This is a genomic window from Methanobrevibacter sp., from assembly GCF_030539665.1.
In the GTDB taxonomy this organism is placed as follows: Archaea; Methanobacteriota; Methanobacteria; order Methanobacteriales; family Methanobacteriaceae; genus Methanocatella.
The window spans coordinates 337780-395450 of sequence record NZ_JAUNXR010000001.1 but is presented as its reverse complement, the minus strand read 5'-3'; the positions used below and the strand labels follow the sequence as shown (position 1 = coordinate 395450).

Below are 57671 nucleotides of genomic sequence, written 5' to 3'. Positions count from 1 at the left end.
CAGTTTTTCCAACTGATTATATTACTCCAGCAGCAGGTCAGGGAGCTATAGCTGTTATGATTAGAAAAGATTCTGATAAAAAAGAAATATTTTCAAAATTAAATGACTATAATTCAATGCAAGAAGTATTTGGAGAAAAGGCCGTGCTAGAGGAAATGGGCGTTGGATGCCAATGGCCTATAGGATGTTTAGCTCAGCTTAAAGACAAACAATTAAACATATATTCAATATTATTAACAAAAGATGGAGACATTCTTAAGGAGTGCAATGTGTCCGGATCTATTAGAGAATCACAAGAACTTGGTAAAAAGATAGGTAAAACTTTCCAAGAGTTTATTTAAGGAGGTAAGAATTTGAGAACTGTAAATGTAGGAGTTATTGGTGTTGGAGCTATGGGATACAACCATGCTCGTGTATATTATAAATTGGAAAATGCTAACTTATTGGCCGTTTCTGATGTTAGTGAAAAAACTTTGAAAAAGGTATGTAAAAAATACGACACCCAAGGATACTCAGATTACAAAGAACTACTTGAAAATCCAGATATCGAAGTTGTAAGCGTTTGTGTGCCTACAACATTTCACCATGGAATTGTAATGGAAGCAATTAAGCATGGAAAACATGTGCTTGTTGAAAAACCAATTGCATTTACATTAGAGGAAGCAGAAGAAATGATTGCTGCTGCAAAAGAAAAAGGAGTTATTCTTGCAACTGGCCATGTGGAAAGATTCAATCCTGCAGTTCAAAAGGCAAAAGAATTAATTGAAAACGATGTTATTGGAGATGTAGTATCCGCTTCTGCAAAAAGAGTAGGTCCTTTCCCTCCAAGAATACAAGATGTAGGAGTTACAATCGATTTAGCAATTCATGATTTAGATGTGATGTACTACTTATTTGATGAGGACGTTACCCAAGTCTATGGAACTATGGGAAGCATACTTGACAAATGTGACTTTGAAGATCATGCGGAAATTATGGTAAACTTTGAAAACGAAGCTACAGGAATTCTTGAAGTGAACTGGTTAACCCCATACAAAAGAAGACAGATTGAAGTTACTGGAACCGATGGAATAATTTCCGTTGATTATATTGAGCAAAGCATTGACGTATACGGTAAATTTGCTCAAGATATCCAAATTAAACATGAAGAACCTTTAAAAGAGGAATTAAAATCTTTCTTAGAATCTGTAGTTAATAACGAAAGACCTGTGATTAGCGGTGAAGATGGTCTTAATGCTTTAAAAATGGTTATTGCTGCTACCAAATCTTCTAAAGAACATAAACCAATAAGTTTTGATGAGCTTGAATAGGGGATAGAAAAATGGAAAAAAAATTGATAATAAAAGCCCATGAACTTAGAAAACATGGATTTACAACTGGTGAAATAGCTGATGAATTAAATGTTTCAATGGACACAGCTAGATGGTTAATTTTGCAAAAACCAACTGAAGAAAAACCAAATGTTCCAGTGGAAGATGTAGTTATTAACTGGAAAAGTTTAGGTGGAAACTCTACACGTTTAAGATACATATCCGGTGTCTTAAGCGACATGGCATTATCTCATGGGGAACCAGACGTGGTTGTTGGAGTGGCAGTTAGTGGAATTCCATTTGCAACCATGATGGCTGACTTCTTAGAGGATATGAGTGGAGTGGAAACTTCCCTTGCAGTATTCCACCCAAACAAGCACAGAAAACTCGAAGAAACCAATGACGGTGAAGGTGCTATAAGTACCAATTTCAGTTCAGTTGAAGGTAAGAAAGTCGTTATCGTTGACGACGTAACCACCAGTGGTAAAACTGCAAAAGAAGTCATTGCTGCAGTTCGTGACAATGGCGGAGAACCTTTAGTGGTTATCGTATTAATCGACAAAGCAGGAATCTCTGAAATTGATGGAATTCCAGTGGAATCTTTAATACAAGTAAACAGAATTGGATAATGTTTTAAAAAAGAAGGATTTGAATGGAAACTGTAATAACAATAAAAATCAAGAATATTGAATCCTTCTATAATCCTTTTGTAGGAGATTTTGCTAAAAACAAGTCCCTAAATCCTGATTTAGAAGCATATTTAAAAGAATGTCTTAAGGCATATACCCTGGAAGACATTGATAAGGTTAGAATCCATTTGCAGATTGAAAACTGCAAAAGCAGAGAGAAAATCACTCTTGAAAATGATTTGAAGAAATATTTCGTTAAAAAGCACATGGACCTTATGAAAAATTACCAGCATTTGAATAAAGTAAGGAGAAAGGAACTTGCTTACGGAATTTCAATAATACTTATCTGCATGCTGTTCAACAACGTTCTTGACCGCATTGTTCCAAATTATCGCATTACCGACCCTATAAACACAATGATCATTATTGTTGGTTGGGTTGCATTATGGGTTCCTGCAGTTTATTTTTTATATACAAAAAAGGATTTGAAAAGACAGGTAGACTTTATGGAAGCCGTTTCCAAATTACCTATAGAGTATGAAGTAATAAAATTCAAAGATTAAATTTACTCTTTTAAGACCATTAATCATAAAGATGCAATGAATATCATGGAAACAGACAGTTGAAATAGTATCTCACATTTTTTTAATCATTTTAAACTTTAATTTGTACTTTAAACATTTAAAAAGAATCACATACTAAATCCAAAGTGCTCCGCAATCAATCTTAATCTAACACTATTTTTCTCGAAAACATAAATATTGGATACTTTATCTATTAAATAGAAAGAGTCATTAAAATAGACAGATGTGAGATATTCTAATTATATTGCATGGCCACTATCAAATACGATTAAATGCTAAAAGATTTTAATAATATGTGCCAGCACATCCATAAGAAAAAGCAGGAAAATTTATACCCATTATAAAAAAGTTCTTTCAATTTTTAAAGACCGATATTTAAAGACATTAATATGCAATATTCAATAAACTATAATGACTTTCCATTGAATAAGCTTGAATCTAGTTTTGAAGCTTTGTCAAAACATTCCTCAGCCTTAGAAGAATCATTTAACTTTTTATAAAGCAATCCTTTTTGATAATAAAAATTAGGATTTGAATCATCAAGCTCCAACAATTTGTCAAAACAAGAAATAGCACCATAAAAATCTTCTGCCTTTATGCAGGCCATTGATTTGCCAGTTATTGCAGGCAAAGCATTTGGATTTAATTTTAGTGCTTCATCAAATGAAGAGATAGCTTCATCGATTCTACCCAATTCCAAATAACAATAACCCAAATTTGTCAAAGCAGGAATTATTCTGTTATTGTTCTGTAAAATAAGTTTATAACAATCAATAGCTTTATCATGATGATTTAATTCAACCAATGAGTCTCCTTTTTTAAGTAGTGCATTCATGTTGAAACCGTCGTCATGAAGAATCAAATCACACAAATCAATAACCTCCTCGAAGTTTTTATTGATGAAAGCCTGATTTATTCTAACTATTAATTGCCTGGAATCCATAATTGTCTCCATTATTCATTTATATGAACATCAGCATCGCAATCAAAAGGATTTGTTCTAATAGCCAATGAAATCATGTAAGGATAAAACTTATTCAAGTATCTTAAATAATAGATCCATTCATAAATCAAATGAGAGTAGACTCTTGCAATATCTCCTTTTAAGTGAGCGAAATCAGTGTCAGAAACATTATTTAAATCTCCTCTCCTTGCAAGTTCCTCATCCAAATGCAAAAGTGCAATCATCAATCCTGAGAATTCCCCTTTTTTGAGAAGGTTGGGGTTGTTGATTAAGTTAATAATGAAATCCCTATTCTCGGATAGGATATCCTGAATCTCATTTAGGAATTTAGCTCTTTCCTCCCCTTTCAGAGCAGTGTCAAATTCGACAGGATGTTCCTTAAACTCTTTTAATTTGTTCTCATAATCCTTATCATCCCAATCCCTAATGTTTTTTAAAGCATGAGTACTTACTGTATTCACACTTGCAGTACTAATCATATGCACCAAATCATTACCTAATTTGGTAAAGAAAGTACCCATGATCATGTCAACTTTTTCCAAAATAGCCTCATGTTCCTTCTTAGATATAATTCCATCAATTAAAAATGCTACAAGAAGAATGTTTACTGGAATAAAACCAATTTGTTTCCAAAGATAAGACACAACCTCTTCGGAATCTCCTAAATAAAGCATTCTTGAAGCAAAAAAGATGAAAGCAATTATAATCATGACAACTGCAAATCTAATTTTCCAATCGGCCTTTTTAACTTTATCCATCTTATAATCTCCAAAATATTAAAAAATTATATACATTAATAGATATGTTGATTAATCATAATAAATATTTTGTAAAAAGAGCGGGAGGCGAGCCATTTTATTTAACATGAAAAAATATTGAAAAATGAACCGGCTTCTGGACAATGCATTAAAAATTTGTAAAAGGGAATATAATAATGTATAATATTATATATATGTATAGTATTAACAATTAATAAAAATAGTATCATGTGTGACGAAGAAAAAGTATTACAAATGGTTGCATATGTTAGGGCTTCAAAACATAGGCAAAACATTATAAAATATCTAAATAACAAGGTGAAAACACCTACTGACATAAAGAATTCCCTAAATATCAATACAAACCATACATCAAATTTACTAGCTGATTTAAGAAAACACGATCTAGTTTACTGTGCTACTCCAGAAATGAAAAAGGGAAGATTATACAAGCTTACTGAAAAAGGAGAAAAAATAGTAAAGTACCTAGATTAAAAAAAAACTACTTTTCAAATATAAAAACGATAGACAATAGCTATCAAAAAAAAAAACAAGAAAAAAAGTGAGAATTTGATTCTCACAATTAAATAAACTTATACAATACCTTGTGCGTTCATTGCATCCACTACTTTTTCGAATCCTGCAATGTTTGCTCCAATTACGTAATTTTTATCGAATCCGTAATTTTTAGCTGCATCATCGATGTTGTGGAAGATGTTTTGCATGATGGTTTTAAGTTTTAAGTCAACTTCTTCAAAGGTCCATTGTAATCTTTGGGAGTTTTGAGCCATTTCTAAAGCAGAGGTAGCTACTCCACCAGCGTTGGATGCTTTACCTGGTCCAAATAATACTCCATTGTCTAAGAAGTATTCGGTTGCTTCAATGGTGGTTGGCATGTTTGCTCCTTCAGATACTGCAATTACACCGTTTTCAACTAAAGTTTTTGCATCGTCAAGATCTAATTCGTTTTGGGTTGCACATGGAAGAGCAATGTCACATTTGATGGTCCATACACCTTTACCTTCGTGGTATTCTGCGCTTTCTCTTTCTTTTGCGTATGCAGTTAATCTTTCACGTCTTACTTCTTTGATTTCTTTTAATAAGTTTACGTCAATTCCTTCTGGGTCGTAGATCCATCCAGTGGAATCAGAACAGGTTACTACATTTCCGCCTAATTGTTGTGCTTTTTCGATTGCGTAGATAGCTACGTTTCCTGCACCTGATACAACGATGGTTTTTCCTTCAATGTCTTCTCCATTGCATCTTAACATTTCATCTACGAAGTATAATAATCCGTAACCGGTAGCTTCGGTTCTTGTAAGGGAACCACCGTAAGATAATGCTTTACCAGTTAATACACCTTCGGATAATCCTCTGATTCTTTTGTATTGACCGTATAAGAAACCGATTTCTCTACCACCTACACCGATATCTCCTGCTGGGACGTCAGTATCTGCACCGATGTATTTGCATAATTCAGTCATGAAACTTTGACAGAATGCCATGATTTCTCTGTCGGATTTTCCTTTAGGATCAAAGTCTGATCCACCTTTTCCTCCACCGATTGCAAGACCTGTTAAGGAATTTTTGAAAATTTGTTCGAATCCTAAGAATTTAATAATACCAATGTTTACAGAAGGGTGGAAACGTAATCCTCCTTTGTATGGTCCAATAGCACTATTAAATTGTACACGGTAACCAGTGTTTACTTGTACTTGTCCATTGTCATCCACCCAAGGAACACGGAATTTTAATTGTCTTTCTGGATTTACTAATCTTTCTAAAATAGCATTTCTTTTAAATTCTTCTTCGTTTTCTTCAATAACAACTCTTAAAGATTCTAAAACTTCTTTTACTGCTTGATGGAATTCATCTTCAGCAGGGTTTTGTTTTATAACCATTTCAATTACATCATCTACGTAAGACATAATATTCCTCCAATGTTAACAAAAATAAAGTATGCAGAAAGCTGCATTTTCTTTAAATTTGCTAAAAAAATATCATATATTAATATTCCATTTATCGACAAATAACCAGAATATTTTCAATAATACAATTATATTTTATATCATTCATTATATTAATAATTTCTATTCAAATGGTCTGATTTTCATGAAATTTTGAATAAAAAACTGAATAAAAGCAAAACAAATGAACATTTGATTTTATAGCAAAATATATAAAAATGGCAACAAAATAACAGCCCATATTGATTAATATCTAAATAACAATAAAAATTGGAAAAATTTTTAATGTTTCATTCAATTTTTATTAAAGAAAATAAACATTGTTTATAAAAATAATAATACAATATATCTTTATATAGGATTTAATCTAAAATAAGATATAATTAAATATAAATTTTAAAATATTATAAACAAAATAATAAAGATGATAACAATGAATAAAAAAATTAACCAAAAAATTTACCAAGAAATAAAAATGGAGTACGTATCTAAAAATTGCATTTTGAGCACATTATACAGAAAATGCCAGAAAGAGTACAACATCAATAAAATTCAATTTAACCAGATAATAGAAAAAATAAAAATGGAGGAAAACATTCCTCAAAAAACAGCAAGAAAGGTAAAAAGGATGAACAATCCCTTCAGTTACCACGACAAACATCCGGACAGCTATTTTGAATTAACTTACACAGTATCTTAAGATAGCTGCAATTCCACCAAATGCTTTCAGAAGTTGCATACCCTCTTCTGTTTCAGATGAAATGAATTCAACATCAGTATTCATTTCTTCAGCCTTTTCAACTAATTCTTCAACAAGAGTTTTTGAACTTTCCTCCTTAAGTGAATCATTACAGCTTTCACATTTCAAGCCCAGTTTCTCAAACTCCTCTTCACTCCTAATGGTAACTTCCTGTATTCTACCACAATTAGGACATTTCAATACTTTACGAATAGCTAAAAGATCTTCAGATAAAAGCAATGTATCCACAGCACCGATAATCAGGTTATTTCTGACTTCCTCTTCACCATAAGATGCAAGACCATGTTCCTTAATCAATTCCTTCAGGAATCTTTGAACTGTCTTCTTCTCATGCATTACATCCAGATTGTTTAAGATGTCTGCAGATTTATCAATGACTTCACGGATACCAGGTTCACCAGTATATGAAGTGTCAACAGTAGCGATTACCTTGTCCTTAATTTCATATTGGAGATAGTCCCCATCTACAAATTCCTCTTTTGTAAATCCAGGACCGCCAACAATAACACCCTTCAAATCATCCTTTAAAGGTAAAAAGTCCTCATTCATATGTTCCCCAATTCTCTTTTTGAATTCGTGTGCAGCGAGGTCAATTACACGATCGAACCTTCTTTGAGATTGTCCCCCCGCCTTGTGTTTACCAGGAACACCACTGGTCAAATGACCCAATATGTTAATTCTTTTACCTTTCAAAGTAGCTATTGTTGCTTCTTTTCTGTCAACTACAGCTAAACCGTAGGTTTCACGCTCTTCAATCATATATTCGAGAGGCTCTAGGAAAAACTCATTGTTACATTGATACCAATATGTAGTAACAGGTTCAGGAGGTTCAAAAACAAAGGTTTCCATTTTTTCAGTTCCAGGACCTCCTTTTGGAATCATACCAACAAATAAAACCAAACCGTTAGCAGGAGGTTTTTTAAATAACCTAATCCTTTGCAAAATAACCTCAATTGCTGATTGTACATTTTTTCTTGTGGATTTACTCTTAATGTTAGCACTCTGACCCAATTCATCCCTCATGTGCTTTCCAACATCACTAAGTTGCTTATCAGGAGGTATGTAAACGGACACCAGTTCAGTACCCTTACCCCTTTTTTCTGATAATTCCTTTAGTGTTTTTTTAAATTCATATAATTCTTTTGATGATGTTTCTGCCATATTAATCACTTGATAAGAAATAAATAAATATAATAATATAAATATCTTTATTGAAGTATAAATAATTAATGTGAAGGTGAAAGAAATATGGTGTTAAGAAGATGTCCTCAATGTCATGGAACAACAGATGACAAATACGGTTTTTGTTTAAAGTGCGGGTATGAATATCCTGACAAAAAAAATATAGACTATACAAACATATCCGGCGAAAATACCACCAAATGTATTTCATGCGGATTTGAAAATCCGGAAGAAGCAGATTTTTGCGTTAACTGTGGAATGCCTTTAATTTTCAACAAACAATTTGAAAACACTGGCAACAAACCAATCGTTATAAAATATGGTAGTATCGGAGGTTCAAAACCTGAAGAACCGACAGACTATAAAAAGACAAGCAATCTTGTAATTGCCCTAGGATACATATTCTCCATCCTTGGAGGAATAATAGGACTGATATTTGCAATCTACCTGTCCACAAGAAAAGATCCGAGAGCACGCAAACATGGCCATATTCAACTTGGAATCTTCATATTTTACCTAATCATAATAGGAATAAACATCGCAACAGGTTCAGTTACAGTTGATCAGATAGCCAACATGACAACCATGCAAAAACTATACCCTTTTAACTTCTAATTTCATGACAATAGCACCGTCTTCATTGCTGTAATAGCCTGGAACTAACCTGTCAACTTCAAAGTTGAACTTTTTATAGAAGTTAAATGCACCGTCATTATTCTCATTCACTTCCAATGTGATATATTCAATATTGCATTGGTTAAGAACCATTATGGCATGGGACAACAGCTTTGTTCCTACTTTTGAATGCCTATACTTTTCATCAACGGCTATTGAGATAATATGTCCTTCATATTCATGTTTAATCCAAAATAAAACATATCCAATTACATAACCTTCTTCTTCAGCCACCAAAAAGCCGATACCCATCTCATGTAATTTTAAAAACATGTTCAGCCCATATGATTCTTCGTCAAAAGAATTAATTTCTATCTCAAGTACTCTTTTTACATCAGCAGGGACAAATTCTCTTATCAACATACAATTAAGTTATTTGATTTATTATATGATATAAAAATTTTTATTGTAAAATTTAATATAATCATAAAAATAAACATATAAATCGATGAAAACATGGAATGCTTTTGGAGAATTTATTTTAAATTTGTGTGAAAAAAGACCAGTCAACATTGCAGAAATAGGCATTGGAAAATTCACACAGGTATATGATTTTTTAAATTCGCAGGATGGAATCAACGTCATTAAAATTGATATAAATCCTGCAGACGAAGACGTTATAAAAGATGATATCACAAATCCCACTGAAAGTCTTTATGAGAACTTAGACATTATTTATTCCATCAGACCCCCAAGTGAAATTCATCCCTATTTAATTAGATTGAAAGATTTAAATAATGCTAAAATCATAATTAAACCTTTATTCAATGAGGATGTGAATACCGGGCCAATCAAAATGAAGCTCAAGAATTATAAAAAAGCAAGTTTTTATATTCTATAAAAAAAGTGTGAGAAAATGATAGACAAAATTTTAGAAATATATGACACATCTAAAATGGGTTTAAGCAATACTGAAGTAATAAACAGACAAAAAAGATATGGTTTAAATGAACTTAAAGAAGAAAAGAAACAACATCCCATTGTTTTATTTTTAAGCCAATTTTTAGACATTTTAATCATTCTTCTTCTTATAGCTGCCGTTGTGGCATACTTTGTTGGAGACATAATCGACAGCTATGTTATCCTACTTGTAGTTTGTTTGAATGCAGTTATTGGATTTACCCAAGAATACCGTGCCGAAAAGGCAATGGAAAAACTTAAAACACTGGTTTCCACTGAAGCGATAGTTAAAAGGGATGGGGATGTCCAGATTGTTCCTGGAAATCAGCTAACAGTGGGAGACATAGTTTTAATTGAAGAAGGGGATAAAGTACCTGCCGATCTTATTTTAATAAAAGCCAATGACCTGAGAATTGACGAATCATCCCTTACAGGGGAATCCCTGCCTGTAACCAAAACTGCAGATTATGATTCTGATGTTCCAATAGACATCAGGAAAAATGAGAAAAAATTAGCTCCCCACATCACATATATGGATTCAACAGTAATAAAAGGAAATGGTGTGGGAGTTGTCTTTGCCGTTGGAATGGAAACTTCCATAGGTAAAATAGCTGAAATGATTCAGGGAGAGGAAACAGAGACTCCACTTCAAAAGAAAATCGATAAGCTTGGAAAGGTTCTTGCGGCAATAGCAATTGTGGTATGTGCATTCGTATTTGTTGTGGGATTCTTAAGAGGCATTCCACTTGCTGAGAATTTCATGACTGCAGTATCCCTTGCTGTTGCGGCCATTCCTGAAGGCCTTCCAGCTGTTTTGACACTCACACTTGCTTTGGGAATGCAGCATATGGCCAAATCACATGCTATTGTAAGGAAACTTTTAGCTGTAGAAACTCTAGGTTCATGTACAATCGTCTGCAGTGACAAAACAGGAACCCTTACTGAAAACAAGATGACCGTAAGAGCTGAAAAGGTATTGGACGGCGAAATGCTGAATCTAATCAGTTGCTTGTGCGTTAACAGTTCAAAGCAGGATGGGAAAATTATTGGAGACCCTACTGATGGAGCCATAATGGAGTATGGTGAAAAACACAATTATCTCAGAAGCGATTTCGAGAGGAAAAATCCTAGAGTCAAGGAGATTCCATTGGACAGTGAAAGAAAAAGAATGACAACTATACATGAAGATGGTGAAAAATACATTGTCCTAAGTAAAGGAGCGCCAGAAATAATTTTGGATTCATGCAAATACATAAATGATAATGGAACTATTAAAATAATTGATGCTGAAATTAAGGAAAACATACTTAACGAAATCGCAGATATGACAAGTTCAGCACTGAGGGTGATTGGGTTCGGATACAAGGAATATGACTACAATCCGGACGACACAAATGACGAGATTGAAACAGGATTGACATTTGTAGGATTGCTCGGACTGATGGATCCTCCAAGAGAAGAAGCAAAAGAAGCTGTGAAACAATGTATAGAAGCGGGAATTCAGGTAAAAATGATTACTGGAGACCACCAGGACACAGCAGCGGCCATTGCACGTGAAATAGGAATCCTGACAGATGGAATTGTAATCAACGGAGAAGAACTTGACAACTTAACACAGGAAGAGTACCTGAAAATCGTTGACGACATCCAAGTATATGCAAGGGTATATCCTGAACAGAAAATGCGTATAGTCGAAACATTGGAAAACAAGGGAAATGTAGTTTCAATGACTGGAGATGGAGTAAACGATGCACCTGCACTTAAAAAAGCTTCAATAGGTGTTGCAATGGGTTCAGGAACTGATGTTGCAAAAGAATCAGCAGACATGGTCATTCAGGACGACAACTTTGCAACAATCATAAAAGCAATTAAGGAAGGAAGGAAAATCTATGACAACATCAAAAGATTTATCAAATTCCAGGTATCAACAAACATAGGAGCTATCCTCACCATTCTTGGAGCTTCATTCATGTCCCTTCCACTGCCATTCAACCCTGTGCAGCTTTTATGGATAAACATCATAATGGACGGCCCTCCAGCGCAGACCCTGGGAATGGAAGGTGCTGAAAAGGACATCATGCAAAGAGATCCTAAAACAGGAGACATACTAAACAAAAATGTTCTTGTAAAGATAGCTGTAGCAGGTATTGTAATGGCATTGGGAACATTGGGATTATACGCTTATCAACTAAACATTGGAGCATCACAAACAAAGGCAATGACTGTTGCATTTACAATGTTTGTAATATATCAGCTGTTCAATGCATACAATTCAAAAGCAAACTCAGATAAAAAGAGTATATATCTCTACTTGGCAATTTTAATATCATTTGTCCTCCAGGTTCTTGTAATCTATATCCCATACTTGCAAATGATATTTAGAACTACATCAATTGATTTAATTGATTGGATAATGATGTTTATCGTAGCATGTACTATCCTAATATCAAACAAGATAATGAACAAAGCGATTCCATTAGATTAGGGGATGAAAATGAAAAAGATAAATGTCTTTTTAATGGGTGGAACAAAAGAATCTATTGAAGTTATCAGATACCTTAAAGACAACTTCAACACCTATATTTTGACTACTACAACAACAGAATATGGAGAAAGGCTAGCTATTGAAGGTGGAAGCGATTCCACAATAGCCAAACCCCTTCCAAAAAACGATTTAATAGAGATATTAAATGGTGAAACTGATTTTGACTTATTTATCGATGCAACACATCCCTTTGCATCACATGTGACAAAAACAGCCATTGAAGTTTCAAAAATATGCAAACTTCCATACATAAGGTTTGAAAGATATACATCAAACTTAAATGATTTTGATAAATCACAGTTATATGCCGTTAAATCATTTGAAGATGCAGGCAAATTAATTGAAAAAAAATTCAATGAAGTAAATGTACTACATTTTGCAGGAGCTAACACGATGGAAAGCATCGTGAAATACATTTCCCCAGAAAAATTCTATCCGAGAATATTGGAAGTAGAAAGCTCATTTGAAAAATGTGAAAAATTGGCCATCCCCAAAGACAACATAATACCTATGAAAGGAACCTCAACAGTTGACGAAAATCTTGAACTAATCGATCAGCTAAACGCAGGAGTAATCATAACAAAGGAAAGTGGTGACATAGGTGGGGTCGATGCAAAACTAAAAGCAGCAAATGAAAGAAAGTTGCCCGTGATAATGATAGAACGACCTGAAATAGAAACACTAGACAAAAAAACAGTAGTGAACAATCTAGAACAACTAGATGAAAAAATAAAAACAATCTTATTTTAAAAAAAAAAACTAAAACGCCGAGACTGGGATTTGAACCCAGGCGGAGAACGTCTCCACAGGATTTCAAGTCCTGCGCCTTACCAGACTAGACTATCTCGGCAAATGAAAAACTTATAAAAAAATAATAGAAATTAATAAAAAACGCCGAGACTGGGATTTGAACCCAGGCGGAGAACGTCTCCACAGGATTTCAAGTCCTGCGCCTTACCAGACTAGACTATCTCGGCATTATAGTTTAATTAAAAAGAGACAAGGAAAAAATATTTAGAAAAATCTAAATATTTTGATTAAAATCTAACTTTTAAGTTCAATTTCAATACTTACATTATCAGGAACGTTGACTTTCATAACTTGTCTCATAGCACGTTCGTCAGCTCCAATACCAACTAAACGTTTATGAATTCTTAATTCCCATTTTTCCCAAGAAGCTTTTCCTTCTCCATCTGGAGATTTTCTTGTAGGAACAACTAATTTTTTAGTTGGTAATGGGATAGGACCAGATAAATCAACACCAGTTCTTTCTGCAATTTTTTTGAGTTGATCGCAAACGACTGCTAATTTTTCTGGATCGGTTCCTGTAAGTTTAATTCTTGCTTGATTCATTTTTACCCTCCAAGTAAAACAAAAAACGATAATAAAAAAAATATGGAATTAACCATATTTTAAAATATTATACTTCAAACTTATTTAGCTGGGGTAATTGCAATACATAAACCAGCAGCAACAGTTTGACCCATATCTCTGATAGCAAATCTACCCATTTGTGGGATTTCTTTTGCGTTTTCGATAACCATAGGTTTAGTTGGTTTTACTTTTACGATTGCAGCGTTACCAGTTTTTAAGAAGTCAGGGTTTTCTTCGTCAACTTGACCAGTAGATGGGTTTAATTTTTTGGATAATTCTAAGAAAGTACATGCTACTTGTGAAGTGTGACAGTGGAATACAGGAGTGTAACCTACGGTGATAACACCAGGGTGTTGTAATACAACAATTTGTGCATCAAATTCTTTAGCTACGGTAGGTGCGTTGTCAGTGTGACCTGCTACGTCTCCTCTTCTGATATCGTTTTTACCTACACCTCTTACGTTGAAACCGATGTTGTCACCAGGTTCAGCACTTTCGAATACTTCGTGGTGCATTTCGATAGATTTTACTTCTCCGGAAGCTCCAGCTGGTTCGAAAATTACGTTTTCTCCTTTTTTCATTACACCAGTTTCTACTCTTCCTACAGGCACGGTACCTACACCAGTGATGGAGTATACATCTTGGATAGGGATTCTTAAAGGTAAGTCTAAAGGTTTTTCAGGTGGGTTTAATTCATCTAATGCTTCCATTAAAGTTGGTCCTTTGTACCATTTGGTGTTAGGACTTGCTTCTTTAATGTTGTCCCCTTCAAATGCAGATACAGGGATGAAAGGTACTTGAGCAGGGTTGAAACCTACAGATTTGATTAAAGCAGATACTTGTTCTTTTAATTCGTTGAATTTTTCTTCATCGTAGTCTACTAAATCGATTTTGTTAATAGCGATGATTAATTGGTTAATACCTAAAGTTTTGGATAAGAATACGTGTTCTTTGGTTTGTGGCATTACACCGTCGTCTGCAGCTACTACTAATACACCTGCATCAGCTTGGGAAGCTCCAGTGATCATGTTTTTAACGAAGTCTCTGTGTCCAGGACAGTCTACAACAGTGTAGTCGTATTTTTTGGTGGAGAATTTTTGGTGAGCTAAATCGATGGTTACTCCTCTTTCTCTTTCTTCTCCTAATTTATCCATAACGAAACGGAATTTGTTTTCCCCGTCATCTAATTGTTGTTCAGCGATTGCGCCTGCTTTTAATAATAAGTGTCCAACTAAAGTGGATTTTCCGTGGTCAACGTGTCCAATAAATGCTAAATTAATATGTTCTTTTTCTTTTGCCATTATAATACCTCTTTTTTAAAGATTAAAAAACATTATAGTAAGCTCAATGTTAGCTTAAAAATAATTTGAACTTCAACATATAAATATCTAATGTTTTTCTATTAATATATGATATATTTTTTTTAATAAAGAAAAAAAATATAAAAAAAATAAATTTAAATTTTAAATAACTATCCTAAGTAGTGGTCAGGACCATATGGTTCTGGGGATAAGCCTTTTCTTTGTCTGATTTCTTTAACGATGTTGTTTTGCATTTCGTTAGGTAATCTTTCAAATCCAGACATTTCAGTAGACCATAAACATCTACCTTCTGCTGCGGATCTGATGTCACCAGCGAAACCAAACATTTCAGCTACAGGAACTTTGGATTCGATAGTTGCCATATCACCAGTGTCTTGTCTCATATCTACAATTTGACCTCTTCTGTTTTGGATTTCTCTAGTACATGCACCCATGTAGTCTTGTGGAGTGCTGATGAATACTTTTTGCATAGGTTCAAGTAATGCAGGTTGAGCAGACATGATAGCTGCGTAGATAGCTTTTCTGATAGCTGGTAATACTTGAGCAGGTCCTCTGTGAACTGCGTCTTCGTGAAGTTTTGCATCGTGGAGCTTGAATTTTAATCCCATAGCGATTTCGTTTGCTAATGGACCGTCTTCAAGTGCAGATTCAAATCCTTCAAGTAAGAGTTCTTTAACTTCATCTAAGTATTGGATACCACGAGTCATGTTAATAAACATACTTCTGTTGTGAATATCCCAAACTCTTCTTGCTTCTTCTTTATCTAAACCGTATTCCATAAAGTCAGCTGCTGCTTCTTTACCTTTAACTCTACCTTCTTTTAAGTCTCCTTCTTGTAATGCTTGGAATAAGGAGTCTTCTAAAGGTTCAACAGTAATGTAGAATCTGTTGTGTTTGTTTGGTGATTTACCTTCAACTTGTGGAGATTCACCTGCAACGGTTTCCCTGTATACAACGATAGGTTCGGAAGTTTGGATGTCTACACCTTTATCATTGATTCTGTAAGCAATAACTTCTAAGTGAAGCTCTCCCATACCGGAGATTAAGTGTTCACCGGTTTCCTCGTTAATTTCCACTTTAACGGTAGGGTCTTCTTTACCTACTTGTCTTAAAACGTCGATTAATTTTGGTAAATCTTTGGTGTTTTTAGCTTCTACAGCTACAGTAACTACAGGTTCGGATATGTGTTCTAAACCTTCGAACTCTTGGATTTTGTCTTCAGGTGAACAGATAGTTTCCCCAGCGGTTGCACCTTTTGCACCAGTAACGTAAACAATGTTACCTGCAGTAACGGAGTCGGTAGATACTCTTTCAGGACCGAAGTATACACCTACTTGTTGTACTCTGGATTTTTTGTGAGCACCGACCATGTAGATTTCAGTACCTTGTTTGAGGGTACCACCATATACCCTACCGGTAGCTACTTCACCAGCGTGTTTATCAATGGATACGTTGGTAACCATTACAGCTAAAGGACCGTCAGCTTCTGTGTTGATCATGCATTGACCAGCAGGAGAATCGATGTCTCCTTCCCAGATGTTAGGTACCCTGTAGACTTGTGCTACTTTAGGTGAAGGCAAGTGTTCTACTACCATACCAAGCAATACATCGGATAAAGGTACTTTTTGTGCTAATTCTTTTTGTCTGTCATCATTACAGAAATCAATGATGTCTTTGAAGTTAACACCAGTTTGTTGCATCATTGGAACGTTAATAGCCCAATTGTGGTATGCTGAACCGAAAGCTACACTACCATCAGCAATATCTAAGCTCCATTCTTCTTTTTTATCTTCAGGAGCCATGTTTTTGATTAACTTGTTAGCTTCCATGTAAATGTTAATGAATCTTTTTTGTAACTCTTCTGGTTCTAATTTCAATTCATTAATTAATCTGTCTACTTTGTTAATGAATAAAACAGGTTTTACGTTTTCTTTTAATGCTTGTCTGAATACAGTTTCGGTTTGAGGCATAATACCTTCTACAGCACATACAACAACTACTGCACCGTCTACTGCTCTCATTGCACGGGTTACGTCCCCACCAAAGTCAACGTGACCAGGAGTATCGATTAAGTTGATTAAGTATTCATCATCTTTGTATTTGTGAATCATGGATACGTTAGCTGCATCAATAGTAATACCACGTGCTTGCTCTTGTTCATCGAAATCCATGAATCTTTGATCACCTGCAAGCTCTTCAGAAATCATACCTGCACCAGCTAAAAGGTTATCAGTCAAAGTAGTTTTACCGTGATCAATGTGTGCACAGATACCAATGTTTCTGATCAAATCAGGTTGATACATTAATTCCTTGATTTTTGCAATCATTTTGTCTCTTCTACTCAAAAAAATCACCTATAATTATTATAATTAGTGTGCTGCTTTAGCTACTCTTTCTTTCTCTTCTTTTTTCTGTACAGCAAAACTTCTAGAATCTTCTTCAGAAGCAAGTATTAATTCATCAGCTAAACATTCAGCAACAGATTTTTTGTTTTTGAAAGCTGATTGTAAAGTTCCTCTGGTTAAAAATCCTAAAGAAAGATCTACTCTTCTTTGTGGGGAAATGTCCACAGCTACTTGGTATCCAATACCACCGTATTTGATACGAGTAGTTTCTTCACGAGGAGAGGTATTTTCAACTGCAGTAACTAAAACTTGAACAGGGTTCTTTTTAGTTCTTTTGTTGATAATTTCTAATGCATCTCTTACAATGTTGTAAGCTTTGTTTTTCTTACCTGAGTTAAGATGAGTTCTCATAACTTTATTCATCAATCTTTCAACGATAGAAACTTTAGATTTTGCGAATTGTCTTTTTACGTGTCTACCTGAAGTATGAGGTACGAGAGTTTCATCTAAACAAATGTATTTTACTAAACCTTGATCGTCGATTTGAATTTCATCAAGTTCCCATTTATCAAATAATTTACTCATAAAAATTACCATCCTTATCTTACAGGTTTTTCTATTTTACCACTTACCATTTCTGATAAAGCTACGTTGTTAACTTTAGATACTTTCCAACGAACTCCAGGAATATCACCCATGGACCTTCCAGATGGTCCACCAATTCCTTCAATCATTACTTCGTCGTGCTCATCGATAAAACCAATAGCTCCATCACCTGGTGCGAAAGCAGTTAATTGTTTACCGTTTTTGATTAATTGTACACGTACACATTTACGGATTGCGGAGTTAGGCTGTTTAGCTTCAATTCCTACTTTTTCGATTACAATTCCTCTTGCTTGAGGAGCTCCTTCGAGAGGGTCTGCTTTAACATCCAATCTTAAAGCTCTCCTTTTGTAATCCACGTCTTTCCACTTAAAATTTTGTCTATTTTTTTTAAGTTTTTTTGCAGCAAAAAGTCCTGGCATAATTTTTCCTCTAAAAAATTTTATTTCGAATAATCTTTTCTAAAATCCACCGCTGCGATTTATACTGTTTTAAAAACAATACAATCTAAATTTTAGAAAGAATAATATCAATAATAATAACTTAGATAATAATTTATCTAAAAAAAGATATCTATACTTATTAAAAACATTAACAAAAAGGCACACGATAGCTAATGCTTTATAAAATAAAAACATAAGGATATCTTACAATAGAATATATTTTTTAACCTTTATAAATGTATTTGTTTTCCCAAATACAAAATAAAAAAATAATAATGAATTATAAAAAATAAAAATAAAAATAAGTAAATTATTTTAAAATAATGTTACTTATTTCATGTTGTCTATCAGCTAATAACTTAGCTCTTTGAATATTAATTCCGTTTTTACCGATGGCAATACGTTTATTGGTATTGTCTGCTGTAACAATAGCTATTTTTTCCCCTTTTTTATTTTTAGTAATTTTTACAGATTGTAATTCTGCAGGGGATAAAAGATTTCTAATAAATTGATCAGAATCGTCGGATAATTCAACAATTTCGACTCCTCTACCAAGTGCTCTTTTAACTTTTGAAACAGTATTTCCACCTTTACCAATAGCTAAACCCATATTACCGTTTTTAACTACGAAAGTGACTTTACTATTTTCATCATCGATAATGCAATCCTTAACCATTGCTCCTGTCATGTTTTCAAACAGAGCAATTAATCTAATATCATTTGCACTAAATTTGATAGACATATAAATCTACCTCAAATCGTCTAATATAGTAGAATCTCCTGGATCGTTAATAATTAATGTAGCTACGGTAAAAGGTTTACCACAAACAGAACCTAAATCCACACTTGTTCCATCATAAGTGTGAGCTGGGATGTCTGAAAGATTAGCATAATATTCAACATCTTCAAGAATATCTTTAGGAGCATTTGCAGCAACTACAACGAGTTTACCTTTTCCTAATTTTAAAGATTGAATTGATTTTTCAGAGCCTAAAGTCACATCTCCTGTGTCTACAGCTACTCTGATACCTCTATCTACGTCCATCATCTAGCCTCCTATTCTTTTTTATCTGCCATTTTGACACCGACTGAACCGGTACCAAGAGGTATTGGTTGTCCAATAATAATATTTTCGATGATACCAGTTAAATTATCTACTTCACCACGAATACTTGCGCGAAGTAAATGTTTACCAGTTTCTTCAAAAGCTGCACGAGCTAAAACACTTGATTTTTCACCACTGATACCATGTCTTCCAATAGATTTAACGACTCCTTCAGAAGTCATCATATCAGCCACAAGCATGATGTGTCTAACATCTACACTAAGACCTTGGTTTTCAAGAGTGTTTTGAGTTTCGTCAATAATAGCTTGTCTAGCCGCTTCGATACCCAAAACAGTTTCGATTTCATGAATATCGTTAGTGGTTGTTCTATGCTTGTCGATTCCATCTTCTTTGAGAATATCTCCCAAGTTAGAACCTTCAGTGTGGATAACCCATTCATCGTCTTTACGTATAATAACTCTTCCAATTCCCTTAATACCACTGATTTGCAAATCACGAACTTTATCTGCTAAAAGACGAAGTTCCCTAATTGTTTGTTTAGGTGGTTCAACAACTATCTCATTATCATTGATTGTGACTTTATTTTTGAAGGTTTTTTCGATTTTATCGATTACGTCCTTATAATCTAATCTTTTGTCCTCAATTTTAGCTGGATCTAAAGTTGCTTCAATTTTCATTTCAGCATAGTTTAAATTAAAATCGGATAAGACATCGTTTATAGTGCTTTTACCAATTTTGTTAGCTAAAGTTTTAACAAAGTCCTCGTCATATCTTTTTTCTTCATCAAAGTAAATGTCCATAGTTGGAGTTGAAATCTTCTTTCTTGCATCTACAATTTCAATGAGTCTTGGAAGACCTAATGTTACGTTTAACTCTACTACCCCTGCGTAGTGAAAAGTACGCATGGTCATCTGAGTACCAGGTTCCCCTACTGATTGTGCAGCTACTGTTCCAACAGCCTCGCCAGCTTCAACGTGAGCTCGGTCATAGGCAACTTTAACCCTACTGATTAATTCATCTAATTCATCATCGTTCAAATCTCTACGAATGTAAGCAGCTGCTAAATCTTCAACATAACTTTCTGGAAACTCAACACCTGCATTTTCTAATGCTACTTCTACTTTTTCTATGGTTTCTTGCATATTGACACCTATTTAGCTGGATTTTCAATTCTCATTTCGTCTATGATCTTATCAAGATCTGCTGCTTTTCCGTAGTCACTTTTTGCTGGGTCTACCCCATCTTCTCCGAACATGGTTTGAATAACCATTCCTTGATTGTCAGTTACAAGACCTGAGGATTTTACTTGTAAATCCTGAAGTGCATTTACAAGTCTTCTTTGCATGTAACCTGATTGTGCAGTACGAATCGCTGTATCTACCAATCCTTCTCTTCCTCCCATAGCGTGGAAGAAGAATTCAATTGGGTCTAAACCATGTTTATAACTGGAGTGTACAAATCCTTTTGCCTTTGCCCCAAGTTCTTTTTTCTTGAAATGAGGTAAGGTTCTGTCAATGTAACCCCTATGAATACGGCCACCACGAACTGCCTGTTGACCTACACAAGCTGTAATCTGAGTAAGGTTCAACATAGATGCCCTTGCACCAGTACGTGCCATGATTACTGAGTAGTTTGGAAGACGTGCTCTTTTACCATCGATATATTCATCCATTTTAAGATAATCTTCTGCAATAGCACCAGAACCGTCCCTTGCTTCCCCAAGTACTTGCATGATTCTCATCTCAAGAGTTTCTTCAAGGCTCCTACCTGGCAATGCTTCAAGGAATCCATCTTCATAACTTCTAATAAGGTCATCTACTTTAGCTTCTGCCTTATTCAAGTGTTCGTTAATTCTTTCCTGTGCTTCATCAGGAATTTCTTCATCATTAGTACTTGTGGTAATACCGTTTTGCATGATTCCACAAATAGCTAAGTCAGTAGAACGATCCAAGAATTCACGAGCTCTATCTGCACCGTATTCTTTAACGATTTTATCAAGGATTTTACCTGAGAATGAACCATATGCTTTCTCGTCAATAGCACCGCTTAAAAGCTGGCCGTCTTTGATTACTACATATGCATCATTTTCACAAGCTTCTCCTTTACATTCATCACATTTTTCACATATTTCAGCCCTATAGTTGAGATTTAAATCATCAGGCAATAAAAGGCTGAACAATTCTTTACCAGTCCAATTTTCATGTTTACGTTTTGGTAATGGTAAATGTGATTTTCTAATAATCTGGAAAGCTGTTTCTTCATCGAATTCAGTTCCAGTTCTGGTTAAAATGTATGCACCAGAAATGTGATCGTGAATAGCTCCAATAATTGGTCCACCAAACCTTGGAGAGAGAATGTGTTCTTGTACACGCATCAAACTTTTAGCTTCTGCTCTAGATTCATCGGTTTGGAAAACGTGCATGTTCATTTCGTCCCCATCGAAATCCGCATTGTATGGAGGACATACACAAAGGTTTAACCTGAAAGTTTTGTAAGGCAATACTCTTACTTCATGAGCCATCATACTCATTCTGTGAAGTGAAGGCTGACGGTTGAATAAAACCATGTCTCCGTCTTTCAAATGTCTTTCAATGATAAATCCAGGCTCTAACTGCTCTAAAATCAAATCTTTTGTTTCATCAAGAACTCTGATTTTTCTTCCATCCAATCTTATTACATAATTAGCTCCAGGGTGGACATTAGGACCGTTTTCAATGTATGTTCTCATTTCGTCAATGTTCCAATCATTAACATAAGCAGGTACGGTTACCTCTTTTGCAATCATTTCAGGAACACCTACCTCATTGATACTTATGTTTGGATCTGGAGAAATTACGGTACGTGCAGAGAAGTTTACACGTTTACCTGAAAGGTTGCTTCTGAACCTTCCTTCTTTTCCTTTAAGCCTTTGTGCCAAAGTTTTTAATGGTCTTCCTGACCTATGTCTTGCTGGAGGCACACCTGAAGCTTCGTTATCGAAGTAAGTGGTTACGTGATATTGCAATAATTCCCATAAGTCCTCTACAATAAGTTGAGGAGCACCTGCTTCCATATTTTCAATTAATCTTTGGTTAATTCTCAAGATATCCACAAGTTTGTGTGTCAAATCATCTTCAGAACGTTCACCAGTATCCAAAGTAATGGATGGTCTAACAGTAACTGGAGGAACTGGTAAAACTGTTAAAACTAACCATTCTGGTCTAGCTACTTCAGGATTAACACCTAAAACAAATGCATCTTCATCACTGATTCTTTCAAGTCTTTCACGAACTTCAGAAGCGGTTAACTTATAGTCACCTTGATTGATTGAAACTGGCTTATCAATAGTGATTTCTTCCTGTTCTGCTTCACAGTGAGGACATGTGTCACGACGAGCCTCATTATAAATATCCTTTAAAAGATTGTTCAAGTTAACTCCATGGTCTTGAGCATTTTTTATCTTTTCTGTGTATTCTGCAATTTCTGAATCAGTTAAAAGAACCCTACCACACTCGTTACAAGTTGAACGTAAAATTTTGTGGATAATGTCTCCGAAACCAACATGAATAACTGGTCTTGCAAGTTCAATACTACCGAAGTGTCCTTGACATTCTCCACCTCTGTAACCACAAGATCTACATTTTAATGAAGGGTCAATAACACCTAAATGAGGATCCATTAATCCTCCTTCAATAGGATATCCGTCTTCATCGTAAGTATCCGGGGTTTCAATTCTAACTACAGACATGTTACGAATATCTTCAGGAGACATGAGACCGAAATTAATTTGCTCAATTCTCTTAATAAAATTGTTATCCAAAATTATACCTCCTTAATACCTATACCTTGTCTCCTAAAACTAATTTAGGGAAAATACATAAACTCTTAAGTTCATCTAATAATAATTTAAATGCGTATGAAATTTCAACAGGATATGTTTCTACATCTCCACAGATAGGACAATATACCTTATTCTTGCTCTTATCTTCAATAGCTAACATACCACAGTTTTCACAGACAACAGCTTCATATTTATCTGATTCATCTAAAAGTCTTTCTTTTAATGTAAGAGCAGCACCGTGTGCAATAAGACAATCTCTTTCCATTTCTCCAAATCTTAAACCACCTTCACGTGCTCTACCTTCAGTAGGTTGACGTGTAAGTACTTGTACAGGACCTCTAGAACGAGCATATACCTTATCGGTTGTCATGTGGTGTAATTTCTGATAATATGCAACTCCAATGAATATTTCAGCATCAATTCTTTCACCGGTTACACCATTATACAATGATTCACAACCAGCTGATTCAAATCCATTGTCAATAAGTTGTTTTTTGATTTCTTTTTCGAGTTCTGTGTTGAATGGAGTTCCATCAATACGTTCACCTTCCAAACAGCCTGCTTTACCTGCAACCATTTCCAATACTTGCCCTACAGACATCCTGGAAGGAATCGCGTGAGGATTTACTATCAAATCAGGGACAACTCCACTTTCGGTGAATGGTACATCTTCCGGAGATAAGATAAGTCCGAGAACCCCTTTCTGACCGTGTCTTGATGCAAACTTATCCCCAAATTCAGGTTGACGTGTGTCTCTTACTCTGATTTTAGCCAATCTGCTTCCTTCAACAGTTTCGGTTAAAAGAACTGCATCAACAATACCCTTTTCACCATGTCTTACGGTTACGGAAGTTTCTCTTCTTTTCTCAGCAACAGTACCAAATTCATCAATCTCTTCTAGGAACCTTGGAGGTGAAGTTTTTCCAATCAATACATCACCAGATTCAACATATGATTCAGGGTTTACAACACCGTCTTCATCCAAGAATCTGTAAGCTTCTTCTGATCTATATCCTTTAATATTCTTATCAGGAACTTCAAATTTATCTTCTTGTCCACCAGGATATCTTTTCTCAGCAGTGTCATAAGCTCTAAAGAAGGATGATCTTGCAAGTCCTCTTTCAAGAGAACCCTTGTTAATAACCATTGCGTCTTCCATGTTGTATCCTTCATAAGACATTAGAGCTACAACAAAGTTCTGACCGGATGGTCTTTTATCATAATTAGTTGAGTCAATAATACGTGTTTTTACAATTGGGGATTGTGGGTGGTGTAACAAGTGTGCCCTTGTATCAGTACGTAATGCATAGTTTGATACGTATAGACCAAGTGCTTGCTTTGTCATCCCTGCTTCCATAGTGTTCCTTGGAGATGAGTTGTGATCAGAGAATGGAATAATACCTGCACAAATTCCCAACATTGTAGCTGGGTCGATTTCCAAATGAGTGTGTTCTTCATTCAAATCCTTTAAACTCATTGCAATGTATGAATTTTCCTCTTCTTCAGCATCCAAATATTCAATAATTCCTTCATTGATTAAATCGTGCCATTTCATTGAGCCCTTAGCCACTTTATCCAAATCGGTTTCTTTGAGAAGTGGTTGACCTTCTTTAACAATAATCAATGGTCTTCTAGCTCTACCAGAATCATTGAATATGTAAATCTCATTATTTTCTTCATAATAAGTAATATTCATTTCATGAGAGATTTCACCAGCCCTTCTTTTTTCTCTCATTTCTTGTGTAAACTCTTCAGGATTATTACAGGAACCTAAAAGTTCACCATTTAAATAAATTTTAGACTTTTTACCAGTATCGTTAACAACTTGAATTTGTGGTTCGCTTTCAACAGAAGCTATTTCAGAGTCGTCTTCATAGATAGTTTTATTTTCAATATCCGCCAAAAAAATTCCTCCAAAATCCTAATTTAATACATCCATCTTTTCAATTACATCTTTAATTTCTTGTTCGTCAGAACCTTCAGAAATATTACACATAAGTGCTAAGTTCTTTACCAAACCACAGTTCGGACCCTCTGGAGTTTCGTTAGGACAAATTTTACCAAATTGTGTTGGGTGCAAATCCCTAGCTTCAAAGTGAGGTTGACTTCTTGTTAAAGGAGATACGACACGTCTTAAGTGAGACAATGTACCCATATAACTTGTCCTATCTAACAATTGGCTTACCCCAGCTCTTCCACCTACCCAATTTCCAGTAGCAATAGCATGCTTAATGTTTTCGGTTAAAACATCGGAACGAACAGCTTGTTTGATTGAGAGTTCTTTTCCACGAGAAATACTTCTTTCAAGTTGATAGCTCATATCTCTTGTTAAACTTGTAAATGCAACTCTAAACAAGTCTTCCATTAAGTCACCAGATACTCTAAGTCTTTTATTGGTGTAGTGGTCCTTATCGTGAGGTTCTCTTTCACCATGAATAACCTGGAGCAACATTTCAGTCATTTCTGCAAGATATATTGCTTTGTCGATACGTCTACCCTCTTCAATACCCATATGAGGTAATAAGTAACGGTTGATTACGTCATTTGCACGTTTGACACGATATTCTTCAGTCATACCTTTAGCTACACGGTTACCAATGTACTTGATAGCTGCAAGTTGCAAGTATTCCTCTCTCTCTTTTTGGGACATTTCCTTCATTGCTTCCCGATCTAATTTTAAAGTATCGTTGGATACTTGAATATCGTCTGCAATAATCATTTGATAGTTAAAGTCATCGGTAATTGCTTCAATGATTTTCTGATCAGTGACCAATCCTAAAGCTCTAAGTAAAATTACAAGTGGAATTTCACCTGGAACATAAGGGAAAGAAATTCTTAAAAATACACCTTTTTTACGTGGTTTTTTATATTCTAAAGAAATTCTTGCTCTGAAACCACTTTTAATTGAAGTTACAATAGCTTTTGCTCTTCTTTCTTCTGGTTCTCCAATCCTTTCAAGAATAATTTTATTTGGTGCAATTTCCTCCATTGTCACTACAGCCCTTTCAGAACCGTTAACAATAAAGTAACCACCTAAATCTTGTGGATCTTCACCGTTTTCAACTAATTCCTCATCGCTCAAACCATTCAAATGACAAATATCAGATTTAAGCATTACTGGCAATTCACCAATATAAACATTTTCCAACTCATTGTCTTCCCCTTCAGCATTTAAAGCCATTTCCAAGTACATATGAGCAGAATAGTTTAAATTTCTGAGTCTTGCTTCAGTAGGATAAATCATACTTTTAGAACCGTCAGCTTCTTTAGTAAATGGTTTCTCAATAGTGACTTTACCAGTTTTTAAAGTGTATTTACCATCTTCTAAAGTAATAGGTTCGGTAATATCTATAATATTTTGTATCCTATTGTTTACAAAATCATTATATGACTTAATATGATGATCTACCAAATCATATTCATTGAAAAATGCATCAACTAATTCCCAATTCTTCTCTGTCATAGATATCCTCCAGCATCACGTAAGTATTATAGTAAAGAAATAATTAACTAAATAAAAATAAATAATAAGATTAGGAAAGCCTAAAAAAATTCTTATTAATAATTCATTTGATTATTATTCTTAATTTACTCATAACTATCTCCTTAGATAATTCCTCTCAAATCAAGTTCAAATTTATTATATATCGAATTTATAAAATAAAAAAATAATTCATATACTGACTAAATTCATACTCTTTCTAAAATTATATTAAATAATCCTCTATTCAACCATTCTATAAGTGACGAAAGTACCAGCAGTTTGACTACCACGAGTAATTCTCAATATGTCTCCTGCAACAGCACCAATAGTTTTAACTACAGGATCATCTTTTTTAATTTTAGGAAGACTTTTAATTTCAAAATCAGCATTACCAAGTTCTTCTTCAATTTCTGAATCAGACATTATTTCATGGTTTGGAACAAGTTTATGTTCTAATATATCTATTTTTGACAAATTTTTTCCTCCAGCTAGAAAAGTTAAAATAATTAAAATATAAAATTAGAAGCGGGCCCGACGGGAATTGAACCCGCGGCCGCTTGGTTAAAAGCCAAGCGCTCTGCCAGACTGAGCTACGGGCCCTAAAAAACATGTGCATTAATTAAATATTTGAAGCGCCCTGGCCGGGATTTGAACCCGAGTCGCGGGCTCGACAGGCCCGCATGATAGCCCCTACACCACCAGGGCAAATATTTAACTTATGACTTATATTTAATTTAAAATTAAATATAAAGGATATTATAAAGTCTGTAAATAATCATATATAAATGTTTCTATATTCCAACATTTAAATATGAAAATTACAAATTCATAACAAAATCCCGCCTGCCGGACTTGAACCAGCAACATTTGGATCTACAGTCCAACGCTCTGCCAAATTGAGCTAAGGCGGGACAAGATGGGACCGCCCGGATTTGAACCGGAGTCTCAGGCTCCCAAAGCCCAAAGGATCGACCAAGCTACCCTACGGTCCCATTACAATTGATTGTATGATAATATCATACTTTTAATAATCTATATTCAATAGTATATAAAGCTTTCTATTAACAATATAAATTACGATGAAATCAAGTTTTTTATTAAAAACTTAAAAGCCCCGAACGGGAATTGAACCCGCGACCACGAGATTACAAGTCTCGCGCTCCACCAGACTGAGCTATCGAGGCACTCATAAAAATACTACAACAAATAAATATCTATGTAATATCATTTAAATACTTTACGATGGTCTAAAAAAACTAATAAACTAAAAAAAATATTATATAATCACTAAAAATCAAATAAATTGCCATATAAACTCCTTAAATTTTTAAAAATGATGAAAAAAATTAGTTAAAATTAAAAAATGTTCAAAGAATATGTTTAAATATAATAAAATATCATTATTAATTATGATAAATAAAAAAGATAAGATTCTGGAAGAAATCCCAAAAACTTTAAGAGAAATTCAGGAAAAAAATCCTTTAACACATTGTTTGACAAATACCGTAACGATCAATGATTGTGCTAACGCTGTTCTGGCAATTGGAGGTTCACCAGCAATGGCGGATGAACCGAAAGAAGTAAAAGATTTTGTTGAAATAGCAGATGTGGTTGTTATAAATATAGGAAATACAACAGAAAATCAAGTGAAAGCAATGAATATTGCCAGTGCACATGCAAATGAAACAAATACACCAGTAGTGATTGATCCTGTAGGAGTCGGAGTAGGAGAACTAAGAAGCAAAATAATATTGGACTTGCTTGAAAATGACGTGGCTGCAATACGTGGAAACATGAGTGAAATCAAAGCAATAGCCAATTTAGTCGGTGTTATAGACAATTCAAACATGGTTAAAGGTGTTGACGTTTGTTTGGATGATATTGTAACAAAAGATAACCTTGAAGCAAACGGAGAAATTATCAAAACTCTTGCCAATGAGTTAAATACAGTCATATTGGCCAGTGGAGAGATTGATATTCTTTCAGATGGGGAAACTACCTTAGCAATCTTCAATGGAGACGAAATGATGCCATTGATTACAGGAAGCGGATGCATGTTAACTTCCATAGTTGGAACCTGCATAGGGGGAAGCGACCCATTTATGGGCACTTTGATTGCTAGCCTAATCATGACAATAGCTGGAGAACATGCAAGGAAAAAGGTTGATGAGCTTGATTTAGGTACTGGTTCATTCAGGGCATTTTTAATTGATTACCTCTCAAAGGCCAATGCAGAAGACCTGATAGACAATGAAAACTTTGTGATTTTATGAACACTTCAGATTTAGAATTGTATCTGGTTACAAATCCTCTTGAAGATGAGGACAAATTTTTAAATACCATAGAAGAATCCCTTAAGGGCGGAGTTACTATAGTCCAACTGCGCGAAAAAGATAAAGATACTGGAGACTTCTATAATATTGCAGTTAAGGTTAAGGAAATTACAGACAAATACGATGTGCCTCTAATAATCAATGATAGAATTGATATAATGCTAGCAATCGATTGTGCAGGAATCCATATTGGGCAAAGCGACATGCCATGCAATATTGCACGTGAAATGATTGGCAATGAAAAAATCATAGGGGTTTCAGCACATAGCATAGCCGAAGCAAAAAAAGCACAAGAAGATGGAGCAGACTATCTGGGGTGCGGTGCAGTATATCCAACAAAAACAAAGAAGAATGCAAATCACGTGCCAAAGGAAATGCTAAACGACATTGCAGATTCCGTAGACATTCCAATAGTGGCCATCGGTGGGATAAACCTAGAAAATGCAATGAACTTAGCAGGTACGGACATAGCTGGATTATGTGTCGTGTCTGCAATCATGAATGCGGAAAATCCAAAAAAAGCGTCTGAAAAATTATTAGAAATTTCAAAAAATATAATTAATGAAGATTAAATTTAATCTTCCATCTTTTTACTTTTTTTAAGTGCTTCTACAGCAGCCAAAGGTTTGCCTGCAAGCATACTGATACAAGCACCTCCACCGCTACTTACATGATCCATCTCATCAGCAAGACCGGCACCATTTGTAGCGGCTGCAATATGACCTCCTCCAATAACAGAAAATGCTTTTGAAGAAGCGATAGCATTGATTAAATCCTCAGTACCCATTGCAAAATCAGGGTTTTCAAATACTCCTGCAGGACCGTTTGCAAATACCATTTCAGCCTCCCTTATGATTTTTGCATATTCCCTGATTGTGTTGACTCCAATATCAAAAATTGAATTATTAGGAATTTCATCAATTCCCACATCAACTCTCTCCCCATCCTTTTCAATAGCTACGTCGCTAGGATATACAACCCTGTCATCACCATACTTGTCTAAAAGCTCTTTGGCCTTTTCAACCATGTCTGCATATCCTCTTGCTTCAATAAATGCCCTATTAACATCGTTGATATCATGACCTGCAGCCCATAAAACAATATTGGCTACAATACCTGTAGTAAGAACCTTGTCTGCAGTTCCATTGCCTAAAACGTTGCCCATAACATCAATGGAATCATCGGGCTTCATTCCACCAAGCAAGAAAATACAAGGATGTTCAACATTGTCCAAAGCATTTTGAATAACAGTCAATTCCTTCTCCATTACCCTACCTGCTGCAGACGGAGTATTGATTGTGAAACCAACAAGGGATGTTTGTGATCTGTGAGCTGCTGCAAATGCATCGTTGACGAACAAGTCAATGTAAGGAGTTAATTCACGAACAAGGATTGTTCTGGATTGCTCCTCTGGAGAACGTGAAAGGGATTCTTCAGAAAAGAAACGTGCATTTTCAAGCAAAAGAATATCTCCAGGATATAAATTAGCAATAGCTTCCTTTGCAGAGTTTGAGAATAAAGCATCAGTATATTGAACTTTCAAATTTAATATTTTAGACAATTCTTTAGCATGCTGATCCAAGGTGGTGAAATCGTTTTTACCAGGACGGCTTTGGTGAGCTAAAATAACAACTTTCGCTCCCTTTTTAGACAATTCCCTTATGGTTTCTGAATGCAATCTTAATCTGGTGTCATCTAAAATAAGACCGTTGTCCGGATCAACTGGAGAGTTAATATCAATTCTTACAAGTACGGTTTTATCCTCTATATTAAAATCATCAATAGTATTAAATTCCTTAGACATCTTCTCACTCGAGATTTATATTTTACTAACAAGATCAATTAAAGCTTCTTTTGGACTGTCTGCCTTAATAATTCCAGATGCAAGCAATACACCTTCAGCACCAAGTTCGATAGCTGCAGCCATATCCTCTCCGGTAGATATTCCAGCACCGCATAAAACTTTAATGTCTTTATTAATCGCTTTAACTTCTTTTACTGTATCTTCCACTACTTCAGGTTGTGCTTGTGAAACAGGAATTCCTGAACCTATGAGTTCAGGAGGTTCCACTGCCAAATAATCAGGAGCCAAAGTAGCCGCTGCCTTACTTGTATTAATATTGTTTGTACAGAGACAGGATAGAATACCTTTTTCCTTAGTTAATTCTATAACATTTTCGATATCCGCCAATTTCATTCTTTTTTCAGAATGGTTTATTAAACTTCCAGATGCACCCGCCTCGATTAAAGTTTCAATCAGATCATGTCCTGTATGGCCTCCAGGAGTTATGGCATCAATGTTCTGTGCAAAAATAGGTATGGAAGTTTCTTGTTTAATTCTATAAATGTCTGCAGCCTGAGGTGCGGCAACCATGTTAATACCGGTTTCTTCACCAGCTGATTCAAGGTCTTTTGCTAGGTTTAAAGCGTTTAAACCGCTAGACTCAATATAAGTTTTAAAATTTAAAATCACTATTGGAGTATTCAATTTAATTCCTCGAGATAAATTAATATGATTATATATTTATTAACGAAATCATTTAAATTTATAGGATGGTTTTTTCTCAAAATATTTAAATCAATGAAAATTCTTAAATAAATATTAATTATGTCATTAACTAAAGAACAACAGCAAAAATTGGAAAAGAGCGGTTACCGTTTTGTAGGCGAACATGGCCATGCAGCTGCAAAAATCTGCCACTGGACAAGACAGAGCATCTTGGACAGGGGAGTTTGTTATAAGGAAAAATTCTATGGCATTGAAAGTCACAGATGCCTTCAGATGTCCCCTTCAGTAAGCAGCTGTCAGCAGGAATGTGTATTCTGCTGGAGGGACTTGAGCTATACTGAAACTGATTGGATTGGGGAATATGATGATCCGAAAACAATAATAGATGGGGCGATCAAAGCCCAGAACAATCTTCTTTGCGGTTTTGGAGGCAATGATAAAGCCAACAAGGAAAAGTTGCTAGAATCAAAAACCCCTACAAATGCGGCCATTTCCCTTGCTGGAGAACCTATGATGTATCCGGAAATTGATGAACTGTTGGCCGAATTTAATAGGCGCAATTTTACCACTTTTGTTGTTAGCAACGGCCAGTGCGTGGACAAGTTAAAGAATCTTGAAGAGGACCCTTACCAGCTATACCTCTCCTTAGATGCACCTACAAAGAAATTATACAATCAGGTTTGCAATCCTAAGATAAACAACGGTTGGGAGAATTTAAATGAATCTCTTGAAACCTTATCAAGTTTTAACTCAAGAACATGCATAAGGACAACTGTGGTTAAGGGAAGAAACATGGAAAGTCCTGAAGAATATGCTGAACTTATCAAAAAGGCAGACCCTGACTTTGTTGAAATAAAGGCCTACATGTGTGTTGGCTCATCAAGGGAAAGGCTAACATTAGACAACATGCCAACATTTGATGAAGTGGCCAGATTTGCAGAAGAAATCGGCAAATACTGTGATAAAAAAATAGTGAACGATTCAGAAGTTAGCAGAGTCGTTTTATTGCAATGAACCATTTGGTGAACTTGCAATTTATTCTTTTTTTCTTTTAAAATTATTAATAAAAAACTTTAAATGAAAATTTAAAAAAAGAATTAGGTTAGAGATGTTATTCTTTAATAGCATCCCTAGCTATTTTAGACCCTATTTCAAATGCTTGCTCCATATCTTTTGGAAATTGGGTTTCACGAACTTCTGCCTTGTGTTTCTCATCAAATAAGTCAGATTTATACTTGGAATAATCTGAAAATTGATAGGTATCATAAGAGCATAAGTTGTAAGGCTTTGTAAAGGTCATTTCAAAGACCATTGTGTTATTATCAATAAAATGATTATAACCCATTGCATCAGCCAACTCTTCATTTACATTCATGGTATATATGAAAGCAGTAGGCATTCTTTTTGGAGCCAAACTATCGGTTTCCTTATCATAAACCAAAAATGGGAAGCATAATCTCTCTAAAAGACATCTCATATTTCCAGTAACATCACCAAAGTATACTGGAGAACCAAAAATAAGGCCATCGGCTTGAACTATTTTTTCTAAAATCGGCTTAAAATCATCCTTATAAACGCATTTCCCATAATGTTTTCCGTTTAATTTTTTACATGCAAAACAGCTTTTACATCCATTAAATGGAACTTCATAGAGATTAATATATTCAACTTCAGCATCAGGAATTACTTTCTTAACACCTTCAAGAGCCTTTTTAAGTAGCTGTGAAGTATTTCCATCATCACGTTTACTGCCATTAATGGCATAAAATTTCATAAAAATCACCAAAAAAATAAGAGAAAAAGAGGAAAGAATTTATTTTAAGCTGTTACATAATTCAACAGCCTTTTTAGCAGCTTCTTCCATAGACACTTCATAAGGAATTCCTGCTTCTTCTAAAAGTTTTTGACCTTCTTCCTCATTAGTTCCTGTTAATCTAATAACAATATCTACATTGCGTTTGGATTTTTCTAAAGCTTTTATTACTCCTCTTGCAACATCATCGGCTTTAGTAATACCACCTAAAACATTTAAAAATACTACTTTAACCGGATCATAGTTTAAAACAATGTTTAAAGCTTGCAAAATAGTTTGATCGGATGCTCCACCACCAATATCCAAAAATGTAGCAGGTTCTCCACCATTGAGTTTGATCATGTCCATTCCGGTAAGGGTCAATCCTGCACCATTTCCAATAACTGCAATATCACCATCAAGCTTTACAAAGTCCACTCCTTTTTTCTTATATTTTAAGAGTTCGACTAAGTCCTGATGTCTAAATAAAGCATCATTTTCGATTTCGAGTTTTGCATCAGCAGCTATTAGTCCGTCAGGAGTTAATACCAACGGATTGATTTCAGCGATTTCCGCATCGTATTTCTCGAATATGTTGTAAAGTTTCCAAATAACATCACCAATTGGTGAAATTAACTCAGAACTTACACCCATTTTACGAGCTATTTCACGAGCCTCATACGGTAAAAATTCAATTAAAGGATTAGGACGATATTTGATAATTTTTTCAGGATTGGTTTTAGCTAAATTTTCAATTTCGACCCCACCTTCAGCACTAGCCATGATTACAGGTCTTTTTGCGGCCCTATCAATGGAAACACTTATGAAAAATTCATTTAAGATGTCTGCTTTTTCTTCAATTAAAAGGTGAGCTACTTTTTCGCCCTTAATTGTCATTCCAAGAATTTCATCAGCTGCTTTATAAGCTTCACCCGGATCATCTGCAAATTTAACTCCACCTGCTTTTCCACGTCCTCCAACAAGAACTTGAGCTTTAATAGCTACTGGTTCATCCATTTCAGATACGATTGAGGTAGCCTCTTCTGGAGAATATGCAACATGTCCTTCCAAAATATTAATTCCTTCTTTTTTAAATATTTTCTTCCCTACATGTTCAAAAAACTTCATTATATTACCTCATCACACCAAATCATATCCTGCTTCAAATGCAGCAATGTTTTTATCTTCAGTTCCACGAGGAACACTGTCTAAAATTGCTTCTTTAGCTGCTTCAGGAGATATGATTTCGGTTATTTTTGTAATTGCTCCTACCATAACAATATTGGCTACGATTTTAAGACCAATATCATCTACTGCAGTTTTAGTTGCAGGAGCTTCATAAACTTTAATATTATGAGCGTCAATGTATTCGCGTACGTCTTCAACATCGGTTGTTCCAGGATCAACAATCAAAGTTCCGTTATCTTTTAAATCAACTATATATTTGATTAAAGCCTCATTTGACATTGCAACCAAGATATCTGGACTTTGTACTTTTGGATAATCGATTTTTTCGTCACTGATAACAACTTCACATTTGGAAGCTCCTCCACGAGCTTCAGGACCGTAAGATTGAGTTTGAACTGCTTCATTATCATCAAAAAGTGATGCTGCCTTACCAATGATAATACCAGCCATGATTACTCCTTGACCTCCAAATCCACCAATTCTAATTTCTTTTCTCATAATATCTCCCTCTTATAAATCATCCATATATGCAGAATAACGAAGGGTCTTTTCACCGAATTTTTCTTCGCTTAACTTTTGAATATTGTCAGTATATTCAGGTCTCTGTTTATCTGCAAATTCACCAACTACAATTTTACCTTCTAAGTCTTTTTCACGCATCCTATCAGCCTGGGATTTGAAGATTGTATTTATTTTCATATTAACCGCCATAGCTGTTGGAGTACGTGCTTTATTTTTACGGCCATAGTAAGTTGGACATTGTGATACAACTTCAACAAAACTAAAACCTGGATTTTTAAGGGCTTTTTTAATGGAACCTACCAAATTATCAACCTGGATTGTAGTCCATCTTGCAGAATAAGTTGCACCTGCAGCAGCTACAAGCTCTGCTAATTTAAATGGATAATCTTCAGTTCCATAAGGTGCTGTGGTTCCTACACTTCCTTTAGGGGAAGTTGGACTAATCTGACCACCAGTCATTCCATAAATATTATTGTTAATACAGATTACAGTTAAATTAATGTTTTTACGAGCCGCATGAATTAAATGATTTCCACCAATGGAAGCGGCATCCCCATCCCCGGTAAATACAACAATGTCCAAATCAGGATTGGAAACCTTTAGACCTGTTGCAAAGCTTAATGCTCTTCCGTGTGTGGTGTGCAATGAATCGCATTCCATATAACCAGGAATTCTTGAAGAACAACCAATACCTGAAACCATAGCTATATTGTCAAAATCCATTTCAGCCTTTTCCATACCTTTAAGGAATGCATTCATAATACTTCCATTCCCACAACCTGGACAAAAGATATGAGGAAGTCTGTCTTCTCTTAAATAAGGTATAAATTTATTAGGACTATTTTCCGCCATTTTAGTTTCCTCCTATTTCTTCAATTTTAGCTAATATTTCTTCAGGAGTAGGTAATAATCCTCCGATTATACCGATTAAATGAGTATTAGCATGACATTTAACAACTCTATCAACTTCATAATACATTTGACCCAAATTCATTTCAACAACAATAACGTCACTTGCATTTTTAGTTAATTCTGCAATTTGAGTGTCTGGGAACGGCCATGGAGTATTGATTTTAATATATCCAACCTTTTTGCCTTCTTCCTGTGCCTTTTTAACAGCAGTAATCATTGATCTTACTGGAGCACCATAAGACACCACAACAATATCCGCATCACCACAATCTTCAGATACGACTTCACAGATTTTATCCTTATTGTTTAAAATCTTATTACAAAGACGTTTTACGAGTCTTTCATGAGTTTCAGGGTCATTGGTATCCGGATATCCTCTTTCGTCATGAGTAAGACCGGTTACGTGAATGTCAAATCCTTGACCAAATGCAGGCATTGGTGTTGTACCGTCCTCAACATGCTTGTACGGCAAATAATCGTCAGACTTTTCAGGTTCTGTTCTTGGAACAATCTCAATATCATCCTCAACGATGATTTTTTCTCTCATGTGTCCTACAACTTCATCAGCCATTATGAAAACAGGAGTCCTATACTCTTCAGCCAAATTAAAAGCCTTTATTGTAAAATCAAAGTATTCCTGAACACTGGAAGGAGACAAAGCTATTGGTTCATAATCCCCATGAGAACCCCAGCGAGCTTGCATCATATCTCCTTGAGCGGCCATTGTAGGTTGACCTGTTGAAGGAGAACCTCTCTGAACATCAACAATAACGATTGGAGTTTCTGAGATAAATGCATAACCAATATTTTCCTGCATCAATGATAAACCTGGACCTGATGTAGCTGTCATTGATTTGCTTCCACCCCAGGAACCACCAATAATAGCTCCCGCAGAAGCAATCTCATCTTCCATTTGAATAAAGGAACCTCCAACTTTTGGAAGTTCACGAGCCAAAGTTTCAGCCACTTCAGTAGAAGGTGTAATTGGATAACCTGCAAATAATCTACAACCTGCTTTTAGAGCACCTTTTGCACATGCTTCATTTCCTTGAATAAAAAATTCTTCAGCCATAAACCACACCTCTAATCTTTTTTACCTGTTGAAAATTTTGGATTGAATTTGGTATCTTCTCCAACCCACCAATTTTTATTAACATTAACAGTAATAGCTTGATCTGGACAAACAACTTCACAGACTCCGCAATCAGTACATCTTTCTTCAAACTTCACATATGGAAGCAAAACACCTTTTTTATTAGCATCTGAAGATATTGCATAAACATTTTGATAACACATGTATACGCAAAGATGACAACCTTTACATAAATTTTCATCAATATAAATCATCCATAATCTCCTTAATAAATTATTGATTTATATATATGTTTTACAACATTTAAAAAGGTTATTAAAAACAGCCTTTTATAGATTGTTTAAATTTCAAGGAAAAAAAAGAAAGTGAAAAAAATCATTGATAAGACTTGTCAAAGCTATCATAAGCCACTTTCAAATTATGCTTGTGAGCATCGGAATTCTTGGCCAAATTATAGTAATCCACAATCGCTTCAGAAAGCAATCCTATTGTAACATCCTTTGGAACCGTATGTGAACATTCATAATATATTCCATCATACCTTGGAGGGAATCTGTCGTCAATGAACTGGTTTTTGATATCGTTTCTCAAATCCTCATCAATGAAGCGTTCCAACAGAGAAATAATATCATCTGCAAGAGTATTGCCCATGTAAGTGTACAGTTCCTTAATAGAACCGTCAGCACTGCATTCTTCCATGGCAATGTCATATGCTCCGTAATTTTGGAATCCGTGAAGAATGAACCTTCCTTCAACAGTGCTGGCACAGTATTCATTCATGATTTTGGTTAACGGATCCATCAGGAAAAACGCAACGAAACCTTCGATTGCCTGAGTTTTTTCAACATCCAACATATAACACAATGCTATTTCGAGAATTTCCGACACTAAATGATGTGTCAGTTCGTGAATCAGTGTAGCTATTTTTTGTGAAACCAAGAGCCTATCATCCAATTTGATAAAATTAGACATGTAAAAACCTGATTCTCCCCCCTTTGACTTGTAAGACCATGGAGCATAAGCATTTACGATTTTTGAAACCTTGTCAAATGTGGAATCGTCTTCATCAAACTTGACAAGAGATTCTCCCATCCGATATATCTCTTCAATTATCTCATCATACTCCTCTACAGTCAATACGGCAGATTTCAGTTTTTTCTCGTATTTTGGTGTCAGCAAATCGGCCAGGGAATTGATTGAGCCTTTGAATTGATTCATTATTTCCATACATGTCTCATAAAATTCTACATGCTCTTCCCCGTTTTTGCCTTTGTTAAACCATTCCCTAATTTCATTCTCACCGTGAAACTTGCCATGTTGTTTAATGGCCTGATTAAAAGAATGATACATTTCCAAATGATCAATAATGTTCTGTTTTGTTTCATTAATTGTGAATGGAGCGCATTTTTCATAGAACTCCACATATCTTTCCCCATTTTTGCCTTTTAGGAACCAGTCGATTATTTCTTCTGCCTTATATGGCAAATCTTCCGTATTTACTGCATTAATGAACAATTCGTCCCTGTTAAGTGCTTCGATTACCTTTGATTGAGTTATGTAAATCAAATATTCGTCATAAAACTCCTTGAACGGATAAATACCAAGTTTGCCCAGCTCAATCCATTGATTGACATTTTCATTCTCAGCATTGAAATCGAAACCTATTAAAGAGTAATTGGTATTTGAAATAAGCAGTTCTATTGTCCTGTTTACAAGAGCGGCTATATCCCCACTCTCAAATTCATCCATCGAATATAATTTTTCCATGAATTCCTTTGAATTTAATATTTCGGAGTCCTCAATTGCTTCAATTAATGTTTTGCCCTGCTCAACTGCTGCAAATATTGTTTCACAATCATCCTTTAATACGAATGGAGATATGTTATCGAAGAAATCCTTATATTGGGAGTCCCCTCCTCTTCCCAACCTATACCATATTTCAAAGTCTTTTGGATTGTATTTTAAAACGTGACTTTTGATTGCATCTCCAAATGAAGCTCCTGAGAGACAGCTGTTTAAAATGGCTTTCTGCATGTCCTGTTCTATAAAACTTTCAAAACCAGACCCATGGAGCGGCAAATAGTCGTTGAATTCCTGATTGGAAGATATTACGCTTGTTAAACTTAAGAGCTCTTCAATTGGAACTCCTTCGTTGATTGCTTCGCTGACCTTATTATAGTCCTGCTTTACAACAAAAGGCAATGCCTGCCTGTAAAATTCCACATGTTCCAGTTCCCCATTTCTTCCTTGCTCATACCATGAGATAATCTCTTCAGGAGTATTGTAGATGTCCTCACTTTCAATCAAATCTGAAAACTGTTTTCCTTCCTTAAGGCCAAAAACAATGGTCTCTTTCGAATGTTTCTCAACAAATGATTTTATTAATGGATATTCGTTTTCCTTGAATTCCCTCTTGCTTGAAAATATTTTTGATGAGTTTAAAGCAACATCCAAGTCAACACCATCATCCAATAATCCAAACAATAGTTTTTCATCATATCTTATGACATCCTGAAATGCATATTGCTTTATTGAATTATAAAACCAACTATATGCAGCATCGCCGTCACGGCCTTTTAGATACCATTCATTGATTTCTAAAGGATCGTTGAACAGTACGAAATTCTGCATGGTGTTTAGAAACTGTCCAGACTCTTTGACCGAATCTACGATTGTGGTCAAATCCTCAATCATCAAATCCTCACTAGCCAAGGTCTTCAATTGATTATAAAAATTAGCATAAAGTTCATTGCCTCTGCGACCCTTAACATACCATTGAACAACAATCTCCTTATCATCCCCTATAGCATCATGGAAAGATTTTCCTTCATCAAGATCATTGATTATCTTTTTTTGAAGTTCTAAAGCAGGATTTTTGGTATTTAATTTGTTTTTAATATTGTCCCAGAAACTAATTATTATCACCGCAAAGCATTTTACCTTAATTAAGTATTATATTATAACAACTTAATAATATTTGCTATATGAGCAAAATGTAAGCAAGGAAATTTTAATAATGTCATCCTCTTTCTAAATTATTGGAGTTTTATTTGAAAATACAATCCTCTAATTCCAATACATTTATTAATTGCTGACAATCTATTTTGCACAATTTAAATAGTTGTCTAAAAAAATAGACAACCTAATAAAAAACTACTTTTTATAAAATGGCCAAACTAATAATCATGAAAAAAGTAACAACACCTATAGCCAGTGAGGAGCTAGCTAATTTAAATGTTGGAGATAAAATTCTAATAAGCGGAGAAATCTATACTGGACGTGATGCGGCATTGCCTCAGCTAGTTGAACTGATAAAGGAGAACGATGTGCCATTTGATTTGAATGGAATTGCAATAATGCATACTGCAGTTAGCGATGCAGGAATCGCTCCTACTACAAGCAACAAAGAGGAAATTGAAGGTACCATCCCCTTCCTCAGTGAGAATGGTGTTAAAATACATATCGGCAAGGGTTCCTTAAGCGATGAAACAAAGGAAGCTCTTTATAAAAACGGTTCTATTTTTGTAATAACTCCCCCAGTAGCTGCACTTTTAACAAGCAATGTTTTAGAAAAAGAATGTGTTTTATTTGAAAATGAGGGCATTGAAGCCATGTTCAGGTTAAAAGTGGAAAATATTCCAGGAATTGTGGCTGTTGCTAATAAAAAAAGTATTTAGAAGAAGAATTATTCTTCATCTTCTTCTGCGTCTTCTTCAGTAGTTTTTTTCTCGAAAGAGTCAACGAAGTTAACTTTTTCAAAGTCCATGTTATCCCAGATGTCTTTTGCTATTCTGAATCTTGCAAAGGTTACATCCATGTAGGATTTTTGATCGAATTTGGTAATTTCATCTAAAGTAATGTTTACAGTATCTCCGTCAATGTCGATTTCGGTTTTGTCGATGTCCATGTTTGGAGAACCGTAGTGAAGCTCAATCATGCTTTTGATTTTGTCTTCATCATCTTCAAGAATTTCAATTACTTCAATATCGTAAACTAAGTCTTTTCCTGCTAATTCATGGTTGAAGTCAACTTTTACTCTTCCACCGTTTACGGTCAATATTCTTCCAGTTCTGTCACCAGCGCTGATTGGCATACCTGGAACAGGAGTCATACCTTGTTTTTTGAATTCTCTCATTGGAATTAATTGGATTAATTCTGAGGATCTTTCACCAAATGCATCTTTACTTTCTACTTCGATGGTTTTGGTTTCTCCAGCTTCAAGTCCTTCGATTGATTCTTCAATAACAGGTAATAAATGGTTTCCACCTACAACAATTGGAATTGGTTTGTAGGTTCTGTCTTCCATGTAAATTTCAGCATCTTTAGCTACATCCTCATAAGTAGTGTCAAATACATCATCGGTTTCTTTAACTTTTCCAGTAAAATTTAATCTTACAAAATCACCGTTATTAATTGCCATAAATAATCTCTCCTTATAAATGTTAATAAAGTAAATTATGTTAATATTATAACAATTAGTAATTTTATTTTTAAACATTTATTAATGTTTTGTTTAATAGTATTAAAAACACTCACACCAGATATCCTCATCTATTTCCAATTCCCGATTAATGGTTTCTAAAATTTTTAATTCCTCATCACTCCAATCATCTTTTTTAAATTTCTTTACAAATTCCTTCCAACCTTTTTTGGTCAGCATTATTTCTCCAATTGCATCCTGATTGGAAAAATCGCAGCCATAATCTTCAAATAATTCGAAAATCTTTGGATGATGCCATACATTAAACAATGGATACCTATCCAAAATTCTCTCAAATATAATCTCATCGTCCTTAAATTTTACATTAACTTTTCTTAAGATATAAGCTCTGACACTCATAATAAATGATTATTTTTATTATTTTTATAAATTTTCTTTTAAATAATTCCAATTATTTAAAATAAGGTAAACTTTAGCTTGAATTTAAAAAATAACTGTTAATAGCAAAATTAAATTATGAAAATAGATTTCATATGCTCTCAGAAATTATATAAAAAAGATTTTTTATTAATATAATAATCATGTCAAGAACAGGAGTTGTCAATTTACCCCTTCACGGAGGCCACCCGCCAAAATGGCTATTTACAAGAATGGTGGATTTGTCAGGAGCCATAACTGAAGTTATTGTTGAGGAATACGGTCAGAAAGAATTCCTACATAGAATATCAAATCCCTATTGGTTCCAGGCATTTTCCTGCGTTTTAGGTTTTGATTGGCATTCATCAGGAACCACAACAACAACATTAGGTGCCTTAAAACATTCACTAGATAGTGAAAAGCACGGCATTTATTTAAGTGGAGGTAAGGGTGGAAAATCCAGAAAAACACCTGCAGGAATCAAACGTGCCGGAGAAATATTCGGATTTAAAGATTCAAAAATTGAAGAAATGGTGAATGCAAGCAAATTGACTGCCAAAATTGACAACTCCTGCATTCAAGATAGCTACACCCTATATCAACACAACTTCTTCGTAACAGAAAAAGGAGATTGGGCCGTGGTTCAGCAGGGATTGAACGCCGAAAATAAATATGCTCGCAGATATCATTGGATGAGCGACGGGTTTGATGAATTTTTAGAGGACCCGCATTCAGGAATTTCTTGCGATATGAAAAACAATAAAGCATTGAATATGGCAGATAAGGAAAGTAAAGAAGCTCAAAAAATAAGTGTTGACCTAATCAACGATAATCCCGCCCATTTAAGACAATTCTTTAAAAGAAAGGACAATCAAATGTTGTTAACCGATTTTACAATGCCGAAACACCACCCTGTGCTTGATAGTGATTTGTCAGATAAGGAATATGAAGTCTTAAGGGCAGCATGGGAAATACAGCCTGAAAACTATGAAGAGCTAATATTGCTTCAAGGAATAGGACCTAAAAAAATAAGAGCGCTGGCCCTAATCTCAGATTTGGTATATGGGGAGCCTGCAAGCTGGGAAGATCCGGTAAAATATAGCTTCACCCATGGAGGAAAAGACGGATTTCCATATCCAGTAGACAGGGAAGTCTATGACAATTCAATAAATACAATAAAGGAAGCTGTAGAAGAAGCCAAAATAAAAAAAGATGAAAAGTTAAAAGCCATTAAAAGACTTGAAGACTTTTTGAACTAGCTACTTCTTATTTTCATTATGGATATTTACATTCTTTCCATGAGCTGTTGGAATTACTTCAAATACGGGATCTTCAAATTCCAATTCAAACTCTTTTCCATCCATCAACAAATGTTGGAAAACACCTAATGAGGACACTTCAGAATGAGGCTGTGTAGTAACTGAAACGTTCCAATCGGCACTTTTATAAACATCGGTTGGAACTTTAGATCCCCCCACAACAATCAGAATATCCTCTCCAGATTCCCTGATTTCAGGAGCTGCCTCATGAGCCTGGGTACCGTACATTGTTAAATGAACTACCTTGCCACCATTGTCCTTCCAATCGTTGATGATTTTCTTGTGACTATCAGCATACTCAACTTCAAAATCACCACCCCAACGATTAACGATGTCACGAACATTATCCATGAGCTTATTGTCCCTTTCGCCAGCCAAATAGATCTTGCTTGCTCCAAATGCCCTTGCTGTTAAACATACATGAGTTGTAATACGTGTATCTCTTCTTAATCTATGATCCAATCTTAAAACATTTACATTCATAATAACCACTTAATAAAATAACATTATAATCATGAATAAAAGTGCCACAGCCCTTCCGATTTCATTTGATGTTCCTAAAACATCCCCATTAGCTACTCCAAAGTTTTTCTTAGCTATCAAACTTACTACTGCTCCGGCAAACATTGCACCAATAAGTCCAAATATCCCCACAATATTCCCCAATAGGAAGCATAAGACAGCTACAATAATTGTAGAGACCGCATAATTTACAATATTGGTTGACCTTATAAAGTATGACCCGATACCATCAATCGGTTTTGAGGTTAAAGCTGTTGTGAGAAGGGAAGTTTTTGCAACCATTTCACAGATTATGATTCCATTTATGAACCTATAATCAAGAACATTGCAAATGCCTGCAATTGTTATCAATGCAATAAGAATGGCAGCCATTATTCCTCCAGCACCAACCATTGAGTCCTTCATGACTGATATCTTCTTTTTAGCATCCCCATGAACCATCACTCCGTCAGCCATATCCATCACGCCATCAATATGGTTAAATCCGGTTATTAACATTAAGAATGCATAGGTTATGACAGCCACAAGCAATGGGTTGAAATGCAAAAAGTCCTGACAAATAAAAGCAACTCCTGCAGCCAACGCCCCAATGAAAAAATGGATAATTGGCCAAAACCAGGTCATTTTTGTCATGTATTCAATAGATGTGAAAACATTGATCGGCAGAATTGTTGAGAATGTTACAAGCCCTAAAATGGACTTGAATGGAGAGAATTTTTCATCCTTAAAATAATCATCTTCCATTTCTATTCCTCAAATATTTTTGACATGCACCCTGCAATAAGGCCTGCAAATATATCATCAACCATCGGCCCTAAACCTGAAATGATTCCCGGTTTTGCCTCATCATATCTTTTAAAATTGAATGTTGCCTTTGTTCCGGCAATCTGGTTTGAAATGGCAAGGCCCAATACCTCATCAGTGTAGAGATATGCTGGATCGTCACTTACATCAATTTCACGAATTCTTCCTTTGGACAAATCGTCTTCGGTCCTGATGGCCGCCATTAAAAGTGCAATTACATTAATGTCTGTTAAAGATTTGAGAATTTGCTTTTCAAGTTTTTCACGAAGCTCGTCTGTTTCTTCCACCCCTGCAAGAAGCGCCATTCCGGCATCAATCAAATCTCCGATTAAAATTCCTTCGGAAACCAAATAGTCAAGAATTCCAAAGTCCAATTCAATTTTTTTGAAGGCGTCTTCACATGCAATTTCAACCTTTTCCTTTATTGAAGTTATGAATTCATCAAGGTCAAAATCATCGTCATATTCGTTGTTGATGATATCCACGCTGTCTTCAAAAATGTTTTCCTGTTCAAAGCTATCTGGAGGAACGTTTGCAACAATGGCTAAAAAGTCATGATTGTTTAGAATGTTTGAAATATGGAATGGTAAACGTAAGCTATCGAAATAGCTTGTTTTAGCAACAATGGCTGCCTTATATATCTTCATGAGAATTTTTGGAGACAATATTTTATTGATATAAATGACGTTTCCAATGTTGATTTCAGCGTCGAAGAATCCCTTTTTGGAATTGGCCACCTTTAACATATCTGTAAAGTCTTCGATTTCCACATCATTTGAAACAAATGTGAATATTTCCACATCATCATAGATGTTTTCAAAATAATCGATTGAATCCGCGTTTTGTGCAATGTAGGATTCCTCATTTTCGTTGAAATCCTCTGCAGTTTCCGCTAAAGACTCAAAATCATAATCTCCTTTAATGATATCGATATTTTCAACAATATCAATACCGTCACTTACTAAAAAATCGCTGAATGTTAAAAAGAAATCAGGATTGTTGATGCAAACCCCATTTTCCTTTTCAACAATGTTTAATGTTGACTTACTCATAAAAAACCATTCCCTTAAAATTAATATGAATAATTCTATAATTCATCATATATAGAATTAATTAGGGAAAAATATTGGTTTTGAATAATTTAAAAAAAGAAAGATAAAATTTGAATTTATTTTATTCAAATAACCAGTCAACAGACAAATACCTGTCACCTGCATCTGCCAAAATAGCAATTATTCTTTTACCTTTGTTTTCAGGCCTTTTAGCTAGTTCTAATGCTGCCCAAGTAGCTGCACCAGAAGAGATTCCTGCAAAGATTCCTTCTTCTTTAGCCAATTTTAAGAAAGTTTCACCAGCATCCTCGTCTTTAACTGGAATGATTTCATCAATCAATTCTGTGTTAAGAACCGGAGGTACGAAACCTGCTCCGATACCTTGGATTTTATGAGGTCCTTTAACTCCTTTTCCTAATGTTTGAGAGGATTCCGGTTCGACAGCTACGATTTTGACATCCGGAATTTCTTCTTTCAATACTTCTGCAATTCCATTTAAGGTTCCGCCAGTACCTACCGCACTTACAATAATGTCAACATCCCCTTCAGTGTCCCTGAGAATTTCCTGTGCAGTGGTTTCCCTATGAATTTTAGGGTTTGCCGGATTTTCAAATTGCTGCAATATGATTGAATTTTCGATTTCGGATTCAAGTTCTTTTGCCTTGGCAATTGCTCCACCCATTCCTTCAGAACCTGGAGTCAAAACTATTTCTGCACCAAAAATTCCTAAAAGTTTTCTTCTTTCGATAGACATTGTTTCAGGCATGGTTAAAATCAATTTATAACCTTTTGCAGCTGTAACAAAACCTAATCCAATACCTGTGTTTCCGCTTGTTGGTTCGATGATTACAGTATCCTTATCAATCAATCCTTTTTCTTCTGCATCTTCAATTAAAGAAACACCAACACGATCCTTTACACTGTTTGTTGGATTGAATGATTCTAATTTTACATCGACTTCCGCATCTAATCCTTCAGTTAAATTGTTTAACCTTACAATAGGAGTGTTTCCTATGGCTTCAGTTATGTCATTTAAAATACCTCTTTTTAATTCTGGAATATTAACCATATAATTCACCTTTTAAAATACCAATAATATAACAATTGTAATAATAACAATAGTTATATTGACTTATTTCATTTATAAATCTTTCTATTAAAAGAAAATTTGAAATTAAAAAATAGCTAAATTTGCCTTCTAATCATCGGAAGAATATCCATAAATGAATTTAATGCGGAATCATAGCTCTCAAAATTTCTACCAACTATCAAACCGTTTTCATAAACATCAATATTTTCATCATCAATGAATGTTTTTTCAAGATCAATCCCATAAGGCAGCATATAGCTGAATTCATTGTTTGAAAATTCAATATGAATATCCTCATCGGATTCAATTTCTGTTAAATTCAATAAGACCTTTTCATATCCTTTGCCTTTCAAATAAGTGGTTATTAAACCTAATTTATCATTATCTATTAAATTTTCAATTGAATCCACTTCAACGGTTGCTGTGGATGAATTTTCACGAACCTTAACAATCTTACAGTCAGAATTATTATAAACGAACTCCTCCGAATCGGAAATTCTTTCATATGCATCTTTTGTAAATCTATCATCAAATGGAATCCTGGTAGCCAAACAAGTTGTAGAGCTGGAATAAGGAATGTTATTCCTATTCAAATATTCATGTATTTCTTTTGAAGTTAATCTTGCTTTAACAAATGGACTTAAAACATCATTTTCATAATTTATTAAAATTCCAGGACGGTCAATTACCAAATCAGAAATATTGGTTCCATCTACAATTGTTGAGAATCCATTATCATTAGCAACGGAAAAAATATGCCTGTACATCTCTTTTCTGCATAAAAAACATCTGTCATGGTTATTGGATATTATATCCTCATGATTATAAAAATCCTCAAAAATAATTTCCTGAGGAATATTTAAACTCCGGCAAAATTTCTCAGTATTTTCAATGAAAGAAGGAGGTAAAATATTATTATCAATAGTAATGGCCAAAACTCTTTTACACACGTCTTTTGCCAAATAAGCCATTAACGTACTGTCTGCTCCTCCCGAAAAGGCAATAGCAACTTCCTTATCCTTAAGTATTTCTTTTACTTCATCGATTTTGTTTTCAATAATCATCAAATAACCACATTTAATTTTTATTTTTTTAAAGATTATATCTTTTGCCAATTATCCATAACCCTTTCTATGTTGAAAATGAATTATTCACACTTTATGCTCCCAGACAAACATTACAAAAAAACTAATAACATTAAAAACAAAAATTCATGCAAATATATAAAAAAATGGAAAGTTGTTATTATGACACTCATTATTGACCCTCAAACAAGCGGAATAGCTGGAAACATGATAATTGGAGCTCTTATCGACCTGGGAGCAGATGAAAATTACATAAAGGAAATTATGGAAAAGTCAGCTAATGAATTTGGAGAGGTTAAAGTTTCATTTGAAAAAATAAACAAAAAAGGAATTGCGTCTACCTACTGCAATGTGGAAATCATTGACAAGGGAGACGTGATGCACTTCGACGAGTTTATAGCAAAAATACAGACATTGGATTTAGATGAGCAAATAAAGGAGACATCCATAAGCATATTTACAAGAATAGCTAAGGCAGAAGCCAAAGTTCATGGAAGCAGTCTGGAAAAGGTCCATTTCCATGAAGTGGGTCAAAGCGATGCGGTAGCAGATGTAATCGGTGCTGTAAGTGCATACTATTCCCTAAAATTAAATGAGGATAAAATAATAGGACTTCCAATATCTGTAGGTGGTGGGAGAGTGAAAACTGCCCATGGAATACTTCCTGTTCCTGCACCTGCAGTAGTGGAGATACTTAAGGAAGGAAAATGTGTTGGAGGGCCTGTTGACAGTGAACTTGCAACACCAACAGGCTGTGCAATCTATATGGAACTTGTAGATGAAATTAGAGATTTCATTCCTCAAATAACTCCTTTAAAGATAGGATATGGAGCTGGAAAAAAGGAGTTTGATTTTCCGAACGTCTTAAGAGTAATACAAAGTGAAAAAGTTACTAACAGCGATGAAATCAATGTGATTGAGACAAATATCGATCATTTAACAGGTGAAGAGCTCGGATATCTTTTTGACCTGCTTTTGGAAAAAGGCGCAAGAGACGTTTCACTAGTCCCCATTCTGATGAAAAAAAATCGTCCGGGGCATATCTTAAAAGTAATAGCCAAAAAGGAATCAACAGAACAATTAATAGACATTATTTTTAGGGAAGTCGGAACATTGGGAATTAGAATAGTCCCAAATCTCCATAGAGGCCTTGCAAAAAGAGAGTTTATTAAAAAAGAAGTTGAAATTGACGATGAAATCTTTGAAGTGACATACAAAGTGGGCTATGTGAATGGAAATGTTATTTCCAGTAGAATAGAGTTTGAGGACGCTAAAAAAATAGCCCTCCAAACCGGAATCCCATTGAAAGACATTATAAACAGAATAGGTGAATTAGATGAGTAAAAAAGCAATATCTGTCCTTTCCGGAGGATTGGATTCAACAGTGGCCACATCAGTTTATGCAAAGGATTACGATATTCATGCAATAACATTCGACTATGGTCAAAGAAGCGTAGATAGAGAAATAAAAGCTGCAAAAGAGATTTGTGAGAAAATGGGCTTTGAACATACCATAATTGATTTGAAATGGTTAGGTGAAATCAGCAATTCCTCACTTACAAGTGACAACGAAGTTCCTGAGCTTAATGAAGATGAGCTGGATGATTTGGAAATCTGTTCACAGACTGCAAGCAGCGTTTGGGTTCCTGCAAGAAACACAGTTTTCACCGCTATTGCAACAGCTCTTGCAGAAAGCATCGGCGCAGAAATTATCATTGTAGGATGGGATAAGGAAGAAGCAGCCACATTTCCAGACAATTCAAAGGAATTCCTAGAAGCTTTCAATAAACTGATTCAGATTGGATCACCAGACAATATTGAGGTGAAGGCCCCTGCAATCGATTTGGACAAGGACGAGATTGTGGAATTAGGCGAATCTGTGAATGCGCCAATGAAATTGAGCTATTCATGCTATATGGGGGAAGAAAACCATTGTGGTGTCTGTGAATCTTGCATGAGACGTAAAAGAGCATTTAAACAAGCAGGAATTAAAGATGAAACAATATACAATAGCTAAATTACTTAATGAAGCGATAAAATACAATTACGGAGACAAGAGGCGCATTGCCCATCTAATAAAGGTCCATGACTATGCAAGAACAATAGGCATTTTAGAAAAAATCGATCCACAAGACCTGTTTGTCCTTGAAAGTGCTGCAATTCTTCATGACATCGGAATCAAGGTTTGCGAAGAGAAATATGAGTCATGCGGAGGAAAGCTTCAGGAAAGGGAAGGGCCGAAAGTTGCCCTAGAAATACTTAAAAAATTGGATTATGATGTGTCAGATATAGATAGAATACTTTTTTTAATAGCACATCATCACACATATAATGAAATTGATGGAATCTACTATCAGATTCTTATAGAAGCAGATTTTCTAGTCAATTTAGAAGAAGAAAATTCACAAATAAAGACCATTGAAAATGTTTATAAAAAAATCTTCAAAACAAGTAGCGGAAAGGAAATCTGTAAAAATTTATTTGATTTAAAAATGAGAGGTTAAATGGTTATTTATTCAATAACCATTAAAATATCGCCTGCGCTTACAGCGTCACCAGGTTCTACGAAAATGTCCTTAACAATACCGTCAACTTCTGACTGTATATCGTTTTCCATTTTCATAGCTTCAATAACGGCAATGGTTGAACCTTCAGTGACCCTATCTCCTACGTTTACATTGAGTTTGATAACCATTCCTTGCATTGAGGAGTAGATTCCGCCTTCTACAGGTTCAAATGTCTTGTCGCCTGTTTCTTCAATTTCTAAAAATCCTGTAGGCATTATTTTTACTTCGAAAACGTCACCATCGACTTCGACATTATATTGTGTTGGAATGGCTATTTCGTTTCCTTCTTCTGGAAGAGATACGGATTTAAGCTCTTCTTCTGTAGCTTCCCCTTTCAAGAATTTAGGAGCGATAGCTGGATATAATGCATAAGTCAATACGTCTTCATCGGATTTAATAAATCCTGCATCAGTACCTTCAGACTTGTACTTGTCGAATTCAGGTTCGAGCAAATCTGCAGGCCTGCATGTAATAACTTCCTCATCACCGATTATTTTCTCAGCTATTTCCTTGTTAACCTCTGCAGGAGGTTTTCCGTAATTACCTTTCATATATTCTTTAACTTCGTTGGATACGGTTTTGTACCTTTCCCCACCAAGAACGTTCATTACTGCTTGAATTCCAACAATCTGACTGGTTGGAGTTACAAGAGGAGGATATCCCATATCTTCCCTTACACGAGGCATTTCTTCCAATACGTCGTTGTAACGATCAAGAGCATTTTGTTCCTTAAGTTGTGAAATTAAGTTGGAAAGCATTCCACCTGGAATTTGATATAATAAAACATCAGTATCGATTTTTTCAGATATAGGATCAAGCAAAGCCAAGTATTTTTCCTTGATTTGTTCGAAATACTTTTTAATATGGTTTAAAAGGTTTAAGTCAAGACCAGTGTCATATGGAGTTCCCTGAAGTGCAGCAACCATACTTTCAGTTGGTGGTTGGCTTGTTCCCCATGAAAGTGGAGAAATTGCAGTGTCCAAAATATCTACGCCCGCTTCACAAGCAGCATAGTAACTTATAGGAGTTATTCCACTGGTACAATGACAATGTAAATCTACAAGCAAATCTGTTTCCTCTTTTAATCTGGATACCAAATCATAAGCATCTGAAGGTTTTAATAATCCTGCCATGTCCTTGATAGCTACTGAATCACAATCCAATGCTTCAAGTTCTTTTGCAAGTTCAACAAAATCATCCAAACTGTGTACAGGACTAATAGTATAACTTATTGTTCCTTGAACTTGTGCCCCTTGTTCCTTAGCAGCCTTGATAGTTGTTTCCATATTACGTATATCATTTAAAGCATCAAAGACCCTAAATATGTCTACACCGTTTTCATAGGATTTTTCAACGAATTTAGTTACGATGTCGTCAGGATAATGTTTATATCCCACTAAATTTTGACCTCTTAAAAGCATTTGAATTGGAGTCTTAGTAATTTCTGATTTTAATTGCCTTAACCTTTCCCAAGGATCCTCATTTAAATATCTAATACATGTATCAAAAGTAGCTCCACCCCATGCTTCAATTGAGTAGTAACCTACTTTATCTAATTCTTCAGCTACTGGAACCATATCTCTTGTTCTCATTCTTGTAGCTAAGAGAGATTGATGTGCGTCCCTAAGGGCTGTTTCTGTAAATCTCACTTTTTTCATAAAAAAATACACCTCTCATTAGGTTTATTAAAAAGTATAAATAAATTATAAAAATTCTTAATCAACTATAATATATGTCAGTTAGTATTAAAATATTTTACCTAAAAAACCGAATATATTATCTTTCCAATTCCCCTCTAATGAATTTTTCAACATTCTCATAAGCTTCGTCATCACTGAACTGAACCGGAGGATGTTTCATTGTATATGAAGAGATAGATGTCAATTGACCACCAATGCCCCTCTCAAGTCCCAACTTACAACATCTTATAGCATCAATAACGCATCCTGCAGAGTTTGGAGAATCTTCAACGCTTAACCTAAGCTCTATATTCATTGGAACGTCACCAAATGTACGGCCTTCCATTCTCAGGAAACATAGCTTGTTGTCATCTTGCCATGGAACATAGTCACTTGGACCAATATGAATGTTCCTGTCGTCCATCCTTTCCCCTACAACAGCCTGAACAGCTTCTGTTTTTGACTCTTTTTTAGAATCAAGCCTATCCCTGTTAAGCATGTTTAAAAAGTCGGTATTTCCTCCTGTATTGATTTGGTATGTTCTATCCAACTTAACTCCCCTATCCTTAAAGAGGTTAGCTAAAGTTCTATGAGTAATTGTAGCTCCTATCTGTGCTTTAATATCATCACCAACAATAGGAATTCCTTTTTCTTTAAATTTAGCACTCCATACAGGATCGCTTACAATAAAAACAGGCATACAATTTATATAAGCAATTCCAGCATCCAAAGCGCATTGAGCATAAAATCTGGCCGCCCTTTCAGAACCTACAGGCAAATAGCTAACCAAGATTTCAGCACCGCTTTCCTTAAGTTCCTTGACAATATCGACAGGATCATTGTCACTTACAACAAAAGTGTATTCGTCATCATAATCAGACATGTGATCGGCAACGCCATCCAAAACATGCCCCATCTTAACTTCAGTTTCATATTTTGGAATATCCTCTTGAAAAACTGTAGTACAGTTAGGCTTAGCGAATATTGCCTCATCTACGGTTTTGCCCACTTTCCTTTCATCAACATCAAAAGCAGCTACAACTTCAATATCGCTAGGAGAATATCCCCCAATATCCCAATGCATCAATCCAATTGCCTCTTCCGGCTTTTTTCCATCATAATAATGAATTCCTTGAATTAATGAACTTGCACAGTTACCAATCCCAACAATTGCTATTTTTATTTTCTCCAAATTAACACCCACTAGTAAAACTAATTATCTAAATAACATTTATAATATCTTTGAATTACTTAATAAAATTATCTTAAATTATATAATATTAAAAAAACAATATATTGTTATCTGAAAATAAATGAGGAACATCCTATGAACCCATATATAAAAATTATAAGGCCAGGAAATGTGCTTATGGCACTAATAACAATAGTTTTGGTTGCTTTGATTGATTTGGATTTTAGCTTACCGGTAATTTTAGCTATAATTGTAGTATTCTTTGCAATCAGTGCCGGGAATGTTATAAACGATTATTATGACTACAATATTGATTTAATAAATCGTCCAGACAGAGTGCTGCCGTCAGGACAGATTTCACTTAAAGCCGGAAGAAATTACGCATATCTGTTATTTGCAGGAGCAATCATAACTGAAATAATCAGCTATATCCTTACAAGAAACCTAATCCCACTTATAATTGTAATATTCGCAATCATAGTTCTTTATTTATATGCTTGGAAATTTAAAACAACCCCCTTACTTGGAAACTTCGTTGTAGGGTTTATAACCGGGTTAAGTTTCGTCTTTGGAGGATATACAATAAACAATCCCCACATAATAATGATTTCATATTATCTTGGATTTTTCGCATGTGCAATGACACTGGCACGTGAGATTACAAAGGACATCGAAGATATGGAAGGAGATAAAAAAGAAGGTGCAAAAACATTCCCAATATTGTTCTGTGAAAAACCATCAGCAATACTTACAGCCATTTTAATTATAATAACCTGCGCCCTCTGTCCAATACTCTACATAAACCACATATTTAATGCATTGTACCTTGTAATAATCACAATTGCAGTCATAATCTTTTTATATTCTGCTGTTTTGATTTTGAAAAGCCAGACACCTGAAAACTGCCATAAGGTGTCAAAATACCTAAAGATAGGAATGCTAATTGCCTTTGTGTCCTTCGTATTCGGATCATATTTATAAAAATTTAATTAACATAACCAACTAAAATAACATTAATGATTTTAAAAGAATTAAACCTAGGAAAAAGAGACAAACAATATTTGGGGCTCATAATAGCTATAAGTTCCATATTAACTCTTTACTATCTTATTTTTTCAATGAACATCGGTATTTTTTGTTCTGATGTGTATGTTTATTTGGTCAATGCCCTGTTCTATGCAGGGAAAAACGTAAATGCAAACAAAGACATGTGGCTGACCCCATTGACCTGCATTTTAACATCGTTCCTTTTTGACGTTGGGCTTAAGAATCAAGTAAGCATATTTATCGTAACAGGAATTTTAGCAATAATTGGAAATGTAGGGCTTTATCTCCTTTTCAGACTAAAATTCAATAAAGTGTTGAGCTTTTTAGGAGTTGTAATCTATTCAACATTCTCCCTAAATTTGATTTGGCTAGCTAACGGCTCATTGGACATTCCTGCAGTAAGCCTGACCATTTGGACTGTCCTATTTGGAATAATAGCAATCGATAAAAATCCAAAATACTATCTTTGGACAATAGTAATGTTCCTGCTAGCATTCCTTGTAAGATATACCGTGGTTTTGATATTGCCTGTATTGCTCCTTTATTTCATCTATAGAAAGAAATACGAGGCTCCTTGGAATGAACTAAAATATTTGGTGATTCCAGTTGTTTCAATAGGAATAATGTCTGCAGTTGTAATGGCCATCATTTTCATTAAAACCGGAGAGCTTACCATGCTTACGACCGGATTGGGTTTTCTTGGTGGAGAGCAAGGAAGCAAAGCAAATCCTGCATACAATCTCAATGTCTTCTATTATATTGCAAACTTCTTCAATTTCCTCGGAAGTTCAAACGTCACATTTTTCGATGTGGAATTCTTTAAAGGAAATCCCCAATTGAACAATCCCACCATAATTTCAATAGCTTATGGAATAATCCTAATAGTTGGAGGCCTGATTGCCTTAAAAGACAACATTAAAGGAAAATTTTCAAAGAAATATCTTGTTGGGACAATCGTTTGTGGAATTATAACATTCATCTTCTTTATGAAATTGGAAACATCACTGACAATTTTCTTCACATTCATAACAATGATATTCGCCCGCAAAATATTCAGAAGTTCAAAATATGACCTAAGTTTAATGCTTTTATCCTGGCTATTGATAAACCTGCTGTTCTTCAGCATAATCAACTTTAAAGTCAACAGATATTTTATCCCATGCCTTCCCACAGTTGCATATTTCATAGTTTATGGAATTTATAAAATACAGGAAAAAGTTAAAATCAACAAATTCATAATCCCTATAGTTTTAACTGTTATTTTGCTGTTTTCAGCGTTCACATTCACATTGGGTGTTGAAGAAACTGATGTGTTTAAAGCTCCTCAGGAGATGGGGGATTATATTGTACAGGAACTGCCTGACTATAAAGATAAGAATGTAGCGTCAAACACCATCAGACCATACAAGTGGTATCTGGAGCAAAGAATATTCGCCATTAAAAACAGTGATCTGGACAGGCTGGAAGAGTTCAACATTACATATTACATAAGTAACAACAAGCTTGACAATCTTGAAAATTACAGTGAAATAAAAAACATTGATGGGGTTTATTTATATAAGAAAAATCCGTCATGATAAAATAAAAACATATATAATTAAAAAAAATAGATAAAATATTATACATAAAATAAAATGAGGATATTATGAAAGTTGTATGTTGTAAGAAATGTGGTGCTAAATATCAGCTTGATGACAATGATGACATTAGCGCCTTTGAATGTACTTCTTGCACAGGAGAATTAGAATTGTGTGAAGGTTCTATTTCAAATGAAAACGACAATTACATTCCAAATAATTCAAACATAACTTACTGTGTTGATTGCGGGTTAAAATATGCCCTCAACCCATCAGACAACATTTTAGACTATGAATGTGAAAGTTGCGGTGGATCTCTAAGATATGTTGATGAAGAAATGAATGAAGACATTGATAAAATCGTGAAAGAAAGAGAAAATCAATTAACTCAAAATAGAATCATTTCCAATATTCAGAACAATCCTAATGCAAGTGAAGATACCCAAACAACAACAAAAAGTCCAATAAATTCCGTGAAATCATTCTCAAGCAGATTTGAAAACTTATTTTCAGAAAAAGGCTTACATAGCATAGCCAATGAAGAGCAAATGCTTGTTGCTGAAGAATCTAAAAAAGAGGACGTTGTCAAAAAAACTGCAAGAACAAAAATTCCAAACGCTACACGCCGTAGATTTGAAAAAGAATTTTTAGTTCCTAAAACCAACGACTATAACGTTTTAAAAGAATTCCTCAAAGACGAATTTTTCAAAGGGGTTTCCCAGTATTATGGAATTGACGACTATGATTCAGTTCCAAACGGATCATACAGATCATATTCAAGCAAATCCCTTTATGACAAAAAAGAAAAGCAAATAGCATTTGACAATAGCATAAAATCTGAAAACGAAAGTCTAAAAAGCCCTAAAAATCTTGCAATAATTATTGGGGCAACCATATTTATATTAAGTATTGGAGAAATACTTCTCATAAATAGTGGAATTGGAATTTTTGCATTATTTGTTGGAGTAATACTCATCTGTTATGGATTATACCGTAAAAAAGATGAAGTTGAAGTTAAAAAAAGAAGTAAAATCGTTAGAGAACACTTATTAACTCTTCCAGAAGAATACTATGTATTCTATGATGTAAAAATACCTGGATCCAACAAAGGAATAAATCATTTAGTTATAGGGCCTAGTGGAATCTATGAAATTCTTTCACAAAAATACAACCCAAAAAACAATGCGGCTATAGAAAAAGCTCCAAATGAAGAGGTTGAAAAAGAAGAAAGAATTGAAGAAATCATACGTCCAAATAACATGAGATTATTCAGATACACTACAAAACAAACAAAATTCCCACAAGACAACAAAATCAAGCAAGAATCATTGAGACTTGGTGAAAACCTGATTAATTTCTTAAGTGACAATGAAATAAGAAATTGTTTTGTAGAACCTCTTGTAGGATTTGTAAATGAGAATGTAGTGGTCATAAATATGCCTTTAACTGATGAAGACCTATTTATAGACGAATTATTACATAAAATCGAATATGGTTCAGTAAAATTAGATTCAGAGACAATTGATAAATGTGCAGTATTGCTTAGTAAATATGCTGCAGATTGTTCAAACGAATCTTAATTTTTCTATTTTTTTATTTTAAAATTTAAAGCTTAAAAAAAAAGTTATAAGAAGATATAAATCCTCTTAAAAGTCAAAATCATCACTATTTTCTTTTACAACAGACAATATGTTGTTGAATCCATTTTTCAAATCAACATCTAGCATTTTCTTATTCATAGAGGTTCTTAACTCAAAATTATCTTCCAAATAAGAAAACTTGTCGCGAATATCCTCTAA

57 protein-coding genes and 7 tRNA genes (2 of these 64 only partly in view) are annotated in these 57671 nt (G+C 34.7%); 21 read left to right on the top strand and 43 right to left on the bottom strand.

Annotated elements, in window-relative coordinates; translation table 11 throughout:
• The 4 genes in view from hemC to Q4P18_RS01910 are tightly spaced (at most 23 nt apart) and all read left to right on the top strand, a layout consistent with a single transcriptional unit that may run on beyond the window.
• A protein-coding gene (gene hemC / locus Q4P18_RS01925) for a hydroxymethylbilane synthase (RefSeq protein WP_303334941.1) crosses the window boundary here: on the top strand, window positions 1–341 show its 3' end. The gene continues 529 nt to the left of window position 1, outside the view; only the last 341 of its 870 coding nucleotides appear in the window; its start codon lies beyond the left edge, outside the window; its stop codon occupies window positions 339–341.
• Window positions 342–353: 12 nt separating this feature from the next.
• A complete protein-coding gene (locus Q4P18_RS01920; RefSeq protein ID WP_303334939.1) occupies window positions 354–1310 on the top strand; it encodes a Gfo/Idh/MocA family protein in 957 nt (318 codons plus the stop codon).
• An 11-nt stretch (window positions 1311–1321) separates the two neighbouring features.
• Complete coding sequence (locus Q4P18_RS01915) at window positions 1322–1939, top strand: orotate phosphoribosyltransferase-like protein (RefSeq protein WP_303334937.1); 618 nt, start codon at window positions 1322–1324, stop codon at window positions 1937–1939.
• A 23-nt stretch (window positions 1940–1962) separates the two neighbouring features.
• On the top strand, window positions 1963–2502 hold the full coding sequence (locus tag Q4P18_RS01910) for a hypothetical protein (protein WP_303334936.1): 540 nt from the start codon (window positions 1963–1965) through the stop codon (window positions 2500–2502).
• A gap of 427 nt (window positions 2503–2929) precedes the next feature.
• Here Q4P18_RS01910 and Q4P18_RS01905 read toward each other — a convergent pair whose 3' ends face one another.
• Together Q4P18_RS01905 and Q4P18_RS01900 are read right to left on the bottom strand one after the other, a co-directional pair.
• The gene (locus tag Q4P18_RS01905) at window positions 2930–3466 is read right to left on the bottom strand and encodes a tetratricopeptide repeat protein (RefSeq protein WP_303334934.1); all 537 of its coding nucleotides are present in this window, start codon (window positions 3464–3466) and stop codon (window positions 2930–2932) included.
• Window positions 3467–3477: 11 nt separating this feature from the next.
• Window positions 3478–4245 (bottom strand): hypothetical protein, encoded by a 768-nt coding sequence (locus Q4P18_RS01900; RefSeq protein WP_303334932.1) that lies wholly within the window; start codon window positions 4243–4245, stop codon window positions 3478–3480.
• A gap of 228 nt (window positions 4246–4473) precedes the next feature.
• Here Q4P18_RS01900 and Q4P18_RS01895 point away from each other — a divergent pair, with 228 nt between their 5' ends.
• Window positions 4474–4740 (top strand): winged helix-turn-helix domain-containing protein, encoded by a 267-nt coding sequence (locus tag Q4P18_RS01895; RefSeq protein WP_303334930.1) that lies wholly within the window; start codon window positions 4474–4476, stop codon window positions 4738–4740.
• 98 nt (window positions 4741–4838) lie between these two features.
• Here the strand turns inward: Q4P18_RS01895 and gdhA are convergent, their stop codons facing one another.
• A complete protein-coding gene (gene gdhA, locus Q4P18_RS01890; protein WP_303334928.1) occupies window positions 4839–6173 on the bottom strand; it encodes an NADP-specific glutamate dehydrogenase in 1335 nt (444 codons plus the stop codon).
• Window positions 6174–6645: 472 nt separating this feature from the next.
• On the opposite strand from gdhA, the gene Q4P18_RS01885 reads away from it, so the two are divergent.
• The gene (locus Q4P18_RS01885; RefSeq protein WP_303334927.1) at window positions 6646–6912 is read left to right on the top strand and encodes a hypothetical protein; all 267 of its coding nucleotides are present in this window, start codon (window positions 6646–6648) and stop codon (window positions 6910–6912) included.
• On the opposite strand, the gene prf1 is transcribed toward Q4P18_RS01885, so the two are convergent.
• Window positions 6892–8133, bottom strand: a complete 1242-nt coding sequence (gene prf1 / locus Q4P18_RS01880; RefSeq protein ID WP_303334925.1) for a peptide chain release factor aRF-1 — start codon at window positions 8131–8133, stop codon at window positions 6892–6894. The two genes, Q4P18_RS01885 and prf1, sit on opposite strands and share 21 nt — an antisense overlap.
• An 87-nt stretch (window positions 8134–8220) precedes the next feature.
• On the opposite strand from prf1, the gene Q4P18_RS01875 reads away from it, so the two are divergent.
• On the top strand, window positions 8221–8769 hold the full coding sequence (locus tag Q4P18_RS01875; protein ID WP_303334922.1) for a zinc ribbon domain-containing protein: 549 nt from the start codon (window positions 8221–8223) through the stop codon (window positions 8767–8769).
• Here Q4P18_RS01875 and rimI read toward each other — a convergent pair.
• On the bottom strand, window positions 8749–9192 hold the full coding sequence (gene rimI / locus Q4P18_RS01870) for a ribosomal protein S18-alanine N-acetyltransferase (RefSeq protein ID WP_303334920.1): 444 nt from the start codon (window positions 9190–9192) through the stop codon (window positions 8749–8751). The two genes, Q4P18_RS01875 and rimI, sit on opposite strands and share 21 nt — an antisense overlap.
• A gap of 124 nt (window positions 9193–9316) precedes the next feature.
• On the opposite strand from rimI, the gene Q4P18_RS01865 reads away from it, so the two are divergent.
• Genes Q4P18_RS01865 through cobK form a run of 3 tightly spaced genes read left to right on the top strand, consistent with a single transcriptional unit; the run spans window position 9317 to window position 13024 of the window.
• Window positions 9317–9670, top strand: coding sequence for a UPF0146 family protein (locus Q4P18_RS01865; RefSeq protein ID WP_303334918.1), 354 nt, complete (start codon window positions 9317–9319; stop codon window positions 9668–9670).
• A gap of 18 nt (window positions 9671–9688) precedes the next feature.
• A complete protein-coding gene (locus Q4P18_RS01860) occupies window positions 9689–12214 on the top strand; it encodes a calcium-translocating P-type ATPase, PMCA-type (RefSeq protein ID WP_303335160.1) in 2526 nt (841 codons plus the stop codon).
• Window positions 12215–12223: 9 nt separating this feature from the next.
• A complete protein-coding gene (gene cobK, locus Q4P18_RS01855; protein ID WP_303334916.1) occupies window positions 12224–13024 on the top strand; it encodes a precorrin-6A reductase in 801 nt (266 codons plus the stop codon).
• A gap of 15 nt (window positions 13025–13039) precedes the next feature.
• On the opposite strand, the gene Q4P18_RS01850 is transcribed toward cobK, so the two are convergent.
• From Q4P18_RS01850 to Q4P18_RS01760, 19 genes are all read right to left on the bottom strand, one after another.
• A tRNA-Ser gene (locus Q4P18_RS01850) sits at window positions 13040–13124 on the bottom strand.
• A 42-nt stretch (window positions 13125–13166) separates the two neighbouring features.
• Window positions 13167–13251 (bottom strand) — tRNA-Ser (locus Q4P18_RS01845).
• Window positions 13252–13318: 67 nt separating this feature from the next.
• On the bottom strand, window positions 13319–13627 hold the full coding sequence (rpsJ, locus tag Q4P18_RS01840) for a 30S ribosomal protein S10 (RefSeq protein WP_303334914.1): 309 nt from the start codon (window positions 13625–13627) through the stop codon (window positions 13319–13321).
• A gap of 80 nt (window positions 13628–13707) precedes the next feature.
• Window positions 13708–14949, bottom strand: a complete 1242-nt coding sequence (gene tuf / locus Q4P18_RS01835) for a translation elongation factor EF-1 subunit alpha (RefSeq protein WP_303334912.1) — start codon at window positions 14947–14949, stop codon at window positions 13708–13710.
• A gap of 170 nt (window positions 14950–15119) precedes the next feature.
• Window positions 15120–17315: an elongation factor EF-2 gene (locus Q4P18_RS01830; protein ID WP_303334910.1), complete on the bottom strand. Its 2196-nt coding sequence runs from the start codon at window positions 17313–17315 to the stop codon at window positions 15120–15122.
• 24 nt (window positions 17316–17339) lie between these two features.
• Window positions 17340–17900 carry a 30S ribosomal protein S7 gene (locus Q4P18_RS01825; protein WP_303334908.1) on the bottom strand — a complete coding sequence of 187 codons (561 nt, stop codon included), beginning with the start codon at window positions 17898–17900 and terminating at the stop codon, window positions 17340–17342.
• A gap of 14 nt (window positions 17901–17914) precedes the next feature.
• Entirely contained in the window at window positions 17915–18340 is a 426-nt protein-coding gene (locus Q4P18_RS01820) for a 30S ribosomal protein S12 (protein WP_067044341.1), read from the bottom strand.
• Between the two features lie 331 nt (window positions 18341–18671).
• Window positions 18672–19103, bottom strand: coding sequence for a NusA-like transcription termination signal-binding factor (locus Q4P18_RS01815; protein WP_303334895.1), 432 nt, complete (start codon window positions 19101–19103; stop codon window positions 18672–18674).
• 6 nt (window positions 19104–19109) lie between these two features.
• Complete coding sequence (locus tag Q4P18_RS01810; protein ID WP_303334893.1) at window positions 19110–19409, bottom strand: 50S ribosomal protein L30e; 300 nt, start codon at window positions 19407–19409, stop codon at window positions 19110–19112.
• Window positions 19410–19417: 8 nt separating this feature from the next.
• A complete protein-coding gene (gene rpoA2, locus Q4P18_RS01805) occupies window positions 19418–20569 on the bottom strand; it encodes a DNA-directed RNA polymerase subunit A'' (RefSeq protein ID WP_303334891.1) in 1152 nt (383 codons plus the stop codon).
• An 8-nt stretch (window positions 20570–20577) separates the two neighbouring features.
• Window positions 20578–23226 (bottom strand): DNA-directed RNA polymerase subunit A', encoded by a 2649-nt coding sequence (locus tag Q4P18_RS01800; protein WP_303334889.1) that lies wholly within the window; start codon window positions 23224–23226, stop codon window positions 20578–20580.
• Between the two features lie 19 nt (window positions 23227–23245).
• Window positions 23246–25078 (bottom strand): DNA-directed RNA polymerase subunit B, encoded by a 1833-nt coding sequence (gene rpoB, locus Q4P18_RS01795; protein WP_303335158.1) that lies wholly within the window; start codon window positions 25076–25078, stop codon window positions 23246–23248.
• 90 nt (window positions 25079–25168) lie between these two features.
• The gene (locus tag Q4P18_RS01790) at window positions 25169–26710 is read right to left on the bottom strand and encodes a DNA-directed RNA polymerase subunit B'' (RefSeq protein ID WP_303334886.1); all 1542 of its coding nucleotides are present in this window, start codon (window positions 26708–26710) and stop codon (window positions 25169–25171) included.
• 261 nt (window positions 26711–26971) lie between these two features.
• The gene (locus tag Q4P18_RS01785) at window positions 26972–27205 is read right to left on the bottom strand and encodes a DNA-directed RNA polymerase subunit H (protein WP_303334884.1); all 234 of its coding nucleotides are present in this window, start codon (window positions 27203–27205) and stop codon (window positions 26972–26974) included.
• 52 nt (window positions 27206–27257) lie between these two features.
• Window positions 27258–27331 (bottom strand) — tRNA-Lys (locus Q4P18_RS01780).
• 33 nt (window positions 27332–27364) lie between these two features.
• A tRNA-Asp gene (locus tag Q4P18_RS01775) sits at window positions 27365–27436 on the bottom strand.
• Between the two features lie 132 nt (window positions 27437–27568).
• Window positions 27569–27642, bottom strand: a tRNA-Tyr gene (locus tag Q4P18_RS01770).
• Window positions 27643–27648: 6 nt separating this feature from the next.
• Window positions 27649–27723: transfer RNA gene (locus Q4P18_RS01765), tRNA-Pro, on the bottom strand.
• A 118-nt stretch (window positions 27724–27841) separates the two neighbouring features.
• Window positions 27842–27915, bottom strand: a tRNA-Thr gene (locus Q4P18_RS01760).
• A 225-nt stretch (window positions 27916–28140) separates the two neighbouring features.
• Between Q4P18_RS01760 and thiM the strand changes: the two genes are divergently transcribed.
• Together thiM and thiE are read left to right on the top strand one after the other, a co-directional pair.
• On the top strand, window positions 28141–29004 hold the full coding sequence (gene thiM / locus Q4P18_RS01755; protein WP_303334881.1) for a hydroxyethylthiazole kinase: 864 nt from the start codon (window positions 28141–28143) through the stop codon (window positions 29002–29004).
• Window positions 29001–29636, top strand: coding sequence for a thiamine phosphate synthase (thiE, locus tag Q4P18_RS01750; protein WP_303334880.1), 636 nt, complete (start codon window positions 29001–29003; stop codon window positions 29634–29636). The genes thiM and thiE overlap by 4 nt, the downstream gene beginning before the upstream one ends.
• 2 nt (window positions 29637–29638) lie before the next feature.
• Here thiE and pgk read toward each other — a convergent pair whose 3' ends face one another.
• Together pgk and tpiA are read right to left on the bottom strand one after the other, a co-directional pair.
• Window positions 29639–30868 (bottom strand): phosphoglycerate kinase, encoded by a 1230-nt coding sequence (pgk, locus tag Q4P18_RS01745; protein ID WP_303334878.1) that lies wholly within the window; start codon window positions 30866–30868, stop codon window positions 29639–29641.
• 15 nt (window positions 30869–30883) lie between these two features.
• Complete coding sequence (tpiA, locus tag Q4P18_RS01740) at window positions 30884–31552, bottom strand: triose-phosphate isomerase (RefSeq protein WP_303334877.1); 669 nt, start codon at window positions 31550–31552, stop codon at window positions 30884–30886.
• 120 nt (window positions 31553–31672) lie between these two features.
• Here tpiA and twy1 point away from each other — a divergent pair, with 120 nt between their 5' ends.
• On the top strand, window positions 31673–32587 hold the full coding sequence (twy1, locus tag Q4P18_RS01735; protein ID WP_303334875.1) for a 4-demethylwyosine synthase TYW1: 915 nt from the start codon (window positions 31673–31675) through the stop codon (window positions 32585–32587).
• Window positions 32588–32684: 97 nt separating this feature from the next.
• Here the strand turns inward: twy1 and Q4P18_RS01730 are convergent, their stop codons facing one another.
• The 7 genes from Q4P18_RS01730 to Q4P18_RS01700 form a co-directional block, all read right to left on the bottom strand.
• On the bottom strand, window positions 32685–33347 hold the full coding sequence (locus Q4P18_RS01730; RefSeq protein ID WP_303334872.1) for a flavodoxin family protein: 663 nt from the start codon (window positions 33345–33347) through the stop codon (window positions 32685–32687).
• Window positions 33348–33386: 39 nt separating this feature from the next.
• The gene (gene sucC / locus Q4P18_RS01725; protein ID WP_303334870.1) at window positions 33387–34493 is read right to left on the bottom strand and encodes an ADP-forming succinate--CoA ligase subunit beta; all 1107 of its coding nucleotides are present in this window, start codon (window positions 34491–34493) and stop codon (window positions 33387–33389) included.
• A 12-nt stretch (window positions 34494–34505) separates the two neighbouring features.
• A complete protein-coding gene (locus Q4P18_RS01720; RefSeq protein ID WP_303334868.1) occupies window positions 34506–35051 on the bottom strand; it encodes a 2-oxoacid:ferredoxin oxidoreductase subunit gamma in 546 nt (181 codons plus the stop codon).
• 12 nt (window positions 35052–35063) lie between these two features.
• Entirely contained in the window at window positions 35064–35927 is an 864-nt protein-coding gene (locus Q4P18_RS01715; RefSeq protein ID WP_303334866.1) for a 2-oxoacid:ferredoxin oxidoreductase subunit beta, read from the bottom strand.
• 1 nt (window position 35928) lies between these two features.
• Complete coding sequence (locus Q4P18_RS01710; protein ID WP_303334864.1) at window positions 35929–37059, bottom strand: 2-oxoacid:acceptor oxidoreductase subunit alpha; 1131 nt, start codon at window positions 37057–37059, stop codon at window positions 35929–35931.
• Window positions 37060–37070: 11 nt separating this feature from the next.
• Window positions 37071–37334: a ferredoxin family protein gene (locus Q4P18_RS01705; RefSeq protein ID WP_303334862.1), complete on the bottom strand. Its 264-nt coding sequence runs from the start codon at window positions 37332–37334 to the stop codon at window positions 37071–37073.
• Window positions 37335–37455: 121 nt separating this feature from the next.
• Window positions 37456–40005: a hypothetical protein gene (locus tag Q4P18_RS01700; RefSeq protein WP_303334859.1), complete on the bottom strand. Its 2550-nt coding sequence runs from the start codon at window positions 40003–40005 to the stop codon at window positions 37456–37458.
• A gap of 260 nt (window positions 40006–40265) precedes the next feature.
• On the opposite strand from Q4P18_RS01700, the gene Q4P18_RS01695 reads away from it, so the two are divergent.
• Entirely contained in the window at window positions 40266–40757 is a 492-nt protein-coding gene (locus tag Q4P18_RS01695; protein WP_303334857.1) for a fumarate hydratase C-terminal domain-containing protein, read from the top strand.
• Between the two features lie 8 nt (window positions 40758–40765).
• Here Q4P18_RS01695 and Q4P18_RS01690 read toward each other — a convergent pair whose 3' ends face one another.
• Both Q4P18_RS01690 and Q4P18_RS01685 read right to left on the bottom strand, forming a co-directional pair.
• Window positions 40766–41500 carry a peptidylprolyl isomerase gene (locus Q4P18_RS01690; protein WP_303334855.1) on the bottom strand — a complete coding sequence of 245 codons (735 nt, stop codon included), beginning with the start codon at window positions 41498–41500 and terminating at the stop codon, window positions 40766–40768.
• A 102-nt stretch (window positions 41501–41602) separates the two neighbouring features.
• Window positions 41603–41920: a hypothetical protein gene (locus Q4P18_RS01685; protein ID WP_303334853.1), complete on the bottom strand. Its 318-nt coding sequence runs from the start codon at window positions 41918–41920 to the stop codon at window positions 41603–41605.
• Between the two features lie 182 nt (window positions 41921–42102).
• Here Q4P18_RS01685 and Q4P18_RS01680 point away from each other — a divergent pair, with 182 nt between their 5' ends.
• Window positions 42103–43197, top strand: coding sequence for a DUF763 domain-containing protein (locus Q4P18_RS01680; protein ID WP_303334851.1), 1095 nt, complete (start codon window positions 42103–42105; stop codon window positions 43195–43197).
• Here the strand turns inward: Q4P18_RS01680 and Q4P18_RS01675 are convergent, their stop codons facing one another.
• The 5 genes from Q4P18_RS01675 to Q4P18_RS01655 form a co-directional block, all read right to left on the bottom strand.
• Window positions 43198–43743 (bottom strand): tRNA (cytidine(56)-2'-O)-methyltransferase, encoded by a 546-nt coding sequence (locus tag Q4P18_RS01675; RefSeq protein ID WP_303335156.1) that lies wholly within the window; start codon window positions 43741–43743, stop codon window positions 43198–43200.
• A 6-nt stretch (window positions 43744–43749) separates the two neighbouring features.
• Window positions 43750–44523: an adenosylcobinamide-GDP ribazoletransferase gene (gene cobS / locus Q4P18_RS01670; RefSeq protein WP_303334848.1), complete on the bottom strand. Its 774-nt coding sequence runs from the start codon at window positions 44521–44523 to the stop codon at window positions 43750–43752.
• A gap of 2 nt (window positions 44524–44525) precedes the next feature.
• Complete coding sequence (locus Q4P18_RS01665; protein WP_303334846.1) at window positions 44526–45635, bottom strand: phosphatidylglycerophosphatase A; 1110 nt, start codon at window positions 45633–45635, stop codon at window positions 44526–44528.
• A gap of 121 nt (window positions 45636–45756) precedes the next feature.
• Window positions 45757–46704, bottom strand: coding sequence for a cysteine synthase A (gene cysK, locus Q4P18_RS01660; protein ID WP_303334844.1), 948 nt, complete (start codon window positions 46702–46704; stop codon window positions 45757–45759).
• Window positions 46705–46820: 116 nt separating this feature from the next.
• The gene (locus tag Q4P18_RS01655; protein ID WP_303334843.1) at window positions 46821–47789 is read right to left on the bottom strand and encodes an ATP-binding protein; all 969 of its coding nucleotides are present in this window, start codon (window positions 47787–47789) and stop codon (window positions 46821–46823) included.
• 183 nt (window positions 47790–47972) lie between these two features.
• Here Q4P18_RS01655 and larC point away from each other — a divergent pair, with 183 nt between their 5' ends.
• The 3 genes from larC to Q4P18_RS01640 are packed head-to-tail and all read left to right on the top strand — an operon-like array spanning window position 47973 to window position 50314.
• A complete protein-coding gene (gene larC / locus Q4P18_RS01650; protein WP_303334841.1) occupies window positions 47973–49154 on the top strand; it encodes a nickel pincer cofactor biosynthesis protein LarC in 1182 nt (393 codons plus the stop codon).
• Entirely contained in the window at window positions 49147–49827 is a 681-nt protein-coding gene (gene queC, locus Q4P18_RS01645; RefSeq protein ID WP_303334839.1) for a 7-cyano-7-deazaguanine synthase QueC, read from the top strand. Before larC ends, queC begins: the two co-directional genes overlap by 8 nt.
• The gene (locus Q4P18_RS01640) at window positions 49805–50314 is read left to right on the top strand and encodes an HD domain-containing protein (protein WP_303334837.1); all 510 of its coding nucleotides are present in this window, start codon (window positions 49805–49807) and stop codon (window positions 50312–50314) included. Before queC ends, Q4P18_RS01640 begins: the two co-directional genes overlap by 23 nt.
• An 8-nt stretch (window positions 50315–50322) precedes the next feature.
• On the opposite strand, the gene oadA is transcribed toward Q4P18_RS01640, so the two are convergent.
• Together oadA and Q4P18_RS01630 are read right to left on the bottom strand one after the other, a co-directional pair.
• Window positions 50323–52035, bottom strand: coding sequence for a sodium-extruding oxaloacetate decarboxylase subunit alpha (oadA, locus tag Q4P18_RS01635; protein WP_303334835.1), 1713 nt, complete (start codon window positions 52033–52035; stop codon window positions 50323–50325).
• 118 nt (window positions 52036–52153) lie between these two features.
• A complete protein-coding gene (locus Q4P18_RS01630; RefSeq protein WP_303334833.1) occupies window positions 52154–53248 on the bottom strand; it encodes an inositol-3-phosphate synthase in 1095 nt (364 codons plus the stop codon).
• A 135-nt stretch (window positions 53249–53383) separates the two neighbouring features.
• Here Q4P18_RS01630 and Q4P18_RS01625 point away from each other — a divergent pair, with 135 nt between their 5' ends.
• The 3 genes from Q4P18_RS01625 to Q4P18_RS01615 all read left to right on the top strand — a co-directional run bounded on the left by Q4P18_RS01625 (window position 53384) and on the right by Q4P18_RS01615 (window position 57452).
• Window positions 53384–54229 (top strand): UbiA family prenyltransferase, encoded by an 846-nt coding sequence (locus Q4P18_RS01625; RefSeq protein ID WP_303334832.1) that lies wholly within the window; start codon window positions 53384–53386, stop codon window positions 54227–54229.
• A gap of 35 nt (window positions 54230–54264) precedes the next feature.
• Window positions 54265–55872: a glycosyltransferase family 39 protein gene (locus tag Q4P18_RS01620; RefSeq protein ID WP_303334830.1), complete on the top strand. Its 1608-nt coding sequence runs from the start codon at window positions 54265–54267 to the stop codon at window positions 55870–55872.
• A gap of 68 nt (window positions 55873–55940) precedes the next feature.
• Window positions 55941–57452: an NERD domain-containing protein gene (locus Q4P18_RS01615; RefSeq protein WP_303334828.1), complete on the top strand. Its 1512-nt coding sequence runs from the start codon at window positions 55941–55943 to the stop codon at window positions 57450–57452.
• A 66-nt stretch (window positions 57453–57518) separates the two neighbouring features.
• On the opposite strand, the gene Q4P18_RS01610 is transcribed toward Q4P18_RS01615, so the two are convergent.
• On the bottom strand, window positions 57519–57671 hold the final stretch of the coding sequence (locus Q4P18_RS01610) for a glycosyltransferase (protein ID WP_303334826.1). The gene runs 1500 nt beyond the window's last position; the window shows 153 of its 1653 coding nt (coding positions 1501–1653); the start codon falls outside the window, past its right edge — the gene reads right to left on this strand; its stop codon occupies window positions 57519–57521.

Coding starts and splice junctions, on each gene's coding strand:
- Q4P18_RS01915 (WP_303334937.1), top strand. CDS start 1,322: ATGGAAAAAAAATTGATAATAAAAGCCCATGAACTTAGAAAACATGGA.
- Q4P18_RS01910 (WP_303334936.1), top strand. CDS start 1,963: ATGGAAACTGTAATAACAATAAAAATCAAGAATATTGAATCCTTCTAT.
- Q4P18_RS01905 (WP_303334934.1), bottom strand. CDS start 3,466: ATGGATTCCAGGCAATTAATAGTTAGAATAAATCAGGCTTTCATCAAT.
- Q4P18_RS01900 (WP_303334932.1), bottom strand. CDS start 4,245: ATGGATAAAGTTAAAAAGGCCGATTGGAAAATTAGATTTGCAGTTGTC.
- Q4P18_RS01895 (WP_303334930.1), top strand. CDS start 4,474: ATGTGTGACGAAGAAAAAGTATTACAAATGGTTGCATATGTTAGGGCT.
- gdhA (WP_303334928.1), bottom strand. CDS start 6,173: ATGTCTTACGTAGATGATGTAATTGAAATGGTTATAAAACAAAACCCT.
- Q4P18_RS01885 (WP_303334927.1), top strand. CDS start 6,646: ATGAATAAAAAAATTAACCAAAAAATTTACCAAGAAATAAAAATGGAG.
- prf1 (WP_303334925.1), bottom strand. CDS start 8,133: ATGGCAGAAACATCATCAAAAGAATTATATGAATTTAAAAAAACACTA.
- Q4P18_RS01875 (WP_303334922.1), top strand. CDS start 8,221: ATGGTGTTAAGAAGATGTCCTCAATGTCATGGAACAACAGATGACAAA.
- rimI (WP_303334920.1), bottom strand. CDS start 9,192: ATGTTGATAAGAGAATTTGTCCCTGCTGATGTAAAAAGAGTACTTGAG.
- cobK (WP_303334916.1), top strand. CDS start 12,224: ATGAAAAAGATAAATGTCTTTTTAATGGGTGGAACAAAAGAATCTATT.
- rpsJ (WP_303334914.1), bottom strand. CDS start 13,627: ATGAATCAAGCAAGAATTAAACTTACAGGAACCGATCCAGAAAAATTA.
- tuf (WP_303334912.1), bottom strand. CDS start 14,949: ATGGCAAAAGAAAAAGAACATATTAATTTAGCATTTATTGGACACGTT.
- Q4P18_RS01825 (WP_303334908.1), bottom strand. CDS start 17,900: ATGAGTAAATTATTTGATAAATGGGAACTTGATGAAATTCAAATCGAC.
- Q4P18_RS01820 (WP_067044341.1), bottom strand. CDS start 18,340: ATGCCAGGACTTTTTGCTGCAAAAAAACTTAAAAAAAATAGACAAAAT.
- Q4P18_RS01815 (WP_303334895.1), bottom strand. CDS start 19,103: ATGTCTATCAAATTTAGTGCAAATGATATTAGATTAATTGCTCTGTTT.
- Q4P18_RS01810 (WP_303334893.1), bottom strand. CDS start 19,409: ATGATGGACGTAGATAGAGGTATCAGAGTAGCTGTAGACACAGGAGAT.
- rpoA2 (WP_303334891.1), bottom strand. CDS start 20,569: ATGCAAGAAACCATAGAAAAAGTAGAAGTAGCATTAGAAAATGCAGGT.
- Q4P18_RS01790 (WP_303334886.1), bottom strand. CDS start 26,710: ATGACAGAGAAGAATTGGGAATTAGTTGATGCATTTTTCAATGAATAT.
- thiM (WP_303334881.1), top strand. CDS start 28,141: ATGATAAATAAAAAAGATAAGATTCTGGAAGAAATCCCAAAAACTTTA.
- thiE (WP_303334880.1), top strand. CDS start 29,001: ATGAACACTTCAGATTTAGAATTGTATCTGGTTACAAATCCTCTTGAA.
- pgk (WP_303334878.1), bottom strand. CDS start 30,868: ATGTCTAAGGAATTTAATACTATTGATGATTTTAATATAGAGGATAAA.
- twy1 (WP_303334875.1), top strand. CDS start 31,673: ATGTCATTAACTAAAGAACAACAGCAAAAATTGGAAAAGAGCGGTTAC.
- Q4P18_RS01730 (WP_303334872.1), bottom strand. CDS start 33,347: ATGAAATTTTATGCCATTAATGGCAGTAAACGTGATGATGGAAATACT.
- sucC (WP_303334870.1), bottom strand. CDS start 34,493: ATGAAGTTTTTTGAACATGTAGGGAAGAAAATATTTAAAAAAGAAGGA.
- Q4P18_RS01720 (WP_303334868.1), bottom strand. CDS start 35,051: ATGAGAAAAGAAATTAGAATTGGTGGATTTGGAGGTCAAGGAGTAATC.
- Q4P18_RS01715 (WP_303334866.1), bottom strand. CDS start 35,927: ATGGCGGAAAATAGTCCTAATAAATTTATACCTTATTTAAGAGAAGAC.
- Q4P18_RS01710 (WP_303334864.1), bottom strand. CDS start 37,059: ATGGCTGAAGAATTTTTTATTCAAGGAAATGAAGCATGTGCAAAAGGT.
- Q4P18_RS01705 (WP_303334862.1), bottom strand. CDS start 37,334: ATGATTTATATTGATGAAAATTTATGTAAAGGTTGTCATCTTTGCGTA.
- Q4P18_RS01695 (WP_303334857.1), top strand. CDS start 40,266: ATGAAAAAAGTAACAACACCTATAGCCAGTGAGGAGCTAGCTAATTTA.
- Q4P18_RS01690 (WP_303334855.1), bottom strand. CDS start 41,500: ATGGCAATTAATAACGGTGATTTTGTAAGATTAAATTTTACTGGAAAA.
- Q4P18_RS01685 (WP_303334853.1), bottom strand. CDS start 41,920: ATGAGTGTCAGAGCTTATATCTTAAGAAAAGTTAATGTAAAATTTAAG.
- Q4P18_RS01680 (WP_303334851.1), top strand. CDS start 42,103: ATGTCAAGAACAGGAGTTGTCAATTTACCCCTTCACGGAGGCCACCCG.
- cobS (WP_303334848.1), bottom strand. CDS start 44,523: ATGGAAGATGATTATTTTAAGGATGAAAAATTCTCTCCATTCAAGTCC.
- Q4P18_RS01665 (WP_303334846.1), bottom strand. CDS start 45,635: ATGAGTAAGTCAACATTAAACATTGTTGAAAAGGAAAATGGGGTTTGC.
- cysK (WP_303334844.1), bottom strand. CDS start 46,704: ATGGTTAATATTCCAGAATTAAAAAGAGGTATTTTAAATGACATAACT.
- Q4P18_RS01655 (WP_303334843.1), bottom strand. CDS start 47,789: ATGATTATTGAAAACAAAATCGATGAAGTAAAAGAAATACTTAAGGAT.
- larC (WP_303334841.1), top strand. CDS start 47,973: ATGACACTCATTATTGACCCTCAAACAAGCGGAATAGCTGGAAACATG.
- queC (WP_303334839.1), top strand. CDS start 49,147: ATGAGTAAAAAAGCAATATCTGTCCTTTCCGGAGGATTGGATTCAACA.
- Q4P18_RS01640 (WP_303334837.1), top strand. CDS start 49,805: ATGAAACAATATACAATAGCTAAATTACTTAATGAAGCGATAAAATAC.
- oadA (WP_303334835.1), bottom strand. CDS start 52,035: ATGAAAAAAGTGAGATTTACAGAAACAGCCCTTAGGGACGCACATCAA.
- Q4P18_RS01625 (WP_303334832.1), top strand. CDS start 53,384: ATGAACCCATATATAAAAATTATAAGGCCAGGAAATGTGCTTATGGCA.
- Q4P18_RS01620 (WP_303334830.1), top strand. CDS start 54,265: ATGATTTTAAAAGAATTAAACCTAGGAAAAAGAGACAAACAATATTTG.
- Q4P18_RS01615 (WP_303334828.1), top strand. CDS start 55,941: ATGAAAGTTGTATGTTGTAAGAAATGTGGTGCTAAATATCAGCTTGAT.